This window comes from Aeromonas sp. QDB17, from assembly GCF_027705305.1.
GTDB lineage: Bacteria > Pseudomonadota > Gammaproteobacteria > Enterobacterales > Aeromonadaceae > Aeromonas > Aeromonas caviae.
In genome coordinates this window covers 1-55,672 of sequence record NZ_JAPDBP010000007.1, presented here as the reverse complement: position 1 = coordinate 55,672, position 55,672 = coordinate 1, and the positions used below count along the sequence as shown (strand labels likewise).

53 protein-coding genes and 2 pseudogenes (1 of these 55 cut by a window edge) are annotated in these 55,672 nt (G+C 63.8%); 29 read left to right on the top strand and 26 right to left on the bottom strand.

The genetic code is table 11. The features are described from left to right. The 5 genes from OKC41_RS07955 to OKC41_RS07935 form a co-directional block, all read left to right on the top strand. Positions 1-652: the end of a carbohydrate porin gene (locus OKC41_RS07955; RefSeq protein ID WP_080944225.1), read on the top strand. 839 nt of this gene lie to the left of the window's left edge; the window shows 652 of its 1,491 coding nt (coding positions 840-1,491); the start codon falls outside the window, past its left edge; its stop codon occupies positions 650-652. Positions 653-763: 111 nt separating this feature from the next. Beyond that, on the top strand, positions 764-1,723 hold the full coding sequence (locus OKC41_RS07950; RefSeq protein ID WP_167825940.1) for an aminoimidazole riboside kinase: 960 nt from the start codon (positions 764-766) through the stop codon (positions 1,721-1,723). Between the two features lie 81 nt (positions 1,724-1,804). Continuing rightward, positions 1,805-3,169: a sucrose-specific PTS transporter subunit IIBC gene (locus tag OKC41_RS07945; protein ID WP_270671863.1), complete on the top strand. Its 1,365-nt coding sequence runs from the start codon at positions 1,805-1,807 to the stop codon at positions 3,167-3,169. Further along, complete coding sequence (locus tag OKC41_RS07940) at positions 3,169-4,584, top strand: sucrose-6-phosphate hydrolase (protein WP_270671862.1); 1,416 nt, start codon at positions 3,169-3,171, stop codon at positions 4,582-4,584. Before OKC41_RS07945 ends, OKC41_RS07940 begins: the two co-directional genes overlap by 1 nt. A 27-nt stretch (positions 4,585-4,611) precedes the next feature. Beyond that, positions 4,612-5,622, top strand: a complete 1,011-nt coding sequence (locus OKC41_RS07935) for a substrate-binding domain-containing protein (RefSeq protein ID WP_104451701.1) — start codon at positions 4,612-4,614, stop codon at positions 5,620-5,622. 78 nt (positions 5,623-5,700) lie between these two features. Here the strand turns inward: OKC41_RS07935 and OKC41_RS07930 are convergent, their stop codons facing one another. From OKC41_RS07930 to OKC41_RS07915, 4 genes are all read right to left on the bottom strand, one after another. After that, positions 5,701-6,429 carry an MgtC/SapB family protein gene (locus OKC41_RS07930; protein ID WP_041213246.1) on the bottom strand — a complete coding sequence of 243 codons (729 nt, stop codon included), beginning with the start codon at positions 6,427-6,429 and terminating at the stop codon, positions 5,701-5,703. A 181-nt stretch (positions 6,430-6,610) separates the two neighbouring features. Next, a complete protein-coding gene (locus OKC41_RS07925; RefSeq protein WP_043154730.1) occupies positions 6,611-6,985 on the bottom strand; it encodes a hypothetical protein in 375 nt (124 codons plus the stop codon). Positions 6,986-7,356: 371 nt separating this feature from the next. Next, entirely contained in the window at positions 7,357-8,628 is a 1,272-nt protein-coding gene (locus OKC41_RS07920) for an NAD(P)/FAD-dependent oxidoreductase (protein ID WP_048208041.1), read from the bottom strand. Positions 8,629-8,680: 52 nt separating this feature from the next. Then, positions 8,681-8,866 (bottom strand): DUF2892 domain-containing protein, encoded by a 186-nt coding sequence (locus OKC41_RS07915; protein WP_041213243.1) that lies wholly within the window; start codon positions 8,864-8,866, stop codon positions 8,681-8,683. An 85-nt stretch (positions 8,867-8,951) separates the two neighbouring features. Between OKC41_RS07915 and OKC41_RS07910 the strand changes: the two genes are divergently transcribed. The 5 genes from OKC41_RS07910 to OKC41_RS07890 are packed head-to-tail and all read left to right on the top strand — an operon-like array spanning position 8,952 to position 14,370. Then, positions 8,952-9,266 (top strand): helix-turn-helix transcriptional regulator, encoded by a 315-nt coding sequence (locus OKC41_RS07910; protein WP_039039225.1) that lies wholly within the window; start codon positions 8,952-8,954, stop codon positions 9,264-9,266. After that, positions 9,263-9,676, top strand: coding sequence for a YeeE/YedE family protein (locus tag OKC41_RS07905; RefSeq protein ID WP_193758858.1), 414 nt, complete (start codon positions 9,263-9,265; stop codon positions 9,674-9,676). Before OKC41_RS07910 ends, OKC41_RS07905 begins: the two co-directional genes overlap by 4 nt. A gap of 13 nt (positions 9,677-9,689) precedes the next feature. Next, positions 9,690-10,136 (top strand): YeeE/YedE family protein, encoded by a 447-nt coding sequence (locus OKC41_RS07900; RefSeq protein ID WP_041214809.1) that lies wholly within the window; start codon positions 9,690-9,692, stop codon positions 10,134-10,136. A gap of 39 nt (positions 10,137-10,175) precedes the next feature. Continuing rightward, entirely contained in the window at positions 10,176-11,195 is a 1,020-nt protein-coding gene (locus OKC41_RS07895) for an efflux RND transporter periplasmic adaptor subunit (protein ID WP_270671892.1), read from the top strand. Then, the gene (locus OKC41_RS07890; RefSeq protein ID WP_270671861.1) at positions 11,188-14,370 is read left to right on the top strand and encodes an efflux RND transporter permease subunit; all 3,183 of its coding nucleotides are present in this window, start codon (positions 11,188-11,190) and stop codon (positions 14,368-14,370) included. The genes OKC41_RS07895 and OKC41_RS07890 overlap by 8 nt, the downstream gene beginning before the upstream one ends. Before the next feature lie 33 nt (positions 14,371-14,403). On the opposite strand, the gene OKC41_RS07885 is transcribed toward OKC41_RS07890, so the two are convergent. Continuing rightward, the gene (locus OKC41_RS07885) at positions 14,404-16,791 is read right to left on the bottom strand and encodes a diguanylate cyclase (protein ID WP_270671891.1); all 2,388 of its coding nucleotides are present in this window, start codon (positions 16,789-16,791) and stop codon (positions 14,404-14,406) included. 468 nt (positions 16,792-17,259) lie between these two features. Between OKC41_RS07885 and OKC41_RS07880 the strand changes: the two genes are divergently transcribed. Further along, on the top strand, positions 17,260-18,273 hold the full coding sequence (locus OKC41_RS07880; RefSeq protein WP_270671860.1) for a lipoate--protein ligase: 1,014 nt from the start codon (positions 17,260-17,262) through the stop codon (positions 18,271-18,273). A gap of 176 nt (positions 18,274-18,449) precedes the next feature. After that, positions 18,450-20,144, top strand: coding sequence for a pyridoxal-dependent decarboxylase (locus OKC41_RS07875; protein WP_270671859.1), 1,695 nt, complete (start codon positions 18,450-18,452; stop codon positions 20,142-20,144). A 73-nt stretch (positions 20,145-20,217) separates the two neighbouring features. Here OKC41_RS07875 and OKC41_RS07870 read toward each other — a convergent pair whose 3' ends face one another. The 7 genes from OKC41_RS07870 to OKC41_RS07840 all read right to left on the bottom strand — a co-directional run bounded on the left by OKC41_RS07870 (position 20,218) and on the right by OKC41_RS07840 (position 30,030). Continuing rightward, on the bottom strand, positions 20,218-20,595 hold the full coding sequence (locus OKC41_RS07870) for a copper-binding protein (protein ID WP_270671858.1): 378 nt from the start codon (positions 20,593-20,595) through the stop codon (positions 20,218-20,220). A 46-nt stretch (positions 20,596-20,641) separates the two neighbouring features. After that, entirely contained in the window at positions 20,642-23,764 is a 3,123-nt protein-coding gene (locus OKC41_RS07865; protein WP_270671857.1) for an efflux RND transporter permease subunit, read from the bottom strand. Between the two features lie 73 nt (positions 23,765-23,837). After that, positions 23,838-25,355: an efflux RND transporter periplasmic adaptor subunit gene (locus OKC41_RS07860; RefSeq protein ID WP_270671856.1), complete on the bottom strand. Its 1,518-nt coding sequence runs from the start codon at positions 25,353-25,355 to the stop codon at positions 23,838-23,840. A 296-nt stretch (positions 25,356-25,651) separates the two neighbouring features. After that, positions 25,652-26,128 (bottom strand): hypothetical protein, encoded by a 477-nt coding sequence (locus OKC41_RS07855; protein ID WP_270671855.1) that lies wholly within the window; start codon positions 26,126-26,128, stop codon positions 25,652-25,654. 183 nt (positions 26,129-26,311) lie between these two features. Further along, on the bottom strand, positions 26,312-27,118 hold the full coding sequence (gene xthA / locus OKC41_RS07850) for an exodeoxyribonuclease III (RefSeq protein WP_010673667.1): 807 nt from the start codon (positions 27,116-27,118) through the stop codon (positions 26,312-26,314). A 242-nt stretch (positions 27,119-27,360) separates the two neighbouring features. Then, on the bottom strand, positions 27,361-28,323 hold the full coding sequence (locus tag OKC41_RS07845) for an ion channel (RefSeq protein ID WP_270671854.1): 963 nt from the start codon (positions 28,321-28,323) through the stop codon (positions 27,361-27,363). 60 nt (positions 28,324-28,383) lie between these two features. Beyond that, complete coding sequence (locus OKC41_RS07840; protein ID WP_219595951.1) at positions 28,384-30,030, bottom strand: response regulator; 1,647 nt, start codon at positions 30,028-30,030, stop codon at positions 28,384-28,386. A 270-nt stretch (positions 30,031-30,300) separates the two neighbouring features. On the opposite strand from OKC41_RS07840, the gene OKC41_RS07835 reads away from it, so the two are divergent. Next, a complete protein-coding gene (locus OKC41_RS07835) occupies positions 30,301-30,726 on the top strand; it encodes an Hsp20/alpha crystallin family protein (protein WP_039039212.1) in 426 nt (141 codons plus the stop codon). Positions 30,727-30,767: 41 nt separating this feature from the next. On the opposite strand, the gene OKC41_RS07830 is transcribed toward OKC41_RS07835, so the two are convergent. Further along, positions 30,768-31,811 carry an FAD:protein FMN transferase gene (locus OKC41_RS07830; protein ID WP_219595950.1) on the bottom strand — a complete coding sequence of 348 codons (1,044 nt, stop codon included), beginning with the start codon at positions 31,809-31,811 and terminating at the stop codon, positions 30,768-30,770. Between the two features lie 299 nt (positions 31,812-32,110). Between OKC41_RS07830 and azu the strand changes: the two genes are divergently transcribed. After that, entirely contained in the window at positions 32,111-32,551 is a 441-nt protein-coding gene (azu, locus tag OKC41_RS07825) for an azurin (protein ID WP_041213229.1), read from the top strand. A gap of 67 nt (positions 32,552-32,618) precedes the next feature. On the opposite strand, the gene OKC41_RS07820 is transcribed toward azu, so the two are convergent. From OKC41_RS07820 to OKC41_RS07810, 3 genes are all read right to left on the bottom strand, one after another. Next, a complete protein-coding gene (locus OKC41_RS07820; RefSeq protein WP_052130404.1) occupies positions 32,619-33,074 on the bottom strand; it encodes a PD-(D/E)XK nuclease superfamily protein in 456 nt (151 codons plus the stop codon). 101 nt (positions 33,075-33,175) lie between these two features. Continuing rightward, positions 33,176-33,739 carry a HutD family protein gene (locus OKC41_RS07815; protein ID WP_041214820.1) on the bottom strand — a complete coding sequence of 188 codons (564 nt, stop codon included), beginning with the start codon at positions 33,737-33,739 and terminating at the stop codon, positions 33,176-33,178. Positions 33,740-33,868: 129 nt separating this feature from the next. Beyond that, positions 33,869-34,291, bottom strand: a complete 423-nt coding sequence (locus OKC41_RS07810; protein ID WP_219595948.1) for a MarR family winged helix-turn-helix transcriptional regulator — start codon at positions 34,289-34,291, stop codon at positions 33,869-33,871. Between the two features lie 81 nt (positions 34,292-34,372). Between OKC41_RS07810 and OKC41_RS07805 the strand changes: the two genes are divergently transcribed. The 3 genes from OKC41_RS07805 to OKC41_RS07795 all read left to right on the top strand — a co-directional run bounded on the left by OKC41_RS07805 (position 34,373) and on the right by OKC41_RS07795 (position 36,201). Continuing rightward, on the top strand, positions 34,373-34,669 hold the full coding sequence (locus tag OKC41_RS07805; RefSeq protein WP_219595947.1) for a DUF3861 domain-containing protein: 297 nt from the start codon (positions 34,373-34,375) through the stop codon (positions 34,667-34,669). Positions 34,670-34,804: 135 nt separating this feature from the next. Then, positions 34,805-35,776 carry a nucleoside hydrolase gene (locus OKC41_RS07800; protein ID WP_219595946.1) on the top strand — a complete coding sequence of 324 codons (972 nt, stop codon included), beginning with the start codon at positions 34,805-34,807 and terminating at the stop codon, positions 35,774-35,776. A 95-nt stretch (positions 35,777-35,871) separates the two neighbouring features. Then, positions 35,872-36,201 carry a DUF3634 family protein gene (locus OKC41_RS07795; protein WP_039039207.1) on the top strand — a complete coding sequence of 110 codons (330 nt, stop codon included), beginning with the start codon at positions 35,872-35,874 and terminating at the stop codon, positions 36,199-36,201. A 90-nt stretch (positions 36,202-36,291) separates the two neighbouring features. Here OKC41_RS07795 and OKC41_RS07790 read toward each other — a convergent pair whose 3' ends face one another. Continuing rightward, positions 36,292-37,200, bottom strand: a complete 909-nt coding sequence (locus OKC41_RS07790) for a LysR family transcriptional regulator (RefSeq protein ID WP_048208026.1) — start codon at positions 37,198-37,200, stop codon at positions 36,292-36,294. A gap of 119 nt (positions 37,201-37,319) precedes the next feature. Between OKC41_RS07790 and OKC41_RS07785 the strand changes: the two genes are divergently transcribed. From OKC41_RS07785 to OKC41_RS07750, 9 genes and pseudogenes are all read left to right on the top strand, one after another. Further along, entirely contained in the window at positions 37,320-37,763 is a 444-nt protein-coding gene (locus tag OKC41_RS07785) for a carboxymuconolactone decarboxylase family protein (protein WP_201893533.1), read from the top strand. 507 nt (positions 37,764-38,270) lie between these two features. Continuing rightward, positions 38,271-39,359 (top strand): cytochrome o ubiquinol oxidase subunit II, encoded by a 1,089-nt coding sequence (gene cyoA / locus OKC41_RS07780; protein ID WP_201893534.1) that lies wholly within the window; start codon positions 38,271-38,273, stop codon positions 39,357-39,359. Positions 39,360-39,362: 3 nt separating this feature from the next. After that, on the top strand, positions 39,363-41,339 hold the full coding sequence (gene cyoB / locus OKC41_RS07775; protein WP_041211612.1) for a cytochrome o ubiquinol oxidase subunit I: 1,977 nt from the start codon (positions 39,363-39,365) through the stop codon (positions 41,337-41,339). Next, positions 41,308-41,955: pseudogene (locus OKC41_RS07770) on the top strand (cytochrome o ubiquinol oxidase subunit III); the annotation flags it as partial. The gene cyoB and the pseudogene OKC41_RS07770, both read left to right, overlap by 32 nt. Beyond that, positions 41,956-42,285 carry a cytochrome o ubiquinol oxidase subunit IV gene (locus OKC41_RS07765; RefSeq protein WP_010673684.1) on the top strand — a complete coding sequence of 110 codons (330 nt, stop codon included), beginning with the start codon at positions 41,956-41,958 and terminating at the stop codon, positions 42,283-42,285. Between the two features lie 8 nt (positions 42,286-42,293). Then, positions 42,294-43,187: a heme o synthase gene (gene cyoE / locus OKC41_RS07760; RefSeq protein WP_270671853.1), complete on the top strand. Its 894-nt coding sequence runs from the start codon at positions 42,294-42,296 to the stop codon at positions 43,185-43,187. A gap of 13 nt (positions 43,188-43,200) precedes the next feature. Beyond that, positions 43,201-43,302, top strand: a pseudogene (locus OKC41_RS21080) (protoheme IX farnesyltransferase); the annotation flags it as partial. 165 nt (positions 43,303-43,467) lie between these two features. Then, on the top strand, positions 43,468-44,829 hold the full coding sequence (locus OKC41_RS07755) for an MFS transporter (protein ID WP_052815585.1): 1,362 nt from the start codon (positions 43,468-43,470) through the stop codon (positions 44,827-44,829). An 83-nt stretch (positions 44,830-44,912) separates the two neighbouring features. Next, a complete protein-coding gene (locus OKC41_RS07750; protein ID WP_010673687.1) occupies positions 44,913-45,281 on the top strand; it encodes a DUF1428 domain-containing protein in 369 nt (122 codons plus the stop codon). Positions 45,282-45,423: 142 nt separating this feature from the next. On the opposite strand, the gene tauD is transcribed toward OKC41_RS07750, so the two are convergent. The 6 genes from tauD to OKC41_RS07720 form a co-directional block, all read right to left on the bottom strand. Further along, entirely contained in the window at positions 45,424-46,275 is an 852-nt protein-coding gene (gene tauD / locus OKC41_RS07745) for a taurine dioxygenase (RefSeq protein WP_043155533.1), read from the bottom strand. A 79-nt stretch (positions 46,276-46,354) separates the two neighbouring features. After that, positions 46,355-47,185, bottom strand: coding sequence for a taurine ABC transporter permease TauC (gene tauC, locus OKC41_RS07740; RefSeq protein WP_270671852.1), 831 nt, complete (start codon positions 47,183-47,185; stop codon positions 46,355-46,357). Then, complete coding sequence (tauB, locus tag OKC41_RS07735) at positions 47,182-47,949, bottom strand: taurine ABC transporter ATP-binding subunit (RefSeq protein WP_042014207.1); 768 nt, start codon at positions 47,947-47,949, stop codon at positions 47,182-47,184. Before tauB ends, tauC begins: the two co-directional genes overlap by 4 nt. Before the next feature lie 16 nt (positions 47,950-47,965). Continuing rightward, positions 47,966-48,940 (bottom strand): taurine ABC transporter substrate-binding protein, encoded by a 975-nt coding sequence (gene tauA, locus OKC41_RS07730; protein WP_270671851.1) that lies wholly within the window; start codon positions 48,938-48,940, stop codon positions 47,966-47,968. 288 nt (positions 48,941-49,228) lie between these two features. Then, positions 49,229-50,332 carry a YdcF family protein gene (locus OKC41_RS07725; protein ID WP_270671890.1) on the bottom strand — a complete coding sequence of 368 codons (1,104 nt, stop codon included), beginning with the start codon at positions 50,330-50,332 and terminating at the stop codon, positions 49,229-49,231. A gap of 150 nt (positions 50,333-50,482) precedes the next feature. After that, positions 50,483-51,376, bottom strand: coding sequence for a LysR family transcriptional regulator (locus OKC41_RS07720; RefSeq protein WP_270671849.1), 894 nt, complete (start codon positions 51,374-51,376; stop codon positions 50,483-50,485). 100 nt (positions 51,377-51,476) lie between these two features. On the opposite strand from OKC41_RS07720, the gene OKC41_RS07715 reads away from it, so the two are divergent. Further along, a complete protein-coding gene (locus tag OKC41_RS07715) occupies positions 51,477-51,965 on the top strand; it encodes a DMT family transporter (protein WP_104454450.1) in 489 nt (162 codons plus the stop codon). A gap of 10 nt (positions 51,966-51,975) precedes the next feature. Continuing rightward, complete coding sequence (locus OKC41_RS07710) at positions 51,976-52,410, top strand: DMT family transporter (RefSeq protein ID WP_069785306.1); 435 nt, start codon at positions 51,976-51,978, stop codon at positions 52,408-52,410. Positions 52,411-52,682: 272 nt separating this feature from the next. Here the strand turns inward: OKC41_RS07710 and OKC41_RS07705 are convergent, their stop codons facing one another. From OKC41_RS07705 to OKC41_RS07695, 3 genes are all read right to left on the bottom strand, one after another. Next, positions 52,683-52,925 (bottom strand): DUF3297 family protein, encoded by a 243-nt coding sequence (locus OKC41_RS07705; protein ID WP_010673692.1) that lies wholly within the window; start codon positions 52,923-52,925, stop codon positions 52,683-52,685. Positions 52,926-53,023: 98 nt separating this feature from the next. Further along, positions 53,024-54,340 (bottom strand): HipA domain-containing protein, encoded by a 1,317-nt coding sequence (locus tag OKC41_RS07700; protein ID WP_270671846.1) that lies wholly within the window; start codon positions 54,338-54,340, stop codon positions 53,024-53,026. Beyond that, entirely contained in the window at positions 54,324-54,617 is a 294-nt protein-coding gene (locus OKC41_RS07695; protein WP_235671214.1) for a helix-turn-helix domain-containing protein, read from the bottom strand. Before OKC41_RS07695 ends, OKC41_RS07700 begins: the two co-directional genes overlap by 17 nt. A gap of 279 nt (positions 54,618-54,896) precedes the next feature. On the opposite strand from OKC41_RS07695, the gene OKC41_RS07690 reads away from it, so the two are divergent. Beyond that, the gene (locus OKC41_RS07690) at positions 54,897-55,430 is read left to right on the top strand and encodes a metal-dependent hydrolase (RefSeq protein ID WP_270671844.1); all 534 of its coding nucleotides are present in this window, start codon (positions 54,897-54,899) and stop codon (positions 55,428-55,430) included. Positions 55,431-55,672: the final 242 nt, after the last annotated feature.

Here is a 55,672-nt window from a genome sequence, read left to right as displayed (position 1 = left end):
CGCCAAGGACAACGAGGCGCGCATCAATGACGGCGGCGCGGGCAGCGAAGCGGCGAACAAGGGGGCCCACACCCTGGTGGCCTACCACGCCGACAGCTTCTTTGGCATCAACCCCGGTTTCTCCAAGGCGGCGGTGCTGTATGGCCACGGTCTGGGTGCCGAGCTCAAGGGGCTGGGCTCCGACAGCGAGCTGCTGCCGGATGCCGATGCGGTGCGGGTCGCCGTGTTTGGTGCCACCGATCTTGCGCCCCGCTGGCGTGTCGCCCCGGCCCTGCTGGCCGAGCACAGCCAGGATCGTTACGTGAAAGGGGACGAGTACCGCTGGGTGACCCTCAATGGCCGCCTGGCCCAGGTGCTGAGCCAGAACGTCGAGCTGGTCTACGAGGCGACCTGGCAGTACATGGACCTCGATCCCAAGGGCTACAAGGGTCGTCAGGCGGTGAGCGGCGATTTCACCAAGCTCACCTTCGCGCCGACCTTCAAGGCGCAGACCGCCGGCTTCTTCGAGCGGCCCGAGCTTCGGGTGTTCGCCACCTGGATGGACTGGTCCTCCGAGCTCGACAACTACGCCAGCTCCGATGCCATGGGCCAGAGCAACTTCACCGCCGGGGGCGAGTGGAACTTCGGCGTGCAGATGGAAACCTGGTTCTAGTTCGTTATCCCGATCACAAAAATGGCAGGCGGCCCCGGGATCTGTTGGTTAGCTAAAACGGTTTAGCTGATAATGCGGACCCAGAACCCGGGGCTGACCCCGGCAAATCCTGTGCAGCAGTGGAGTAGCAACAAGGTGACGAATCGTGTGTGGGTAATGGGGGATGCGGTAGTGGACTTGATCCCGGAAGGGGAGCAGCACTACCTCAAGTGTCCGGGTGGCGCACCGGCCAATGTGGCGGTGGGCGTTGCCCGGCTCGGCGGGGAGTCGGCCTTCATTGGCCGGGTCGGCGCGGATCCCTTCGGCCGCTTCATGGGGGAGACCCTGGCCAGGGAGGGGGTCGACATTCGCCACCTGATCCAGGATCCGGCCCATCGCACCAGCACGGTGCTGGTGGATCTCGATGAGGCGGGGGAGCGCAGCTTCACCTTCATGGTGCGCCCGAGCGCCGATCAGTTCCTGAGCCCCGCCGATCTGCCGGTCTTCCAGGCCGGGCAGTGGCTGCTGACCTGCTCCATTGCGCTCGCCAACGAGCCGGTGCGCAGCAGTTGTCTGCAAGCCATGGCGACCATCCGGGCCGTCGGGGGGCGGGTCTGCTTCGACCCCAACCTGAGGCCAGAGGTGTGGGGCAACCCTGCCGAGATGCTGCCCGTGGTGCGCGAGGCCATGGCCCTCGCAGACGTGGTCAAGCTCTCGGTGGAGGAGCTGCAACTGCTGAGCGGTCTGGACGATCTGGCGGCGGGGCTTGCCACTCTTTCAGGCCCGGCACTGGTGCTGGTGACCCGGGGGGCGGGGGGCGTGGTGGCCCGTCTGGGTGGCGAGTTGCTGGAGTGGGTGGGGCCCAAAGTGACGCCACTCGATACCACGGGGGCGGGGGACGCCTTCGTCGCCGGGCTGCTGGCGGCCTTGGCCGAACGGACCTCGCTGCCGACGCAGGCCGAGCTGCCCGCCATCCTGGCTCAGGCCCACGGCTGCGGGGCGCTCGCCACCACCGCCAAGGGGGCGATGACGGCACTGCCCACCCGCACCCGGCTGGATGAATTTTTGCGATCAGGCGCAGACGGCTGTTGATCTGCGGCTAGAACCGCGGGTCGACAGACCCTACTCTCATGTGACATGGGCCTGCCGACGGCGGGCCATAAGAGGAAGAATATGAATATCAGTGCGATAGCCCAGGATCTGGTGCCCCTGCTCGGGGGCAAGGAGAACATCGTCAGCGCCGCCCACTGCGCCACCCGGCTGCGGTTGGTGCTGGCGGACGACAGCAAGGTGAACAAGGCCGCCATCGACAAGCTGGAAGGGGTCAAGGGGTGCTTCAGCAACGCCGGCCAGATCCAGGTGATCTTCGGCACCGGCCTGGTCAACAAGGTCTATGCGGAGTTCGTCACCCTGACCGGGACCGGCACCGCCAGCAAGGCGGAGCTGACCGACATGGCGACGGCCAAGCTGAACGTGGCCCAGCGTCTGGCGCGGACCCTCTCCAACATCTTCGTACCCATCATTCCGGCCATCGTCGCCTCCGGCCTGCTGATGGGGCTGCTCGGCATGGTGCGCACCTACGGCTGGGTCAACGCCGACAGCGCCCTGTTCGTCATGCTCGACATGTTCAGCTCGGCAGCCTTCATCATCCTGCCGATCCTCATCGGTTTTACGGCGGCGCGCGAATTCGGCGGCAACCCCTATCTGGGGGCGACGCTGGGCGGCATTCTCACCCACCCGGCCCTGACCAACGCCTGGGGCGTGGCCGGGGGCTTCAAGACCATGGACTTTTTCGGCCTGGATGTCGCCATGATCGGCTACCAGGGCACCGTCTTCCCGGTGCTCTTGGCGGTCTGGTTCATGTCCCACCTGGAGAAGCAGCTGCGCAAGCGCATCCCTGACGCCCTGGATCTCATCCTCACCCCGTTTTTGACCGTCATCATCACCGGCTTCGTGGCGCTGCTCTTCATCGGCCCCGCCGGTCGGGTGCTGGGGGATGGCATCTCGTTCGGTCTGAGCGCCCTCTATGAGCAGGCGGGCTGGCTGGCGGGTCTGGTGTTTGGCGGCACCTATTCCCTTATCGTCATCACCGGCATCCACCACAGCTTCCACGCCATCGAGGCGGGCCTGCTGGCCAACCCTGTCATCGGCGTCAACTTCCTGCTGCCCATCTGGGCCATGGCCAACGTGGCCCAGGGCGGGGCTTGCCTCGCGGTCTACTTCAAGACCCGGGACGTGAAGATCAAGGCCATCACGGTGCCGGCGGCCATGTCCTGCCTGCTTGGCATCACCGAGGCGGCGATCTTCGGGGTCAACCTGCGCTACATCAAGCCCTTCCTGGCCGGTCTGTTCGGCGGGGCCTGCGGCGGCGCCTACGTGGTGGCGGCCAAGGTCGGCATGACGGCGGTGGGCCTGACCGGCATCCCGGGCATGGCCATCGTCCAGCCCATGAGTCTCATCCACTACGTCATCGGTCTGGTGATCGCCTTTGGCGCCGCTTTCGTCGCCTCCTACCTGCTCAAGTACAAGGTGGAGTGATGAAGGAAAGCCAATTCCTCAACCAGATTGTCCGGTCCCTGCTGGCCGGACAGCTCAAGGCGGCGGCCGATCCCCATCGGCCCCGCTGGCATCTGGCAGCCCCGGTGGGGCTGCTCAACGATCCCAACGGCTTCATCGAGCACGACGGGCGCTACCATCTTTTCTACCAGTGGAACCCGCTCGGTTGCGAGCACCGCAACAAGGGCTGGGGGCATGTCACCTCCACCGATCTGCTGCACTGGCAGCACGAGCCGGTGGCGCTGCTGCCCACCGAGGCCTATGAGAGCCACGGCTGCTATTCGGGCTCGGCGGTGAGCGATGAACAGGGGAGTCTGACCCTCGTCTACACCGGCAACGTCAAATACCCCGACGGCAGCCGCACCGCCTACCAGTGTCTGGCCCGCGCCGACGGTGCGGGGGGCTTTGCCAAGCTGGGACCCGTGCTGGACCTGCCCGCAGGCTACAGCGGCCATGTGCGCGACCCCAAGGTGTGGCACGACGGTCGGCAGTGGCTGATGGTGCTGGGGGCCCGCACCCTGGACGATCGGGGTGAGGTGCTGCTCTATCGCGGTGACACCCTGGATGCCTGGACGCTGGTGGGCCCCATCGCCGGCAGCGGGCGCGGCGGTCTCGGGGAGTTTGGCTACATGTGGGAGTGTCCGGACCTGTTCCCCCTGGGAGATCGCCATGTGCTGATCAGCTGCCCGCAGGGGATTGCCCCGCAGGGAGAGGATTATCGCAACCTCTACCAGTGCGGCTGGCTGGCGGGTGATTTCGACGGCGAGCATTTCGCCCACGGGGCCTTCCATGAGCTGGACCGGGGCTTCGAGTTCTATGCGCCGCAGACCACTCAGGACAGCCAGGGGCGGCGCCTGCTGTTCGGCTGGCTGGGCTTGCCGGAGGAGAACGAGATGAGCCAGCCCACTCTCGAGCACGGCTGGATCCACCAGATGAGCTGCCCGCGGGAGCTGTTCTGGCAGGATGAGTGGCTCTGCCAGCGGCCGGTGGCAGAGCTGGGCGCCCTGAAAGGGGAGCAGACCCGCTTCGAGGGGGCGCCGGGCGAGCTGCCGCGCCTGGCCATCGACTCGGCCTGGCTGGATCTGGCCCTGACCGGCGAGGGGAGCCTTTGGTTTGGCGCCGTGGTCGAGCTGGTGTGGCAACCTGGGCGTCTTGTCCTGCGTCGCCAGAACTGGCAGAGCGGGGAGTGGGAGGAGCGAAGCGCCCCCTGGCTTGGGGGCAAGATCACCGTCTTGTGTGACCGCTCCAGCCTGGAGTGCTTCGTCGATGGCGGTCGCCAGAGCTTGTCGACCCGTTACTTCCCCGGCGAAAACCCAGTACTTTCCGCACGTTGTGGTGGTGATGGCAGCAAAATTTGTCTCGATCACTGGCCGCTGGCGACCTGCCTAGTACAATAGCCCGGTCTCAGTGTGCCGGGAGGTCAGGTGGAGAAGAAGAAACGGATCACGATTGCCCAGATAGCCACGCTTGCGGGGGTCTCCAAGGCCACCGCCAGCCTGGTGCTCAACGGCAAGAGTGCGGAATACCGCATCGCCGACGATACCCGCAAGCGGATCCAGGCGGTGGCGGACGAGTGCCACTATCAGCCGAGCATCCATGCCCGCTCCCTGCGGGAGGTGCGCAGCTACACCTGGGGGCTGGTGATCCCCGACCTCACCAACTTCGGCTTCGCCAGCATCGCCCGTGCCCTGGAGGCCCGCTGTCGGGAGGCGGGGATCCAGCTGCTCATCGCCTGCTCCGAGGATGACCCCACCCTGGAGCAGCGGGTGGTGGACAACCTCATCAGCCGTCAGGTGGATGGCCTCATCGTCGCCTCCAGCGGCCACAGTGACGACATCTATGCCCGCATCCACGACCGCTTGCCGGTGGTGCAGCTCGACCGCCACATCGGTGAGTCGCGCCTGCCCATGGTGATCTCGGACGCCTGCAAGGCTACCGCCGAGCTGGTGCAGGATATGGCCGAGGATTGCGGGGAGGAGATCTACTACTTCGGCGGTCTGCTGGATCTCTCCCCCAGCCGCCACCGGCTGGCGGGTTACGAGCTCGGGTTGCACCGGGCCGGGCTGGAGGCCACTTCAGACCGGGTCCGCCACCGTGACTACCAGCCGAGCTCGGGTTATCAGCTGATGTCTGAGCTGGTGGACGAACTCGGAGCACCGCCGAAGGGGCTTTTTACCGCCTCTTTCACCCTGCTGGAGGGGGTGCTGCGCTACCTCAACGAGGCGGGACTGATGGAGACCGGCATGCGCCTGTGTACCTTCGACGATCACGATCTGCTCGACTGCATCCCCATGCGCATCGATTCCGTGGCCCAGGATTGCCCGGCCCTGGCCCGGGCCGCCTTCGAGATGATGCAGCAACTCATCGCGGGCAATCCCCCAGCCCAGACCGCCCAGGTCATCAACCCCAGGGTGCGCTGGCGCAGCCGCCGCTAGGCACACGGCTTCCCTTTCCTGTGAAAAAGCCCCGCCGGATCCGGCGGGGCTTTTTCTGCTGCATCTGGTATGAGGGCGTCAATCGGTGATGCTGGCCCGCCAGAAGATCTGCTTGATGTGAGGGTGCTCCCCGAGCGTGTTCATCAGGGCATCGAGCTTGGTGCCATCGATGGCGGTGGCGAGCAGCGCCGCCGAGATCTCGAGATCCTGATCGCCGAAGGGGGTGATGTCGAGCTCGCTCAGGGGGTAGTGGGCCTGCTCCAGCATCTGCTCGAGCCAGGGCAGTACCTCCTTCTGGTGAGCGCGGCCGATGAGAGCGGTCACGTGATAGGTCACTTCGGTGTCCATGTTGTCCACCGGGTCACGGTTTATCTGGTTGACCAGGGGGCGCAGCAGGGTGTTGGCGGCCAGCACGAAGAGGGCGCCGAGGATGGCCTCCAGGGCGAACCCGGCGCCGCAGGCGGCCCCGACCGCGGCCACGCCCCACAGGGTGGCTGCTGTGTTGATGCCCCGGATGTTGCCGGATTCCCGCATGATGACGCCAGCGCCGAGAAAACCGATGCCGGAGACGATGTAGGCCACCACGTGGACGACCCCGTAACTGCCACCATGCAGGTCATAGATGCGCTGGGCCAGGTTGACGAACAGGGCCGCCCCCACGGCAACCAGCACGTTGGTGCGAAGGCCGGCGGTGCGCTGGCGGTACTGGCGCTCCAGGCCGACCAGGCTGCCCAGCACGAAGGCGAGCAGCAGGCTGGCCAGGGTGTCGAGCAGGGCGAGAAAATCGAGTTGTTGCCACATTCTCATGAAGGGTCTCCTTCTGGGGATGTCGACCAACCTGCTCCCCCGGGTTGCGTGAGAGACGGGGGGCAAGGTCGACATCGTGGTGAATGCAAGGGCGCGACCCGCCTCCTGACGGGGCGGGATGGCGCAGAGCAGGGAAGAGGCCCTTCACGGTTGCCCGGGAAGGACCCGCCTCATTCGAGGGTCAATGCCTGGTGGCGTCGTCCCCGGCGCGGGGGCGCAGTTCCCAGCGTACCGGGTGAACAGCCCCGACCTGGTGGATGAACTGCACCAGATAGCGGCGCTGGGGCGGCGTGCAGTAGAGGCTCAGCACCAGCACGCGGCCTTCACCGCGCCCGGGCTTCATGGACTGCAGGGGACTGAGTCCGGCCGGTTGCAGGGTGTGGCTCACCGCCGCCAGCACCTGCTCCATGTCGGCTCTGTCTTCGCAGCGGATGTGCAGCCGATAGAGGTGCTGACGCCGTCTGCCACGTTGCCAGAGTGGTCGCAGGCCCCGTCCCAGTCTGCTCAGCAGGGAAGGGGATTTGTCAGCGACAGGGTTGTTTGAAATCAAGCGCATAGCAGCCTCCTTTTGGGAAGCAGAAACTATGCAGGCAAGGTGTCGGGGGATGAGTCCGTGTCACCTGACGTCAAGTGTGAAAAGCGGGGAAAAGAGGGATCCACTTCTCGCAGGGTGGCGAGTCGCGGCAGAGAAAAACCTGCGGCTAGCTCGCGACCAGGGTGCCGACGACGAGGGTCGGCGTGCGTCTGTCACTTGATGAGTTGCCCACCGATGGTCTCCGCTAGTGATAAAGAGGCGACATGGTAGCCGATACGGCGGCCTGGGTAAACCCCGAGCCCTTGATAGCAACATATTGAAACATAATAAAAAAGAGATGAAAGCGCCGGTGAAGGGAGCCCTCTTCCCTTCACCGGCGGGCCCTTGGGGGGTTACCGGGTCTTGTCGATGCCCAGGTATTTGAGCATCAGTTTTTCATAGACGGGTTCGGTGTCGCCCACCTGCATCTTGTGCAGGAAATACTTCTCGAACGCTATCTTGGCCAGGTGGACCCACTTCCCTTTCTTGAACCAGGCGACGTTGCGCGGCGGGATCTGCGGCATGGCCACGAAGGCGGCCCCTGTATCCCCCATGTCCGCCAGACAGATGGCATTCCACACCGCCCGGGTGACCGGGGGCTGGCCGTCCAGCTCCGCCTTGATGTTGTGGCTTAAGGTGCGCACCATGGCCTCGATCATGTAGCCGGTCTTGGGCACCCCGGTCGGGACCGGCGTCTTGTGCTGGGGCGGGATGGCGATGCAGACCCCGGCGGCGTAAATCTGCGGGAAGACAGGGTTGCGCTGGTGTTCGTCGACGATGACGAACCCGCGGGGATTGACCAGCCCCTCGAGGCCTCGCAGGGGGCTGATGCCGGCGAAGGCGGGCAGCATCATGGCATGCTTGTAGGGGAGGCTGTGGGTGCGCTTGACGTTGCCATCTTCATCCAGCTCCTCCACCGTCATCACCCCATCCCTGGCCGCCACGGTGCGGGCATTGCAGATCCATTGCATGTCGCGCATGCGCAGCTCGCTCTCCAGCATGCCCTTGGAATCCCCCACGCCGTTGAGGCCGAGGTGACCGATGTAGGGTTCGCTGGTGACGAAGGTCATGGGCACGTCCTTTCTCACCTTCTTGTCGCGCAGGTGGCGATCGAGGATGAAGGCGTATTCGTAGGCCGGGCCGAAGCAGGAGGCGCCGGGCATGGCACCGACGATCACCGGACCCGGTTCGTCGAGCAGCCCGTTGACACTGTGCAGGCACTCCTCTGCGTGGGAGAGGGTGCAGACGCTGGCGGTGCCGCCCGCCGTCGGGCCTGCTCCCTGCACCTCTTCAAAGGCGAGTGCGGGGCCGGTGCAGAGCACCAGAAAGTCGTAGTGCAGGTGCTGGCCATCGGAGAGGCGGATCTGCTGTTCGAGGGGTTGCAACCCGGTCAGGGCGGCGTGGATGAAGCGGATCCCCTTCTTCTTCACATGAGGCTCTATGGGGAGGGAGATATCCTTGCGCTCTCGCCACCGGACCGCAATCCACGGGTTCGAAGGGTTGAATTCAAAGTCGGGTTTGTCGTTCACCAGGATGACGTCGTGCTGCTTGCCGAGTTCGGCCTTAAGCTCGTAGGCGGCCGACATGCCCCCCAACCCTGCCCCGATGATGATGATGGTTGCCATAATGAGCCTCCGCTCTATTACACGGCTCCTGTGAGCCAATATGTCCGCCTGCCTATTTGAGCCCCATTCGCCTGAGCACGGCGGCGGCGGGACAGACCCCGGTGAACGCGCTCTGGATCAGGTTGACCCCGACAAAGACGCTCAACCAGACAAAACCCGGGTGGACCCAGGCCGTGAGCAGCAGCGACAGCAGCAACATGCCACCCGCGACCACTCTGACTCCGTTATCGACGGTCATTTCTCGTCTCCTTTTGTTTAGTGATTGCTAATTTAGAGTTGTTTTATACAATAGGACAAATATCAGCAATTGCTAATTTAATCTTATGAGCCACTTCGACGAGATGAACCGACATGCGACAGCCGCCGCCGGCCTGCTCAAGGCGCTGGCTCATCCCGAACGCCTGATGGTGCTCTGCCAGCTGGTGGAAGGGGAGAAGGGGGTCGGGGAGCTGCTGGCCCACAGCCAGCTCGGGCAGTCGGCCTTCTCCCAGCAACTGTCGGTATTGAAGCGCCAGGGCCTTATCCGCTCGCGCAAAGTCTCCCAGCAGATCTACTACTCCCTGGTGAGCGAGGCGGCGGCCGATGTGCTGGCGGCGCTGCAAACCCATTTTTGTCACTCAGATGAGGAAATTCGATGATGGAAAGCCAATGGCTGCTCTCGTTGGGGGGCGGCATGCTGGCGGGGCTCTCGGCCCTGATCCTGATGTTGTTCAACGGCCGGGTGGCCGGGATCAGCGGCATTCTGGCCGGTGCAATGCAGTACAAAACCCCCTGGCGGGTGCTGTTTCTGCTGGGATTGGGACTGGGGGCCTGGCTGGCGCTGACCCTGGGTTGGGCCACCATACCCGCCTTTGATGCCTTGCCCGGCTGGCCCGTGGTGCTGCTGGCCGGCCTGCTGGTGGGCATCGGCACCCGTCTTGGCAATGGCTGCACCAGCGGTCACGGCATCTGCGGCATGGGGCGGCTGTCGACGCGCTCCGTGGTGGCGACGCTCACCTTTATGGGGATGGGCGTGGCGACCGTGTTCTTTACTCACCACATGTTTTGACGGGTTGATTGCCATGAAATTGCTGACAAGTCTGTTTGCGGGTCTGTTGTTCGGGCTGGGAATGGCCCTCTCCGGGATGATGGATCCGGCGCGGGTCACCGGGTTTCTCGATCTGGCCGGTGCCTGGGATCCCAGCCTGGCCTTCGTGATGGGGGGCGCCCTGGCTGTCTTCATGCCGGGCTACTTCCTGCTGGTGAAGCCCCGTCGTCTGAGCCTGCTGGGGGAACCCATGGCCCGGGTTCCCGCTCCCGTGCTGGATCGCCGCCTGATTGGCGGGGCCGCACTGTTCGGGATCGGTTGGGGCCTGGTCGGCATCTGTCCAGGGCCTGCCTTGAGTCTCATTTCCAGCGGACAGCCCATGATATTGTTGTTCATCGGGGCCATGGCGGCCGGGATCCTGCTGGTGGACAAGGTCTGGAACAGGGTGCTGGAGAAGGCTCGCCAGCACCGTATTGCCTGAGTTTTCAAGGTGCCAATGAGCCAGGGAAGGAGAATCATGATGAACACAATCCGGTTGCTGGTGACCACCCTGCTGGTCATGACATCCACCCTGGTGGTGGCCGAGGAGGCCAAGGGGGCGCTGACGCTGACCCCGCAGCGCGTCACCGACTGGCTCACCCTGAGCGGTACCGTGAGCGCCATTCATCAGGGGACTGTCGCGGCCCAGACCAGTGGCCGCGTCTCCCGCATGCTGGTGGATGTGAACGACGAGGTACAGGCCGGGCAGCCCCTGCTCGAGATAAGCGGCAAGGAGCAGTCTGCCGCCGTGGCCGGCGCCGAGGCGCGGGTGGCCAGGGCCCAGGCCCAGCAGGTGGAGGCCGAGCGCCAGCTCACCCGTTATCAGGCCCTCATCGCCAAAGGGGTGATCACCCGGGCCCAGCTCGACAACGCCCAGGCAACGGATCGGGCCGCCCGCGCCGAGGTCAATGCCGCCGAGGCCGCCCTCATCCAGGCCCGGGAAGCCTACGGCTATACCCGTATCCTCGCCCCCTACGCCGGGGTGGTGACCAGGCGGCTGGTGGAGCTGGGGGAGACGGTGGCCCCCGGTACGCCGCTGCTCTCCGGTTTCTCCCTGGGCGAGCTGAGGGTGGAGCTGGAGCTGCCCCAGTCCGCGCTGGCTCTCGCCGGCCAGCCGTCGGATGTGCAGGTGCTGCTGCCCGGTGGCAAGGCCGTGACTCCCGTCAAGCTGACCCGCTTCAACTACGCCGACAGCCAGAGCCACAGTTTCCGGCTGCGTCTCGATCTGCCGCCGAACACGGCAGGGGTACTGCCCGGCATGTGGCTCAAGGTGCAGCTCAAACAGGGTGAGCGTCAGGTGTTGCAAGTGCTGGAGCCCGCCCTGCTGCGGCAGGGGGAGTTCAACGGCGTCTACCTCAAAGAAGGGGAGGGCTGGGCCCTGACCCCGGTGCGGGTCGGCCACTGCGAGGCTGGGCTGTGCGAGGTCCTGGCGGGTCTCAAGGGCGGTGACACCCTGGCCCCCGATGCCTGGAGCCGTCAACAGGAGGTGTCCCATGAGTAGCGAGCTGAACGGCAACCATGGCCACCTAGGGCCGGCGGGTCGGCTGGCGGCCCTGTTTCAGGGCTCGGCCATCACCCCGCTGCTGGCGCTGGTGGGGCTCTTGCTCGGCTTTTTTGCCGTGCTGGTGACCCCCAAGGAGGAGGAGCCCCAGATCGATGTCACCTTCGCCGACGTCTACATTCCCTTCCCGGGAGCCAGCCCGGCAGAGGTGGAGTCCCTCGTCACCACCCCTGCCGAGCAGGTGGTCTCCCAGATAAAGGGGATAGATACCCTCTACTCCTTCTCCCAACCCGATGGTGCCCTGCTGGTGGTGGTGTTCAAGGTGGGGGTGAGCCGGGAGCAGGCCATCGTGGATCTCAACAACCAGCTCGACTCCAACCGCGACTGGTTGCCACAGGGGATCGGAGTCGGTCAGCCGCTGGTAAAACCCCGGGGGATCGATGATGTTCCCATCGTCAGTCTGACCTTATGGAGCAAAGATTGGAGCAAAGAGGGGAGCAAGCAGCTGGGGGCCCCCGATCTGACCCGGGTCGCCCATGAGCTGGAGACCGAACTCAAGCGCATTCCCGGTACCCGCGATATCTACACGCTGGGCAGCCAGAGCGCCGTGCTGCGGGTGATGCCGGACCCGGCGGCCCTCAGCGCCCATGGCATCAGCTGGGGCGAACTGAGCCAGCGTCTCTCTGCCGCCAACCGGGTGGGCAGCGAGCAGGCCGTGGTGCAGGATAACCGGGAAATCAAGGTGCAGGTGGGGCAGTTCCTGCAAAGCGAGCAGGAGGCTAGAGAGCTGGTGGTGGGGTTGCACGACGGCAAGCCGGTCTATCTGGGGGATGTGGCCCGGGTGGCGCTTGGGGAAGAGACCCCGGTCCAGCGCAGCTGGATGGGGCAGGGGGATCGCAGTTATCCGGCGGTGACCCTGGCCATCGGCAAGCAGCCGGGGCAGAACGCGGTGGAGGTGGCCAAGCGGGTGGAGGCACGGGTCGAGAGCCTCAGGAATCGGCTCATCCCGGCTGGCGTCGAGGTGACGGTGACCCGTGACTACGGCGTCACCGCCGAGACTAAATCCAACACCCTCATCGGCAAGCTCATCTTTGCCACCACGGCGGTGGTATTGCTGGTGCTGGTGAGCATGGGGTGGCGCGAGGCGCTGGTGGTGGGGGTCGCCATCGTCATCACCCTGGCACTGACCCTGTTTGCCAGCTGGGCGTGGGGCTTTACCCTCAACCGGGTGTCCCTCTTTGCCCTTATCTTCTCCATCGGCATCCTGGTGGATGACGCCATCGTCGTGGTGGAGAACATCCACCGCCATCGCGGCCTGGGCAAGGGGTCGCTCAAGGATCTCATTCCGGGCGCGGTGGACGAGGTGGGGGGGCCGACCATACTGGCGACCCTGACCGTCATCGCGGCCCTGCTGCCCATGGCCTTCGTCAGCGGCCTGATGGGCCCCTACATGAGCCCCATCCCCATCAATGCCAGTATGGGGATGCTCATCTCCCTGCTGGTGGCCTTTATCTTCTCCCCTTGGCTGGCGAGCCATTTGCTCAAGGGGGAGGCGCACGGTGCCCACGGCGAGGCCAAGGCTGGTCTCTTTCACCGGCTGATGACTCCTTTCCTGATCGGTGATGGCGCCAAGCGCGCCAGACGCAAGCTCTGGCTGGTGGTGTTGCTGCTGGTCGGGGCTGCCGCCGCCATGCCCATGGTGCAGTGGGTAGTGCTCAAGATGCTCCCCTTCGACAACAAGTCGGAATTCCAGCTGGTGCTCGACATGCCGGAGGGGGCGACCCTGGAGCAGACCGAGCGCACCCTGCTGGCGGTGGGTCGGGAGCTTGCCAGGGTGCCCGAGGTGAAGGATTACCAGATCTACGCCGGCACCGCCGCCCCCATCAACTTCAACGGGCTGGTGCGCCACTACTTCATCCGCAGCGGCGCCAACGTGGGTGATATTCAGGTCAATCTGGTGGACAAGCATGAACGGGATCGCAGCAGTCACGAGATTGCCCGGTCGGTGCGTGCGCCCTTGCAGGCCATCGCCAGTGCGGCAGGGGGCAACCTCAAGGTGGTGGAGGTGCCCCCGGGACCGCCTGTCTGGTCGCCCATTGTCGCGGAAGTGTATGGCCCGACGCAGGCCGCCCGTGAAGCCGCTGCCCGCGCCGTACAGGCCCGCTTTGTGGCCACGGCGGATCTGGTGGACGTGGATATCTATCTGACCGACCCCCAGCCCAAGTGGCGGCTGGTGGTGGATCGCGCCCAGGCGGCCCTGCTCGGGGTCGATCTCGGGGATCTGGTGGCGACCCTCAACGGGGGCGTGGGTTATCAGGATGCCAGCTGGCTGCAGGGGCAAGGCGCCAAGTATCCGGTGCCGATCCGCATCGAGCTCGCCCCCGGTGACAAGCGGGATCTGACCGGCATTCTGGCTCTCAAGGTGCGCAGCCAGAGCGGCCAGCTGGTGCGGGTCTCCGAGCTGGTGAGCCGTCGTGACGAGGTCGCCCCCAGTTACCTCATGCACAAGAACATGCAGCCCATGGTGATGGTGGTGGCTGACATGGGCGGCCATGCCGACAGCCCGCTCTACGGCATGTTTGCCGCCGGTGCCGACATCTCGCTGCCACAGTATTACGTGCATCAGCCCGACAAGCTGGGGGAGGTGGCGCTCTTGTGGGACGGGGAGTGGAAGATAACCTACGAGACCTTCCGCGACATGGGGCTGGCCTACGGGGTGGGGATGATCCTCATCTACCTGCTGGTGGTGGCCCAGTTCCGCTCCTATCTGGTGCCGCTCATCATCATGGCCCCCATTCCGCTCACCCTCATCGGGGTGATGCCGGGTCACGCCCTGCTGGGGGCCCAGTTCACCGCCACCTCGATGATCGGGATGATTGCGCTGGCCGGGATCATCGTGCGCAACAGCATCCTGCTGGTGGATTTCATCGAGCAGCAGCGGGCGAGTGGCATGGCGTTCGAGCAGGCGGTGATCGAGGCGGCGCAGGTGCGAGCCAAACCCATCATGCTGACGGCGCTGGCGGCCATGATAGGGGCGCTTTTCATCCTGGATGACCCCATCTTCAATGGCCTCGCCATCAGCCTTATCTTCGGGATCCTGGTTTCCACCCTGCTCACCCTGGTGGTGATCCCGCTGCTCTACTACAGCCTGCTCGTTCGCCGAAGTCAGAGGTAAACACAGGGGGCACGTGCCCCCTGTTTTCGGGTATCACACCGCCTCGCGGGCATCGCAGGTTTTCATCAGGGGGAAATAACGGCGATCCGCCTGGCTCATGTGACCCACGACCAGCTCCTGGATGATGAAGTTGAGCAGGGCGTCGTTGCCAAGGGTGCCCGCCTGTGCGGCCGCCATCAGCTGACCGGCTTTTTTCAGCAGATGCTGGTGCTCCTGGCGATGGGCCGCCAGCTCCTCATAGCCATATTGCGCGAGGACCTGCTCTTCGAGGAGGAAGTGCTGGCGCGCCATCTCGAATATCTGCGCCATGTCTGCCAGCAAGGCATCCGGATGGATGCCGGGATCCTGCATGTGCTCGAGCAAGCGGTTGGCCAGCAGGTAGAGCTGGCGGTGGTCCGCATCGATGCGGGGGTGGCCGCATGCGTGGGCGGGCTGCCATTGCAGGGTGCCGGGGAGAGGATCCTGCCCGGTGGAAAACAGGCAGACCCTGCCCCGGCCATGGTGCTTGGCTTGATACATGGCCTGATCGGCGTGGTGCATCAGGGTCTTGGGGTCGGTGCCGTGATCCGGATAGAGGGCGACCCCTATGCTGCCGGAGATGCGCAGCGCCTGCTGCTCAAGCTGGAAGGGGTGATGCAGGCAGTGGTGCAGCTTGTCGGCGACCGCGAGGGCCGAGGCATCCGTATCGGGCAGCATGATGACGAATTCGTCCCCCCCAAGGCGTGCCACCAGATCTTCTTCCCTGACGCACTCCCCCATGCGCTCGGCCACCAACTTGAGCAGCAGGTCGCCGGTTTCGTGGCCGAAGGTGTCATTGATGGGCTTGAAGTGGTCGAGATCGATGAAGACCAGGGCCAGGGGCTGCTGGGGAGCCTGCTCCAGGGTCTCCTTTAGCCGCTGTTGCAGCAGGCGGCGGTTGGCCAGGCCGGTGAGGGGGTCATAGAAGGCGAGGCGGCGCATCATCTCCTCCCGGGCCGAACGTTCGGTGACATCCCGGGTCACCCCCAAAATGGCGTCCGGTCTTGTGCTGGCGCTGCCATGCAAGGTAGTGACCGTCTCGATGGCCACCAGATGACCCTGCTTGTGGCGCAGCTGGGAGTGGATGACGCACCGGGTCTGCCCATGATCCCCCCGTTGCCAGGCCTCGAGGGAGGCGGTGATGCCGTCGCGAAGCTGTTTCCAGGACTCATCGGGGAGCAGCTGGCGCAGGGAGAGGGCAAAGAGTTCGGCGGGCTCATAGCCGCTCAGGGACGCGATGGCGGGGCTGATGTAACGAAAACGCAGGCTGTCGGTGTCCATGGTCCAGATCACGTCGCCGCTGTTCTCCGCCACGAAACGGTAGTGCTGCTCGCGCTGGGCCAGTTCCCGGGTGAGCCGCTGTCGGTCACTGGCCTCTTCCCGCAGACGCAGATAGAGGTGCAGGAAGACGCCGAGCAGGGCCAGCAGGGAGAAGGAGATCAGCATGGCGATGGCCACGCTCCTGTCGAGCAGTTGGCGCTGCTGGCGAAGGCTCGCCTGGGTACTGTTGTAGAGGAAGGGGGTGAGGTTGGGCACCGCCTTGATCATCCCGGCCTCCTGGTAGGTGCGGGCGATCTGCTGCCAGCGATCCTGCTGCATGTAACCGGGCTCGATGATGTCGGGCTGCATCAGGGCCCGGGTTTCACGGGCCTCGAAGGCGAGCGCCTCGCGCCCGGCCCCGCTGGGGTAGTGCTCCAGGATCAGGTTGATCATCTCCTCGGGATGATCCATGGCATAGCGCCACCCCTTGAGGTTGGCCTGCAAGAAGCGCTGGACCCGTTCCTGCTGGTTGATGACCTCACTCTCCGAGGTGAAGAGGTTGTCTCCGTAGAAGTCGTACCCGATGTCGCGGGGACTGAACACCCGGTAGGGAATGCCCTGTTGCTGCAGGGTGAAGGGCTCGGTTGTGCTGTAGGCGCTGATGGCGTCCGCCTGGCCCCTCAGCAGTGCCTGTACCCCCCGCTCGTAGGGCAGGGTCTCCCACTGCCTGCTGCGAGTGTAGCGATGCAGGTAGGTGAGCAGCTCGTTGGAGCCGGGTTCGAGCATCAGCCGCTTGTTGGCCAGATCGCCCGGGGTCTGGATATCCGGCCGCTCCAGGGTGATGAGCATCAGGGGGGAGTGCTGCAACATGGCGGCGAGCACCACCACTGGGCGACCAGCTGCCCGGGCCAGCAGCAGATCGCTGCCGCGGATGCCGAACTGGGCGCGACCCGTGGTGACTTCATTGATGACGTCGGTGCCCGGCCCCGCCTCCCGCAGGGTGACCTGCAGACCGGCCTCCTGGTAGAACCCCTTGGCGATGGCGGCGTAGTAACCGGCAAACTGGAACTGGTGCTGCCAGGAAAGTTGCAGGATGACGCGCTCATCCGCCCTGAGGGGAGCCGTGGTCAGGGTGGCAATCATCACCCAGAAGGGCAGAAGCCAGCGTACAGGCTGGCGAGATGCATCGGACTCCGTCATACCGCTGTTCTCTCGGGAGGTGCTCTTCTGGCTAGAGTCAAACAATTTCCTGCCATTCGCAAGGGGAGCAGGCCCCAATAAGATGGGGCGCGGGAGGTATTAAAAGTCATTTTTGTGTCATTCATCACGTCAACGGGCATCACGGCTCGTTTTGAAACCTTGTCAACCCGTCACCGGCCCGTTGAAAAGGGCATTAGGTGTCATTCCAGGAGGGATGGCAGCCGCCTCTCTTCTCGCCTGTTAATGATAAACTGCGTGTTTTCGGCGACTCCCTCTTGTCTTCTCCTGTCGTATCAGAAGTTGATGCTTTTGCCCCGATCGGGTGTCGACCTGTGGCGGTCGGGGGACGCCTTCCTCCGTTCAGGGTGGTATGGTAGTCATCCGTTTCCTGTTTTCCGAGAAGGTCCTGTCATGTCTTCCTTGCGCCTGCTGCTCTCCGACTCCCACGATCCTTTGTTCAACCTCGCGGTGGAGGAGTGCATCTTTCGCCAGATGGACCCGGCCCAGCGGGTGCTGTTCCTGTGGCGCAACGACAATACGGTGGTAATAGGCCGGGCCCAGAACCCCTGGAAGGAGTGCAACACCCGCCGCATGGAAGAGGACGGGGTGACCCTGGCCCGGCGCAGCAGCGGGGGCGGCGCCGTGTTCCACGACCTTGGCAACAGCTGCTTCACCTTCATGGCGGGCAAGCCCGGCTATGACAAGAGCGTCTCCACCACCATCGTCATCGATGCCCTCGCCAGACTCGGCGTGAGCGCTTTTGCCTCCGGGCGCAACGACCTGCTGGTGGCGACCCCGGACGGGGATCGCAAGGTGTCGGGTTCGGCCTACCGGGAGACCCATGATCGCGGCTTTCACCACGGTACCCTGCTGCTGGATGCCGATCTCGGCCGCCTCGCCCACTACCTCAATCCCGACCCCAAGAAGCTGGCGGCCAAGGGCATCAGCTCGGTGAGAAGCCGGGTGGCGAACCTTGGCGAGCTGCTGCCTGGTCTGGATCATGAGCAGGTGGTGCAGGCCCTGTGCGACGCCTTCTTTGCCCATCACGGTGAGGTGGTGCAGCCCGAGCATATCTCCCCCGAGCGGATGCCCGACCTGCCCGGCTTTGCCGAGACTTTTGCCCGCCAACGCAGCTGGGAGTGGAACTTCGGCCATGCTCCCGCCTTCAGCCACCTGCTGGAGGAGCGCTTCCCCTGGGGCGGGGTCGAGCTTCATTTCGACGTGGAGAAGGGGGTGATAGGAAGGGCACAGATCTTCAGTGACACCCTGGACCCTGCGCCCCTGGATGACCTGGCCGCACGCCTGCCCGGGGTGGCCTATCGTCCCGACGCCATCGACGAGTTGCTGCGTCAGTGGCGGGCGGCGTTTTCGGCCAACTCCGAGCTGGAAGGATTCTCGGCATGGCTGCTGACCGCCCTGCGCTGACCTTGCCCATGACCAGGATCACAAGATGAACAGGGGAAAAGAGGGGAGAGGGGGCGCGGCGCCCGTCAGGGCGCCAACATGACAAAAAGTAGGGCAGACCATTAGTTATTGTCTCTGTTGATAGAGGTGTCACTGGAGTATAAAAACCGCACCTCAGCAGTATCAATGGTATAAAAATGAATCACTTGGTCTATCTGAAAGATGAGGGCGTCAACGCCGTCTCCCCCGAATTCGCCCGCCGTTTTGCCACCGTCAAAGCCCACTTCTTCTCACGCAATCCCGATCTCTGGCCGGTCTTTCGCGAGCCCGGCTTTGCCACCCTCAACGAGTTTCGCGCCCGTGGACTGGCGCCGGATGCGCGGCTCAATGCCTGGCCCGATGGTCGCGCCCGTCTGGCGGATCTCTGCGAAACCATGCCGGTGCCAGCCACCATGCGCACGCCGGGGGAGCCCATGGCGGAGCTGCTGTTTGCCGGCGCCTTGTCAAAGGATTGGGAGAACCCCTCCAGCGTCGAGAACGTCATCACCATGTCGGCGGATCCCGCCATCTATGGCGCCCAGATGGGCATATTGGCCAATCCCAACCTGGTCTACTCCGAATACGCCGGGGTTGCCGAGGAGCTGGAAAAGAAAGTGGTGCGCCAGATAGCGCTGCTGGCGGGTTACGACCCGGCCCGCGCCACCGGCATCTTCACCCAGGGGGGGACGTTTTGTAACCTCTACGGCTACCTGCTCGGCATCCGCAAGAGCCTGCCACAGGCCAAGCACAAGGGGCTCGGTCATTATCAGGACTACCGCATCATCAACTCCCAGGGCGGTCACTACTCCAATATCACCAACCTCTCCCTGCTCGGGGTGGACATCGAGAACAAGACCATCCGCATCCAGGTCGGCGAGAACAACGACATCGATCTCGACCACCTCGAACGTACCCTGACCGCCTGCTTCTCCCTTCACCACGTGGTGCCCACCATCATGCTCACCATGGGCACCACCGACACCTTCGGGGTGGATAGGGTCAAACCCGTGGTCGAGCTGCGGGATCGCCTCTGCGAGCGGTTCGAGGTGGCGGTCAGGCCCCACATCCACGTCGACGCCGCCATCGGCTGGTCGATGATCTTCTTCCTGGATTACGACTTTGCCGCCAACCCGCTCGCCATCAACGCCGCCACCCTGGCGGGGATCGAGCGCAACGTGAGCCGCTTCGCCGAGCTCAGATACGCCGACTCCTTCACCGTGGACTTCCAGAAGTGGGGCTATGTGCCCTACACCTCCAGCCTGGTGATGATAAAAGAGCAGAGCGATCTCAAGGCGATGGAGAACGATCCGGAGAACTTCTCCTACTTTGAGCGGGACATCCAGGGTCAGACCCACCTGCAATCCACCATCGAGTGCTCCCGTGGGGCGAGCGGCCTGTTCGGTGCCTATGCGGCCCTCAACTACCTGGGGGTGGAGGGGTATCGCACCGTGCTGGCCCACTGCCTGCAAAACGCCAACTACTTCCGCTTCCGGTTAAGCCAGCTCGGCAACGTCAAGCTGGTGGCCCAGGAGAATCAGGGGCCCAGTGTCGGCTTCAAGCTCTACAACCCCGAGTGGGTGCAGGACCCGGAAGCCGAATTCGCCTTCGAGCTGGCCCGCAGCCCGGATGCGGCCTACAAGGCGCGGCTGGCACGCAACACCGACTACCACCGCAGCCTGTTCAAGGGACGCGGCAAGGTGGGGCTCTACACCAACTGGGTGGAGGCGGTGGCGCACTCGGAATACGACGAGCGTGGCAAGTACTCCTATATCGCCGGGGAGAAGGCGGTCTTCATGAACCCCGCCTGCGGCCGTGAGCAGATCGACGCCTTTATCGCGCATATTCGTGGCTGAAGAGCCGCATCTTGTGATGTCATAAATAAAAACGGCGGGATAATCCCGCCGTTTTTATGGCTCAAGGCAGTGGTTACCGTTTCTGGATAGCGGTCACGGTGAGCTTGCCGGCCGGGTTTTCGGCGTGAAAGCGCACCGCATCCCCCACCTTCAGATCCTTGAGCAGGTCCGTATCGGCCACCCGAAAGACCATGGTCATGGGGGGCATCTTGAGGTTGGTGATCGCCTCGTGCCTGATCCCGACCTTGCCGCTCGCGGCATCGAGGCGGGTGATGGTCCCCTTGGTCAGGGTCTGCTCGGTTTGCATGGCGGCCATGTCGTGGCCCTCATGGTTCATCCCCTCCATTTGCGCCATGTCGTGGCCCTGATGGTTCATCATCTCGGCAGCCTGCAGGCCGGTGTGGGTGGCAAGGCCCAGCAGCAATGTCAGGGTCAGCGTCTTGTAGTTCATGGTGTTTTCCTTCAATCGTTCAGTCGAAAAGGGTTGGGAAATCGGGTCATTCGGATTGTTGATAAGCAGGCAGGCTGCGGCTGCGCCAGAGGTAGTAGGCGGCGGGCAGCACCAAGAGGGTCAGCACCAGCGCGCTCACCATGCCGCCGATCATGGGGGCGGCGATGCGCTGCATCACCTCGGAGCCGGTGCCGTGGCTCCACATGATGGGCAGCAGGCCGGCGATGATGGTCACCACCGTCATCATCTTGGGGCGCAGGCGCAGGGCGGCGCCGTGGATCACCGCACGATGCAGCCCCGCCTGGTCCGGCTTGCCGCTGGCCACGAGCTCATCCCAGGCGTGGTTGAGGTAGACCAGCATCAGGACGCCAGTCTCCACCGCCACCCCCGCCAGGGCGATAAAGCCCACCCCGACTGCCACCGAGAGGTTGAAATCGAGCAGCCAGAGGGTCCAGATCCCGCCCACCACCGCCAGCGGCAAGGTGGTGAGAATGAGCAGCACCTCCTGGAAGCGGCGAAACGCCAGATAGAGCAGCAGCACGATAATGGCGACGGTCAATGGCACCACGTAGGCGAGGCGTGCCTTGGCCCGCTCCATGTACTCGTATTGGCCGGACCAGGTGAGGGCGTAGCCCGCCGGCAGCACCAGCTGCTTGCCCACCTCGGCCTTGGCTTCATCGACGAAGGAGCCGATATCGCGGCCGCGAATATCGACGAAGACCCAGCCGTTGAGGCGCGCGTTTTCACTGCGCAGCATGGGCGCCTCGTCGCTGATGTAGACCCGCGCCACGTCCGCCAGCGCGATGCGGGCACCGCTCGGGGTCACCAGCGGCAGCAGCTCGAGGCTCGCCACCGAATCGCGATAGCTCTGGGGATAGCGCAGGTTGATGGGGTAACGCTCGCGCCCCTCGATGGTCTGGCCCACCTCCATGCCGCCCACCGCGGTGGCGAGCACCGCCTGCACGTCGGCGATATTGAGGCCGTAACGGGCCGCTTTCAGCCGGTCGATGTCCACCTTCACATAGCGGCCGCCCGCTACCCGCTCGGCGTAGACCGATGAGGCGCCCTCCACCTTGCCGACGATCTGTTCCAGCTGCTGGCCGAGCTGCTGGATCACCTTGAGATCGGGCCCCGCAATCTTGATGCCCACCGGGGTCTTGATGCCGGTGGCCAGCATGTCGATGCGGGTCTTGATGGGGGGCACCCAGGCGTTGGTGAGGCCGGGGAAGTGGATGAGGGAGTCGAGCTCTTCTTTCAGCTTCTCCGGGGTCATGCCGGGGCGCCACTGATCGCGGGGCTTGAGCTGGATGCTGGTCTCCATCATCACCAGATCGGCTGGGTCGGTGGCCGATTCGGCGCGGCCTGCCTTGCCGAACACGTTCTGCACCTCGGGCACGGTGCGGATCAGCTTGTCGGTCTGCTGCAAAATCTCCCGCGCCTTGCCCACCGAGATATTGGCTGCTGTGGTGGGCATGTACATGATGTCCCCCTCGTCCAGCGGCGGTATGAACTCGGAGCCCAGGTACTTGAGAGGCCAGAAGCCCGCCACCGTCACCACGGCGGCGATGGCCAGAGTGGTTTTCGGACGGGCCAAGACGGCTTTCAGCAGCGGCACATAGCCCTGGCTCAGCCAGCGGTTGAGCGGGTTGGCCTGCTCCGCCATCACCTTGCCACGGATGAAGTAGCCCATGATCACCGGCACCAGCGTGATGGCGAGCGCCGCAGCGGCAGCCATGGCATAGGTCTTGGTGTAGGCGAGGGGGTGGAACATCCGCCCCTCCTGCGCCTCCAGCGCGAACACCGGCAGGAAGCTGATGGTGATGATCAGCAGGGAGAAGAAGATGGCGGGGCCCACCTCGATGCTCGCCTCGGTGATGATGCGCCAGCGGTTCTTGTCGGTGAGCGCCTCCCGCTCCATGTGTTTGTGGACGTTCTCGATCATCACGATGGCGCCATCCACCATGGCGCCGATGGCGATGGCGATGCCGCCGAGCGACATGATGTTGGCGTTGATCCCCTGCAGGTGCATGACGATAAAGGCGGTCAGGATGGCGATGGGCAAGGAGATGATCACCACCAGGGACGAGCGCAGGTGGAACAGGAAGGCGAGGCAGACCAGCACCACCACCGCGAACTCCTCCACCAGCTTGCCGGAGAGGTTGTCGATGGCGCGCTGGATAAGGTCGGAGCGATCGTAGACGGTGACCACCTCCACCCCCTCTGGCAGGCTGCTCTTCAGCTGGGCGAGCCGCGCCTTGACCCCGTCTATGGTGTGCTGGGCATTCTCGCCATAGCGCATGACGATGATGCCGCCCACCACCTCCCCTTCACCGTTGAGCTCGGCCAGGCCGCGCCGGCTCTGGGGGCCGGTGACCACATCCGCCACGTCGCCCAGCAGCAGTGGGGCGCCGCGTACATTGGTACCGAGCGGGATCTGCTTCAGATCCTCGACGCTCTTGAGGTAGCCATTGGAGCGCACCATGTACTCCGCTTCCGCCATCTCGATGACGGAGGCACCGGTCTCCTGATTGCCCTGCTTGATGGCGGTCTCGATTAGGGAGAGCGGAATGCCGTAGGCGCGCAGCTTGTCCGGGTCGACCCGCACCTGATACTGGCGCACCATGCCGCCCACGGTGGCGACCTCGGAGACCCCGTCCACCGTCTGCAGCTCGTACTTGAGGAACCAGTTCTGCAGGGAGGTGAGCTCGCTCAGGTCATGCTTGCCGGTTCTGTCCACCAGCGCGTACTGATAGACCCAGCCCACCCCGGTTGCATCGGGGCCGAGCTGGGGACGGGCAGAGGCAGGCAGGTTGGGGGCAACCTGGCTCAAATACTCCAGCACCCGGGCACGGGCCCAGTAGAGGTCGGTGCTGTCGTCAAACAGCACATAGACGAAGGAGTCGCCGAAGAAGGAGTAGCCGCGCACCGTGGTCGCCCCCGGTACCGCCAGCATGGCGGTGGTGAGCGGGTAGGTGACCTGATCCTCCACCACCTGAGGTGCCTGGCCCGGATAGGCCGTCTTGATGATCACCTGCACATCGGAGAGATCCGGCAGGGCGTCTACCGGGGTCTGCTTGACCGACCAGAGCCCCCAGGCGGTGAGCATGAGGGTCAATAGCAGTACCAGGAAGCGGTTGCCGATGGACCAGCGAATAATCGACGGGATCATGATTGGGCTCCTTGCTCATTGGGTGCAGAGAGCTGAGCCTGTTTGTCGACAAGGTAGCAAATGATGGAAGGGATCATGGCTTGGCTCCCATATTGTGCTGGCTATGGTCCATGCCTTCCATCTTGCCCATCTCATCCGTTGCTGGCTTGGCGTCGTCGTCAGTAGCGGGTGCCTTCTCCTGATGGATGGTGGTGATGCGGTACTCATCCCCCTCCTGCATCACTTGCAGGTGCAGGGTCTGCCCCTCGGCCAGCTGGCTGATGTCGACCCCCTCGGCAACGCTGAACTCCATCTCCATAGCGGGCCACTGCCACTCGGGGATGGGCTGGTGGGAGACCATCAGGGTACGGTTGGCCAGATCGATGCTTTCAACCTCGCCCTGGGTCCACACCTGGGCGGGGCGCACCGCCGTCATGCGCTGGAAGTCAGAATCGATGGCCGATTCGGAGTCGAGCAGGAACTGGGCCGAGCTGACGATGCTGTCCCCAGCCTCTACCCCTGCCTTGATGGCGACCTTGTCGCCAAACTGGGGGCCCAGAGTGACGGCCACCGACTTGAAGCTGCCATCCCCCAGCGCCAGCACCAGCCTGTCCTGGCTGCCGGTGCGGATCACCGCTTCGCTCGGCACCACCAATTGCGGCTCACCCTTGCCCGCCTGAATGCTCACCTTGGCGAACATATTGGGTTTCAGAAACTCGTCCGGGTTGGCGAAGCGCAGCCGCACCTTGAGGGTGCGGGTGGTGGCATCCAGGGTCGGGTAGAGGTAATCGACCCGGCCCTGCCAGTGGCGGCCGGGGGCATAGTCGAGGGTCATGGTGACCGGATCGCCCACCTTCAGCTGGGCCGCCTGGCGTTCGAACACCTCGGCACTGACCCACACCTGCTTGAGGGGGCTGATGTTAAAGAGCGCTGCGGCGGGCTCCACATACTGGCCTTCGCGCACCTTCAGCTCGGAGACATAGCCGCTGCTGGGGGCATAGATGCGCACCGTCTCCTGCACCTGGCGGGTGCGCTTGAGAGCAGCTATCTGATCCGCCGGCACCTGCAGGGATTTAAGCTTGCCCTCGGCGGCGCGCAGCAGCAGGGGGTTGGCTGTGTTGAGGGCGAGCAGATACTCGTGTTGGGCGTTGACCAGATCCGGGGCGTAGAGCTCGTAAATCAGACTCCCCTTGCTCACCTGCTGCCCCTCGCTCTTGATGGCGAGGGTGCGGATCCAGCCTGCCATGCGGGCGTTGACCGCCTCCAACCTGTCCTCGTCGTAACCGACATAGCCCACCGTTTCGATCTGCTGGTGGATGGGCAGCTTCTCCACCTTGGCGAGCCGCACCCCCAGGTTCTGCTGGATCTCGGGGCTGATGGTGACAGTGCCCGGTGAGCCGCCCTGTTTTTCCTCATAGACGGGGATGAAGTCCATCCCCATGTTGTCCTTGGCGGGGGCATCGCGCTTGTCGCGGGGATCCATGGGGTTGACCCAGTAGAGCGGCGTCTTCTCCTTGGCAGCGGAGCCAGCAGTGGTCTGTTTGGCGGCCCAGTAGCCGCCACCGGCGCCGAGGGCCAGCAGCAGGGCGGACATCAACAGTGTCTTGTTCATGACAAGCCTCCGGCGCGAGTCTGCATGCAGAAAGTGCAGGAGGATAAGGTGCCCGCGAAGGCAGCAACCTTGGACGGTGAAAAGTAGGCTGGTGACATAATACGTCTTCTCTTGTGCAGGCCGCCGGTCGGGTGAGGTGCAAGGCATCACCCAAGGGATTGGCGGCAAACGGGGCGCAGCTGTGTCAGCGCGCACGGCTCCCTGTGAGCGGGCCGGTTTGGCCGGGGCACAGGGTCAGGCAAGGCGGCAGAAAACGGGCAAGCCGAGGCTTGTTGCTGCCGCGAGAGAAGCGCTTTCTAGTGGCGCAGCACCGACAACATCAGGTGTCGGCGTGGCCAGGAGGGGGGATGGGTGCCGCGGGATCGCAGGAAGGGATCCCGCAACCAGTTGTCCAGCAGGGGGGCGAGGCGCCACGAAGGGAGCAACAGCAGGGGAAGCAGCAGTGACAGCAGCAGGCCGAGCAGGGGCGGCGCACTGGTGGCGCCGAAGAGGCCGCTCTGCATCTGGCACTCCTCCCCGGGCGGGGCCGCCTCACTCTGGGGGCCGCCGTGGCAGGAGAGGGAAGCTGTGTCGGCCTGGTGCATGGCGGTGTGCTGCACCGGCTCGCTCTGGTGCAGTCCATGATGCGCCGGAGCCAGGATGGATGCGGATGCGTCACTTGGCAGGGCGGTGGCCGCCCCATGCCAGCCGATGCACAGGGTGAGATTGCAGACGAGCATCAGCCCCAGCAACAGCCGGGCGATGAACGTGGTGGGCAATCTCGATGAGAGCATGGGTGGTTTCCCTGTGACGGATGGGCCGAATCTAAACCTTGCCGAAAGGAGAAGGTCAAGGCCTGGCAAGCACCGTCTGCCTGGGAATTGACATGGATTAAGAAAGGGCGGGGCAGTGAACAGAAAAAGCCCCCGCATGGGCGGGGGCAGGTTCTTTTGGCGAGGGCTAGCCTGGCGTGGGGATCAGGCGAAGCAGGTCCAGATGGGGGCGTGATCCGAGGGTTTGTCGATGCCGCGCAGCTCGTAGTCGATGCCGGTCTCGGTCACTTTGTCCTTGAGGGCGTCGGAGGCCATGATGAGGTCGATGCGCAGGCCCCGGTTCTCGTCAAAGCCCCTGGAGCGGTAGTCGAACCAGGAGAAGCGCTCGCACTCGGTGGGGTTGGCGGCGCGGAAGGTGTCGGTGAGGCCGAACCCCTTGAGCCGCTCCATCCATTCCCGCTCGATGGGCAGGAAGGAGCACTTGCCATCCCGCAGCCAGCGCTTGCGGTTCGCCTCGCCGATGCCGATGTCGAGATCCGTGGGGGAGATGTTCATATCCCCGATCAGCGCTATCTGGTCGTCCGGGGTGTGGTGGGTCTCGAGGTAGTGCTGCAGGTCTTCATAGAACTTCTGCTTGGCCGGGAACTTGGTCTCGTGATCCTGGCTCTCCCCCTGGGGGAAGTAGCCGTTCATCACCTTGATGACGGAGCCGTCTTCCCGCTTGAAGCTGGCCATGATCATGCGGCGCTGGGCATCTTCCGGATCGGTGGGGAAGCCCTTTTGCACCTCGATGGGAGCCTGCTTGCTCATGATGGCGACCCCGTAGTGCCCCTTCTGGCCGTGGAAGACCACGTGGTAGCCCATGGCCTCCACGTCCGCGACCGGGAAGGCTTCGTCGTGCACCTTGATCTCCTGCAGGCCGATCACGTCCGGCTGGTGCTTGTCGATAAGGGCTTGCAACTGATGAAGACGGGCACGCAGGCCATTGATATTGAAAGAGATGATCTTCATGTTCGGGGTGCTCATGTCGTTTTTGTTCGTCGCTTATTGGACTAGGAATCCGCGATGGATGCAAGTTCGGGGGCTGTGACTGGCGCAGCGGCTCGGGAATCTGTTCACGATCTGTCGCGAGAGTCTGTCAGCAAGGTGACGCGCAGCAGAGGAACCTGAGTGCATGGGAGCGCCTGGCGACACACAAGCGAGCAGCACATGAGCCTTGGAAGCAGCCTCCCAGCAAGATCGTGGACTGGTTTCTAGCGGGTCATCTTCTTGACAAACACCACCACGAACAGTGCCAGCGTGAAGCTGCCGGTAAAGGCTTCGAAGGCGGCGAAGATCCGCGACAACCCCACCGGGGTGAAGTCCCCATACCCCAGCGTGGTGAAGGTCACCACGCTGTAGTAGAGGCACTCCATCAGGAAGATGGCGTTCTGCTCCAGGGGGGCGTCCGGGCGATAGATGAGGTGGGTGCCCGCGAAGTTGAGGCCGCAGAAGAAGTAAAAAATGCTGCAGATGACGATGAGCAGCAGGGAGAAGAGCACCACCCGCATCGGGGCCTCGCCGTAGCCGCAGAAGAGATCCACTATCCAGGAGGCGAAGCGGCGGTAGGACCAGAACGGCATCTGCAGGCGGCGCATGGTGAGCTCATGCCGGATGTAGCGACCGGACATGGTGAAGATGCCCTGGGCCTCCGAGGCCTTGCGCAGATCCCGGTAGGTTTCCTCCGCCTCCTTGAACCAGACGCGGGCCTGCGCCGGGTCCCGCTCGCGGCGCCCCTTTCTGTCCTGCATCAGCCGCTTGCCCGTCTCCAGGTTGTCGAGGCGGGTGTTCTTCCAGCGGATGCCGAGCAGGTTGACGTCGTCGAGGGTGGCGCAGTGGAGGTTCGCTTCGCTCAGATCGGCCTTCATCAGGCTGCCGCCCTTGATGCGAATGCCGTAGAGATGGGCACCTCGCAGGTTGGCGCGATAGAGGTTGCACTGCTCCAGCAAGAATCCCTCCGGACCCTGCCTGTTCACCAGGTTGAGATCCGCCAGCTCGGCGCGGGCCAGTTGCAGGCCGTGGCACAGGCCTCCCTGGCGCACATAGCGCTCCAGCGCCTGGGCGGTATCAGGGGTGTTGTGGGCCGCAGCGGGGTCGTGCCAGCGGCAGAGATCATGATCCCCTGCCTCTTCGGTGCAGTGGCGGCCATCGGCCACCAGGTATCGGCACATTGCCATGGTGTTGCCCCTCCCTTCCCTGAGTCAGTATCAGCATAGGTGAGGGGAGGAGGGGGGATATCAGCTGTGCTGATGATATTCCTGGCGCAGCTTGCGAAAACGTTCCTGCTGGGCGGGGTTGAGGGGGATGCCCTCCAGCACCTCCAGGGTCTCCTTGCACTCGGCGCCAAACTCCGGGCTCTTGCGGTTCTTCTGCATGAGTTGCAGCAGCACCTGGATCTTGTTGAGGGCGGCGCCGGTATTGGCGGGCGCCCGGCGCAGGGCCTCGCGAAAGTGGCCGAGGGCCTGCTCCAGCTCCCCGGCCTGATAGGCCTTGATGCCCAGATCGTTGAGCTGCTGATAGCGCTGGCGCCGCTCCTGCACCGTCTTGTCATCCCGGGTCACCTGGATGCAGGTGGTGAGCAGCCGATCCTCATCCTCCGCCAGCAGGGATTGCAGGCTCTCGGCGTACTCGAACTCCCCGAGCTGATAGAGGGCGAGTATGGTCTCGCCAAGGAGGGCCGGAGGCATGGTGGCGGGCTCGTCCAGCCAGTTCTGGTTGGCGCGATAGAGCATCTTCTTGCCCTTTAGCAGCTCCCCCAGGGCGATGCGCACCCGGGCCTGGCAGATCTGCTCGAACACCGGGTAGTTGAACTCCGACATCATCAGGGAGTCGCGGATGCGCGACAGGGCGGAGTTCACCTGCTTTTGCAGGTTGGCGATGTGGTAGCCGTCGTTGCTGTTGAGGGCGTAGAGAGTGAGGGTCTGGATATAGGCCCCGAGATAATGGGGCGTGCGGTGGATCGAGTTGCGCGACAAGTCGATGAGGGCGAGCAGCACGTCCTTGGCCTGGGTGTAGTCGTGCCGTTGCAGGCACACCTCCGCCAGACGGCGGGAGAGCTGCACCGACTGGGGAGAGATGTCCACCGCCCGGCGCAGCTCCTGCTGGGCTTGCTCGTCATTGCCCAGCGCCAGCAGGGATTCCGCGAGCCAGAGGTAAGCCTCCACCATCAGGGGGGTGTGTTTCAGGGTGGCTTGCAGGTGACTTACCGCCTCCTCGTGCAGACCCAGGGTATGGCACGCCTTGCCCAGGGTGAGGCGAGCCCAGCTGTTCTCCTGCCCCGCCAGCAGCTGGCGCATCAGGCTGCGGGCCTCCTTGGCCTGGCCCAGCTTGAGCTGGGTATCGGCCTGCAGGCAGCGGCAGAAGTTGGCAAAGCGGGGCACCGCGTCCGCCTGTTTGGCACAGGCCTCCACCAGGGCGGGCAGATCGTCCCGGGTGAGGGCGCTGAAGACGCTCTCCAGCGCCTGGCGCCGGGCGAGGGCGCGTTTGAGGCGAAACGAGAACTGCTCCTGGGAGAAGGGCTTCATCAGGTATTCGTCGGGCTCGGCTTCCAGCGCGCTCAGCACCATGGCGCGGGAGCCGTCGCTGCTGACCATGATCACCACGCTCTGGGGCGGAATGAGTTGCTGATCCCGCAGGCTCTCCAGCAACTGGCGGCCGTTCTCGCCCGCCCCCAGCTCATAGTCGAGCAGATAGATGTCGAAGCTCTCTTTCTGGCAGCGGCGGCGCGCCTCGTCGGCGGAGTTGGTGTAGGTGATGCGGTTGATGCCGATGTTGATCAGCATCGCCTTCATCATCATCTGGAAGGAACGCTGTTCGTTGACCAGCAGGATGCGCTTGGGCTTGGGCTGGGGTTTCTTCTCGGGTACGGAGTCCGGTGTCTGCATCTGTCTGGCATCAAGGCGCTACGGGCTGGTGGGAGAAGTGTGCCACCAAAGTCCGCAGGCAGGCAATTGCACATGGGGAGGCCCCCCGGTTTTTCCCGCAGACCTTGGGTGAAAAAAAGGGTGTCTTGCCTTTGATCCCGGTCAAGGGAAGGCGAGTTGGCACTGGCAGGCGACGTCCCGGTTTTTAGACTTGAAGAGCGTCAGCATGCGGGAGGCGGCAGAGGGCAGGGTGCCCGTCTGCTCCCTTGCCCGCTCACAAGGAGGGATCAGATGAGTTTGCTACCAAGTCGCACCAGCCTGTTTGATGATCTGTTCCACGACATGGCCTCCGGCTTCTACATCCGCCCCCTGCACGGGGACCCGTTGCCCAGCCAGATCAAGCTGGATCTGCGGGAGAGCGGGGATGACTACCTGCTGCAGGCGGAATTGCCCGGAGTGGCGAAGGAGGACATCCACGTGGACGTGCACGGCAAGCTGGTGACCCTGAAGGCGGAGATCCGCCAGTTTGACAGCCAGAACAAGGATGAACGGGCCCTGCGCAGCGAGCGCTACTATGGCAGCGTGTCGCGCAGCGTCGAGCTGCCGGTGGAGGTGTCGCCAGAGCAGGTGAGCGCCCGCTTTGACAACGGCATCCTCACCCTGCGCCTGCCCAAGCAGGCGGCCAGCCCCGCGCCCCACCGCATCCCCATCGAATAGGCGGTCAGTGAACGAGGCCCCGCACTGCGGGGCCTCGTCATTCAGGGCTGCTTGCGCACCAGATAGGGAGCAAACTCGGGGGTGTGGCTGGCGGCAAAGCCCGTGGCGGTCTTCTCGATGAGATAGACCGCCAGCTTGTGCTCCCTGGCAAAGGCCATCGCCCGCTCGGGGCCCATCACCATGAGGGCGGTGTCGAGGGCATCGGCCTCCAGGGCCGTGGGGGTGATGACGGTGGCGGAGACCAGCTTGTGGGTCACGGGCTCGCCGGTGGCAGGATCGATGATGTGGGAGTAGCGCTTGCCGTCGAGCTCGTAATAGTTGCGATAGCTGCCGGCGGTGCTCACCGCCATGCCGTTCGGGGTCACCACGTCTTCGATGGCGCCCGGTCTGTCCGAGGGCTCGACGATGGCCACCCGCCAGGGATTGCCCTTGTCGTTGTGCCCCTTGCTGCGCACCGCCCCCGCCACCTCGATGAGGTAGTTGTGGACCCCTTTTTGTTCCAGCAGCCCGGCTATCTCGTCGGAGGCCGCCCCCTCGCCCAGGGTGGAGAGATCCAGATAGAGGTCTGGGATGGCCTTGCCGAGCAGGAAGTGATCCCCCTCGGGGGTCAGGGTGAGCTTGTCGATGCCGACCCGCTCCCGCGCCTTGGCGATCTGCTCTGCGCTGGGTCGCCTGACCGGGCGCTTGTCCGGCCCGAACCCCCACAGATTGACCAGGGGCCCCACGGTGACATCGAGAACCCCCCGGGTGAGGTGCCCGGCGTCAATGCCCTGTTGCACAATCTTCGCCATGGTGGCCGGGATGACCTGGGGGGGCTGCCCCGTTCCCTGATTGAAGCGGGAGATGAGGGAGCCCGGATCATAGGTGGAGATCTCCTTGTTCAGGCGTGCCAGCAGTGCCTCCACCTCCTGATGCAGTGCCCCCTGTCCGCCGGGGAAGGGGTCGCTCAGGGTCACCGCATAATAGGTGCCCATGGTATTGCCCTGGATGCGGGTCTGGGTCGGGGCCGGCTGGCAGGCGCCAAGCAGCAGGATCAGGGAGAGCAGCAGGGTGCGCGCCAGCGCAGACGCAAAGGGGAACTTCATCTCTCATTCTCGCGGGAGTCATCGACGGGGGAGCAGCTTAGCCAACGGCTGCGGTGTTGGCGAGTGGCCGTGGGCGGGAAGGCCGCAAATAATTAAGCCGGAGGGGAATTTGATCAACCCGCTTTGGGCCCGGGGTCGGGAGAAAAGAAGTGACCGGGCCCTCAGGCTGGCCCAAAAGCCATCGTCCTTCGGCGACATTTGAATACAATGAAGATCGATCCTGACAGCATCTTTGCGGGTCGCGCCCACGGGGGCGAGATGCCTGTGCTGTCATCCTTCGTCAATCAAAGGAGAAAATGATGAAAAAGGTGTTAACCCTGCTGCTTCTTGGCTCCCTCGCCACCCCGGTCCTGGCCGACGAGTGCGCACTGGTGATCGAAGGCAATGACGCCATGCAGTACAACCAGACCGCGATGAGCGTGCCGGCCACCTGCAAGGAGGTGACGGTGACCCTCAATCACACGGGCAAGCTGCCGGTGGCCAACATGGGCCACAACTGGGTGCTGGCCAACACCGCCGACTATCAGGCCATCGCCACCGCCGGCATGAGCGCCGGGGTCGATCACGACTACCTGCCCAAGGATGACCCCAGGATCCTGGCCCACACCAAGTTGGTGGGGGGCGGCGAGAGCACCAGCGTCACCTTCAAGACCGACGGCCTGGCGGGCAAGGATCTCACCTTCTTCTGCTCCTTCCCGGGCCACTTCGCCCTGATGAAGGGCAGCTTCAAGGTGGGGTAGTGCCAAGGGTCGTGTCGCCGCCAGCACAAGCAAAAGCCGGGAGGGTCCCGGCTTTTTGTTTTGACCCTTATAGCCAGAGGGTAAACTCCGCCAGGTCATAGCATTTGATATTCTTTTCTGCGCACTTCGTTGCTTCAGACTTCAACCATTCGAATGCTGCTTTTTTGTGCCCTTGGCCTTCAATCAAGATAATGACATTAGGTTCTGGTGCTTTATGGGCACTTTGTAAAAAGAAAGGAAACTTACGGTCAACTGAGCCTGAAACCTGTTGTTGGTGAGGTTCCACTCTAGTCAAGCCATCGAGTGGATGGTTAATGACAAAAGCACTAAAGGCTTTCAATCCATACAGATCTTCGTAGGGGACTCTAGTCTTGAACGTCTTGGGAATAGCAAGGTTATTTCCTTCTGCATATTTAAATTCCTCTAAGATGCCCCTTATTTTTGTCTGCAACTGTTGATTACTTTTTTCTTCTTCAGTACTGAGCTCAGGTGGTGCTTCAAATCCGTCCAATGTGTATTGCATAGGATCTCTCATCACATAAACCAGAGAGACCCATGCTACTCCCATGAGGCCAAATATCAATCTTCAGATGATTTTTTGGCCTAGTCATAAATGGGCTGCGGTTATTGTACGTTTGCTTGCAGGGTAAAGAAGGCGAGGGTGGTCTTCTTCCCGCACTCGAAGCGGATGCTCTCCTCCCCCTGCACCACCAGGGTCTCGCCCGGTGCGACCTGTTGCCCCTGCACGGTGAGCTGGCCCTCCAGCAGGTGGCAGAGGTAGCACTTGTCCGCCTCCAGGGTGAGGCTGAGGGGGAAGGGCAGGTTCAGCACCCGCACGTTGGCGCTGATGCGCGCCGGGTGGTAGATGAGCCCGAGATCCGTCACCTCTTTTTTCAGCAGCTCGCAGCGGGTCTCGTCATCCCCGCTGAAGTGGGCCGCCTCGAAAGTGGCGTAGGGGTGGCCGTTGAGCACGAAACCGGCACCGCTGACGGGCAGCAGGATGCGCTGGTAGCCGGGAAAGCGGGAGAAACTCCCTGCTTCCTTGATGGGGGCCGAGCTCAGCCGGTAGTCAAAGTCGAGCTTGTCCAGGGTCGAACCAGGGGGGGAGATCAGGATCTGGGCCGTGGTGCCCTGCCTGTTCTTCCAGGGCATTTTCAACTGGTCGGACTCTTTAATCAGGGTGATCACGATGGCGCCTCGGCGGGAAGGGGAGAGTGGGGCCAGTGATACCATCTCCGGGAGTGGCTCACAAGGCGCCGCCAGCGCAGGCCGCGCTGGTTGGCCACAAATCAGGCAGCGGCCCCCCTGACGCTGACCCTAATCGGTCGACTCAAGCCCTTTTTCTATCTTGTCCAGCAGTTGCTGCAACTGCGCTATCTCCGCCGGCGTCAGCAGGGAACACAGCCGTTCGTCGAGCCGTGCGGCCTCCTGCTCCCCCTGGTTGACCCGCTCGCAGGCCAGCGGGGTCAAGGCCAGACAGATGCTGCGTCTGTCAGTGGGATGGGGCCGCTTCTCGATGAGCCCCTGTTTCTCCATCTCCTGCAGCAGGCGCGTCACCTGCGCCTTGTCGCGGCCCGACCGCTGCGCGATGAGCTGCGGCGTGGCGGGATCCAGCGCATGGATCAGTTGCAGCACCTTGTAATGGAGGGGGCTAAGGGCGATCTGCTGTGCCCGGAAATGCTGGGTCATGGCGATTTTGTACTGATCGAGGATCCGGAAGAGGCGATTTGATAACATCATGGTTGATAAAGTCAACTTAAAAGAGTTTAATTGATTTTATCAACCATGTGAGCAAAAGCCCAGCCCGAGAGGAGATGAAAGATGCCACACACCTATCGTGTACAGGTCCAGTCGCTGGACCGCGAGGTGCCCCCGTTGCAGTTCGACTGCCAGAATCACGACGACATCTTTGCCATCCTGGCGCTCAGCAAGGGGAAGCTGGCCATGTCGGAGCAGGAACATCAGGCGTTTATCGTCGGGTTGAAGCTGTTTGGCGAAGTCATGATGCAGCATCGCAAAGAGGAGCTGTTCAAGGGGTTGCTCCCCCATTTCAAGCAATTCATGGGGCAACTGAAACGCACCGCCAGGGGAGAGGAGGCGGTGGTCGCCCCTTCCTAGTGACCCCTGTCCTGACCCCAGGGGCGAGTGGTCCCGCCAGCATGCCTGATGCAAAGGAAGCCCCGAGGTTGTGATCCCGGTACTGTCAAAGCGGCGACGGCCCGCTACACTGGCAGCTCGTTTCACGGAGGACCCATGACCCACAAGATCATTCTGGATACCGATCCCGGCATCGACGATGCCATGGCCATTCTGTTTGCCGAGGCGCACCCCGCCATTGACCTGCTCGCCATCACCACTGTGTTTGGCAATGCCACCATCGAAAACGGCACCCGCAACGCCCTCTGGCTCAAACAAAAATATGGCATGAAGGCGGACGTGGCCCGGGGCGCCGCCGCGCCGTTGCTGCGCGAGCCCGTGGGGCCGACGACGGTGGTGCACGGCCCGAGCGGCTTTGGCGACGTCCAGGCGGGGGAGGTGACCCTCATCCCGGATCCCCGCCCGGCCTGGCAATACATCGTCGAGACGGTGAAGGCCCATCCCGGCGAGATCACGCTAGTGACCATCGGGCCCCTCACCAACCTGGCGCTGGCGCTCGAGGCGGCCCCCGAGGTAGCCGCCCTGGTGAAAGAAGTGGTCGTGATGGGCGGCGCCTTTGGCGTCAACGGCCATCGCGGCAACGTGACCCCCTATGCCGAGGCCAATATTCACGACGATCCCGATGCGGCGGACCGGGTCTTCACCGCCCCCTGGCCCCTGGTGATCATCGGGCTCGACGTCACCCAGCAGAGCATCTTCACCGCCGACTATCTGGATGCCCTGCGGGACGATGTGGGGGAGCCGGGCCGCTTCCTGTGGGATGTCAGCCGCTTCTACCTGCGCTTCTATTCCGAGCGCATCGGCATGGCGGGGTGCCATGTGCACGATCCCTCCGCCATCGCCTATGTGATCGATCCTGCGCTGTTCACCCTGCGCAAGGGGCCGGTGCGAGTCATCACCGAGGGGCCCGCCATCGGCCATACCCTGCAGAAGTTTGACGACACCCGCCATCCCCATGACGAGTGGGCCCACTGCCCGGCCCAGCAGGTCGGGGTCGCGGTGCGGGATCAGGCCCTGCTCGCCCTCTATCGGGATACCCTGGTGGCCTGGGGCAAGGGGCGCCGATAAGGCCCGGCAGTGAGTGAAAGCGTGATGGCGGCCGGGTCATGGTGAGGCGCCCCCGGTTATACTGGCGAACATCGGGTTGACGGGAGGAAGACGCAATGGCCTGGTTGTCTCTGTTGGTGGCGATAGCCCTGATCGGGTGGTTGATGACGCTGGGGCGCGGCGCCCTGTTCGAGGTCCGGCTCGCGCCGGGCAAGGTGGTGGTGAAGCGTGGCTCGGTGCCGCCGCGCTTTGTGACCCAGGCGACCCAGATCCTGCACCATGAGCCGGTGCGCGGGCGCATCCTGGGTCTGCGGGACGGCAACGGGGTGAGGCTGGTCTTCTCCCGCTCCATCCCCGAGCCCGTGGCCCAGCGCCTGCGCAACATCTTCCCCTACGGGGATTACCGGGGGCTCTCCCCGAGCCCTGACGGGCGAAAATCACGCTGAGCGGTCGCCGTGGCGACCCTCATTTCCAGACGCCGGGCCCTGTGCCCGGCGTCTGCGTTTTCAGCGTTTCGCCAGGAGGCCCTGTTGCGGTCAGCGCGGCCCTTGCAAGGGCCTGATCGCCTCGACCAGAAAGTCGATGAAGGCGCGGGTCTGGGGTTTGAGGAAGCGGCCGCCACGAAACACCGCGTGGATCTCGTCCTGGCGATCCTCGTAGGGGGAGGCGAGCCACTCTGGCAGCAGCGGCAGCAGGGTGCCCTCATCGATGCTTTGCTGCACCATCCAGCTCGACAGCAGCAGCACGCCGCACCCCGCGAGGGCGGCGCAGAGCAGGGGCGTGCCCCCGACCGAGGCAAGGTTGCCCTGCACCGCCACCTTCTCGCGCTCCGTGCCCTGCTGGAAGTACCAGTGCTGGCGTTGGCGCCCATGGCCGCGAATGAGGCAGTTGTGGTGGGCCAGCTCGGCGGGATGGGCGGGTTCGCCATGGCGGGCCAGATAGGCGGGGGAGGCGACCAGCAGCGAGCGGTTGGTGAGCAGATGACGAGTGTGCAGGCTGCTGTCGGCGGGCTTGCCGATGCGCACCGCCACGTCCACGTTCTCGGCATCGAGATCCACCATGCGGTTGTCCAGCGCAACCTCCAGGCGCACCCCGGGGTAGCGGGCGAGGAAGTCGGGCAGGCGGGGAGAGAGCCAGGACGCGCCGAAGCTCTCGAACACCGAGACCCGCAGCGGCCCCTCTGGCGCCACCGAGAGGGGTTGCAGGGATTGCACCAGCTGATCCGCCTCCTCCAGCAGGGGCAGGGAGCGGGTGAGAAAATAGGCGCCCTGCTCGGTCAGCACCAGTTGGCGGGTGCTGCGCTTGAAGAGCGGGATCCCGAGCTGCTGCTCCAGGGCGTCGATGGCACGGGTCACGGAGGAGGGGGCCTGGTTGAGGGCGCGGGCGGCACGGGAGAAACTGCCCGATTCCACCACCTGGGCCAGGATGCGGATGCGATCCAGCATGGATTCACCTTTGCGATAAACGCAAAACTGTTGCAGGTTATGACGATATTCTAATCAACAATGAAAAAGTGAACAATCAGCTCACCGCCCCATCCGGGGTCCATCACAGGAGTCTTGCCATGTCACACCGTATCCAGCTCGCCAACCAGGTGCCCGCCGCCGTCTCGGCCATGATGGGCCTTGAGTCCTACCTCGGGGGCACCGACATTCCCCTGTCGCTCAAGGAGCTCATCAAGTTGCGCGCCTCCATGATCAACGGTTGCGCCTACTGCATCGAGATGCACGCCGACGTGGCGATGAAGCACGGGGAGAGCGCCCAGCGTCTGCTGGCGCTGGCCGCCTGGCAGGAGTCGCCGCTGTTCGACGCCCGGGAGCGGGCGGTGCTGGCCCTGACCGACGAGGTGACCCTGATCGCCGACAAGGGGCTCACGGCGCAGACCTATGAGGCGGCGCTGGCCCAACTGGGGGAAACCCTGCTGGCCCAGTGCCTGATGCAGGTGGTCACCATCAACGCCTGGAACCGGATCGCCGTGGCGACCCAGATGGAACACGATCACTCCTGACACCGGACCTCGAGGGAGGGAGAGAAAACGATTGTCAACGGGCCCGCACAAGGGCCCGTTTTGTTACGAAGTGTGCCTTCTGGCGCCAGGGGTTGCGACCGTTGTCGGGGGGCGGGAAGTTAATCATACATTTGTTTGATTAATTATTTTTTTAATCTTCCCCGAAAAATACCCATCCAGATCAAGGTGTGGAAAAATGACCTGTGAGTCGAAAAGGGGCTGTATGGCTCTTTTTTGATCGCAATGGTGGGTTAAAAACAGACCAGATGGATCTTTTTGGTTAATTGGTGGTCACTTTTGGTGGCGCGAGAGATTAACGGAAGATGAATTGCCGCGGTGTAACTTGAATAAATTGGTCATTGTCAAGGGATTAACATCTGATACCGCTTTCCATCACCTTTTGAACATTTTTGGGATTAATTTTTCATGTTGTTCACATGCCGGTCTGATGCAATAAAATGCTGCATTTTTTTATACCAATAAGCCTTCAAAAGATGAGGACATTGCATGAGACTCTTTGATGTGAAGAGGGGCTTGGGCGCTTTGCTGCTGCTCGCGACCGCCAGCTTGCTGAGTGGCTGCGACATGGCACTGATGAGCCCCAAGGGGCAGGTCGGTATGGAGCAGAAGTCACTGATACTCACCGCACTCGGTTTGATGCTGATTGTGGTGGTGCCCGTGATTGTCATGGCGGTGGCGTTCGCCTACAAATACCGGGCGTCCAACACCAGTGCCACCTATGCGCCGGACTGGGCCCACTCCAACAAGATTGAGGCAGTCGTCTGGACTGTACCCGTCATCATCATCGTCATCCTGGCGGTGATCACCTGGAAAACTTCCCACTCCCTCGACCCCTACAAGCCGCTGGAATCGGACGTCAAACCGGTTCAGGTGGATGTCATTTCCCTGGACTGGAAGTGGTTGTTCGTCTATCCAGAGCTGGGCATTGCATCGGTCAACGAACTGGCCTTCCCGGTCAACACCCCGGTCAACTTCCGGGTGACCTCCGACACCGTGATGAACTCCTTCTTCATCCCGCAACTGGGCGGCCAGATCTACGCCATGGCCGGCATGCAGACCAAGCTGCACCTGATTGCCAACGAGGCGGGCGAGTACAAGGGCATCTCCGGCGGTTACAGCGGTGCCGGTTTCTCCGGCATGAAGTTCAAGGCCATCGCGACCCAGGACCAAGCCGGTTTCGACGCCTGGGTAGCCAAGGTGAAGGCCTCTTCCAAGGCCCTGAGCACCATGGATGAGTTCAATGCCCTGGCCAAGAAGAGCGAAAACCACCCGGTGGAGTACTTCGCCAGCGCCGATCCCAAGCTGTTCGTCAACATCATCAACAAGTTCATGGGCGGCATGTCCCATGGTGGTCACGCCACCCCGGCTGCGGGCTCCGCGGATCACGAGGGCATGAACCACGAGGCCATGAACCATGACGCCGCCCCGAAAGCGGGTGCCATGGACCACGAAGGGATGAACCATGAGGCCTTGCAAGAGGACGCCATGGAGAACCAGGCCATGAACCATGACGCCCATGCCGGACACATGGCCATGTCGGCCGACAAGAGTGTGAAAGCAGGATCCGAGGAATAATCGATGTTTGGAAAATTGACACTCGAGGCTATTCCGTACCATGAACCCATCATCATGGTCACGATAGCCGGTATCATTCTGGGGGGCCTGGCCATCGCCGGTCTCATCACTTACTACGGCAAGTGGCAATATCTGTGGAAAGAGTGGCTGACCTCGGTCGACCACAAACGCCTCGGTATCATGTATCTCATTCTGGGCATGGTCATGCTGCTGCGTGGCTTTGCCGACGCCGTGCTGATGCGTGGCCAGCAGGTCATCGCCTCCGGGGGTGGCGAAGGCTACCTGAATGCCCATCACTACGACCAGATTTTCACCGCCCACGGCGTCATCATGATCTTCTTCGTGGCCATGCCGCTGGTGATCGGTCTGATGAACATCGTGGTGCCGCTGCAAATCGGTGCCCGTGACGTGGCCTTCCCCTTCCTGAACAACCTGAGCTTCTGGTTCACCGCCGCGGCCGTGGTGCTGATCAACGTCTCCCTCGGGGTCGGTGAATTCGCCCAGACCGGCTGGCTGGCCTATCCGCCCTTGTCGGGGCTGGAGTTCAGTCCCGGGGTCGGGGTCGATTACTGGATATGGAGTCTGCAGATTTCGGGTCTGGGGACCCTGCTGACCGGCGTGAACTTCTTCGCCACCATCATCCGCATGCGTGCCCCTGGCATGACCATGATGCGCCTGCCGGTCTTCACCTGGACCGCCCTGTGTGCCAACATCCTGATCATCGCCTCCTTCCCGATCCTGACCGTCACCATCGCCCTGCTCACCGCAGACCGCTACCTGGGTACCCATTTCTTTACCAATGACATGGGTGGCAACATGATGATGTACATCAACCTGATCTGGGCCTGGGGTCACCCCGAGGTGTACATCCTGGTGCTGCCGGTGTTCGGGATCTTCTCCGAAGTGGTGGCGACCTTCTGCAAGAAGAAGCTGTTTGGTTACACCTCCCTGGTGTGGGCAACCGTGGCGATCACCGTGCTGTCGTTCATCGTCTGGCTGCACCACTTCTTCACCATGGGGTCCGGCGCCAACGTGAATGCCTTCTTCGGCATCACCACCATGATCATCTCCATCCCGACCGGGGTGAAGATCTTCAACTGGCTGTTCACCATGTACCGCGGTCGCATCGAGTTCACCTCGCCCATGCTGTGGACCGTCGGTTTCATCATCACCTTCACCGTGGGTGGCATGACCGGGGTACTGCTCTCCGTGCCGGCCGCCAACTTCGTGCTGCACAACAGCCTGTTCCTCATCGCCCACTTCCACAACGTCATCATCGGCGGCGTGGTGTTCGGCTGCTTCGCCGGTATCACCTACTGGTTCCCGAAAGCGTTCGGCTTCAAGCTGGATGACGTCTGGGGCAAGCGTGCCTTCTGGTGCTGGATCACCGGCTTCTTCGTGGCCTTCATGCCGCTCTACGTGCTGGGCTTCATGGGCATGACCCGTCGTGTCAGCCAGAACATCGATCCCGAGTTCCACGGCTGGCTGGTGGTCGCCGCCTGCGGCGCCGGTCTGATTGCCCTGGGCGTGCTGTGCCAGGTCATCCAGATCGTGGTCAGCATCCGCGACCGCGAGAAGAACCGCGACCTGACCGGCGATCCCTGGGGTGGCCGTACCCTGGAGTGGGCGACGTCCTCTCCGCCGCCGTTCTACAACTTCGCCATCGAGCCGAAGGTCACCGGTCTGGACGCCTTCTGGGAAGCCAAGGCTGACGGCAGCGCTTACAAGAAGCCTGCCCAGTATGCCCCCATCCACATGCCGAAGAACTCCGGTGCCGGTGTCATCATCGCCGCCTTCAGCGTGGTGTTCGGCTTTGCCATGATCTGGCACATCTGGTGGATGGCCATCGCCGGCTTCATCGGCATGATCGCCACCTGGATCATCCACAGCTTCAACGACGATGTGGACTACTACGTACAGGTTGACGAGATCGAGCGCATCGAAGGTCAGCATTTCGACAACATCAACAAGGTGGCTTAATTCCATGGCGACTGACGTACTACATCACTCTCACGGTGCCCATGAGGATGGGCACCACGATGCCGGTGCCACCAAGGTATTCGGTTTCTGGATCTACCTGATGAGTGACTGCATCCTGTTCGCGACCCTGTTCGCGACCTATGCGGTCCTGGTCAACGGCACTGCCGGTGGCCCCACCGGCAAGGACATCTTCGAACTGCCGTTCGTGTTCGCCGAAACCATGCTGCTGCTGCTGAGCTCCATCACCTTCGGGTTCGGCATGCTGGCCATGAACAAGAACAAGGTCGCGGCGGTCAACACCTGGCTGTTCGTCACCTTCCTGCTGGGTGCCGGCTTCATCGCGATGGAAATCTACGAGTTCCATCACCTGATCGTGCACGAGGCGGGCCCGGATCGCAGCGGCTTCCTCTCTGCCTTCTTCACCCTGGTGGGGACCCACGGTATCCACGTGACCAGCGGCCTGGTCTGGATCATCGTGATGATGGTGTCGATCACCAAGAAGGGGCTGACCGAGCGCAACCGCACTCGCCTGATGTGCCTGAGCCTGTTCTGGCACTTCCTCGACGTGGTATGGATCTGCGTCTTCACCGTGGTCTATCTGATGGGGGTCATGTAAATGAGTCATTCCGTTGACAATCACGGCGCCAGCCACGGCAGCGTCAAGTCCTACATGATCGGTTTCGTGCTGTCACTCATCCTGACCGCCGTGCCGTTCTGGATGGTGATGGACGGCTCCGCCTCCCACGCCGTGGTGCTCGGCACCGTGGTGGCCATGGCGGTGGTGCAGATCTTCGTACACCTGGTCTACTTCCTGCACATGAACACCTCCTCCGAGGAGCGCTGGAACCTGGTGGCACTGGTCTTTACCGTGCTCATCATCGCCATCGTGGTCGTGGGTTCCCTGTGGATCATGTACAACCTCAACATCAACATGATGGTTCACTGAGCGGGTTGATGATGATGAAGCAATACCTGCAAGTGACCAAGCCGGGCATCATCTTCGGCAACCTCATCTCGGTTATCGGGGGATTCCTGCTGGCCTCGAAGGGGAGCCTGGATGTGCCCCTGTTCATCCTGACCATGGTGGGGGTGTCACTGGTGGTGGCCTCCGGTTGCGTGTTCAACAACTACATCGACCGGGACATCGACTGCATCATGGAGCGCACCAAGAACCGCGCCCTGGTGCGGGGGCTCATCGCCCCCGGTGTCTCCCTCTGGTATGCGACGGCGCTGGGCGTTGCGGGCATTGCACTGCTCTACTTTGCGGCCAATCCGTTGGCCGCCTTGCTGGCGGTGCTGGGCTTCCTGGTTTATGTGGGGGTCTACAGCCTCTACATGAAGCGCCACTCGGTCTATGGCACCCTGGTCGGCAGCCTCTCCGGCGCCGCGCCGCCGGTCATCGGCTACTGCGCGGTGAGCGGGCAGTTCGACTCGGGGGCCCTGATCCTGCTGGCGATCTTCAGCCTGTGGCAGATGCCGCACTCCTATGCTATCGCCATCTTCCGCTTCAAGGACTACCAGGCCGCCAACATCCCGGTGCTGCCGGTGGTGAAGGGGATCCCGGTGGCCAAGCTCCACATCACCCTCTACATCCTGGCGTTCATGGTGCCGACCCTGATGCTGTTCCTCGGCGGCTACGCCGGGTACAGGTATCTGGTGGTGGCCACCGCGGTGAGCGTCTGGTGGCTGGGGATGGCGCTGTCGGGCTACAAGGCGGCGGTGGACGACTCCCTCTGGGCGCGCAAGCTGTTCATGTTCTCCATCGTCACCATTACTTGCCTGAGCGTAATGATGTCGGTGGACTTCCAGCCGGACGCAGCGCCTGTATTGGTGAGCATGCTGCCCTGACGCTGGAGCTGACATGTTCTCCATCGTCGTCATCATCTTCACCTGCCTGAGCGTGATGATGTCGGTGGGCTTCCAGCCGGACGCAGCGCCGATGCTGGTGAGCATGCTGCCCTGATAGTGTGAACTGCACCCCTGAAATGCATGAAATCCAGAGCCGGGAATCTTCCCGGCTCTGCTATTATGGGCGCCGCCCTGCGAGGGGCATCGCCGATTTTTCGGGGGCGGCCGGGCGCCTGTCACCCCTTTCTTTCTCTCTTCTTTTTGACTCATCGAGGCCCTCATGAATGATTTCACCATGACGAGGGGCGAGCGACGCGCGACCTGGGCGCTCGGCTCCGTCTTCTCGCTGCGCATGCTCGGCATGTTTATGGTGCTGCCGGTGCTGACCACCTACGGCATGTCCCTGGCGGGCGCCTCCGAGGCGCTCATCGGGCTTGCCATCGGCATCTACGGCATGACCCAGGCCCTGTTCCAGATCCCCTTCGGCCTGCTCTCCGACAAGGTGGGGCGCAAGCCCCTCATCGTCGGCGGCTTGCTGATGTTTGCCCTTGGCAGCGTCATCGCCGCCCTGAGCGACGCCATCTGGGGGGTCATCGTCGGGCGCGCCCTGCAAGGGAGCGGCGCCATCTCCGCCGCCGTCATGGCGCTCCTGTCGGATCTCACCCGGGAGCAGAATCGCACCAAGGCCATGGCCTTCATCGGGGTGAGCTTTGGCATCACCTTCGCCATCGCCATGGTGACCGGCCCCCTCATCACCCATGCCCTGGGCTTGTCCGGCCTCTTCTGGCTCATCGCCCTGCTGGCCCTGGCCGCCATCGCCATGGTGCTCTGGGTGGTGCCGACCCCGGCGGCCCACCTGCAAAATCGCGAGTCCGCCATGGTGCGAGGCAGCTTTCGTACCGTGCTCACCAACCCTCGCCTGCTCAAGCTCAACCTCGGCATCCTCTGCGTCCACACCCTGCTGATGTCGAGCTTCGTGGCCCTGCCGCCCCTGCTGGAGCGTGCCGGGCTGCCCCGTGACAGCCAGTGGCAGGCCTATCTGGTCACCATGCTGATCGCCTTCGTGAGCGTGGTGCCCTTCATCATCTATGCCGAGAAGCACCGCCAGATGAAGCGGGTTTTCATCGGGTGCGTGGTGGTGATGCTGGCCGCCGAGCTGGTGTTCTGGCAGAGCGGCCAGCAGCTGTGGGGTCTGCTCGCCGGGTTGCAGCTCTTCTTCATCGGCTTCAACGTGATGGAGGCGCTGCTGCCGTCCCTCATCAGCAAGGAGTCCCCGCCGGGCTACAAGGGCACCGCCATGGGGGTCTACTCCACCAGTCAGTTCCTCGGGGTTGCCATCGGCGGCAGTCTCGGCGGCCTGCTCTACAGCCTGGGGGGCGGCCCCCTGGTGTTTGGCGGTTGTGCCGCCCTGGCCCTTGCCTGGCTCGGGGTGAGCCTCACCATGGCCGAGCCCCCCTATGTGAGCAGCCTGCGCATCGTGCTGCCGGAAGGGGTCGAGGCCACCCCGGCCCTGGAGCAGCGGATCCGCGCCTGCGAGGGGGTAAGCGACGTGCTGCTGGTGCGCGAGGAACACTCCCTCTACGTGAAGGTGGACAGCAAGCGCCTGACCCGCAGCGATCTGGAGCGGCTGGTCTCTTTGTGATGGCTGGCTGCGCGGGGCGGTGCAGAGCGCGGGCTGATGGGCGGCTGCTATGCTGAGATCCTCACTCACAGGAGGAACCTCTGATGTCATACGTGGACGGATTCGTGCTCGCCGTGCCGACGGCCAACAAGCAGGCCCTGATCGATCATGCGGGGCAGTTTGACCCCATCTTCCTCGAATACGGCGCCACCCGGGTGCTGGAGTGCTGGGGGGACGACGTGCCCCACGGCAAGCAGACCGACTTTTACCGGGCGGTGGCGGCCAGGGAGGATGAAACCGTGGTCTTCTCCTGGGTGGAGTGGCCGAGCAAGGCGGTGCGGGACGACGCCATGGGCAAGATGATGCAGGACCCCAGGATGGACCCCGCCAATCCCCTGCACCAGACCATGCCGTTTGACGGCGCCCGCATGATCTTCGGAGGCTTCACCACCGTGCTGGAGCTCAAGGGCTGAGACCGGCCATCGGGGCTTCACCCTGGTGGCCGGAGCGCAAGGGTCGATAGGGACACCCAGGCCCGTCAGATGATGAAAAAGCCCGCCAGCCGGCGGGCTTTTTGCTGGGCGTTATCTCATGGTCGCTCTCCATGGGGGACGTTCAGCCCGGGCGCCAGAAGGGCTTGTCCCCGAGAATGGTGGCCCTGTGCATCACCCGGCGGGCCGGCAGGTAGTCGGCATTGGCATAGTGCTGGGTCACCCTGTTGTCCCAGATGGCGATGTCGTTCTCCTGCCAGCGCCAGCGCACCTGGAACTCAGGGCGGGTGATGTGCTCGAACAGAAAGCCGAGCAGGGCCTCGCTCTCTTTGGGGGGCAGCCCGGGCAGCCGGGTGGTGAACCCCTCGTTGACGAACAGGGCCTGACGGCCGCTCACCGGGTGGGTGCGGATCACCGGGTGGCGCAGGGGCGGGTGACGGGCCACGGCCGCCTGCCAGCGCTGGCGCGCCTCCTCGCTGTCATCATGGCGATGGGCGGGGAAGGACTTGGTGAAGTCATGCTCGGCTTCCAGCCCTGCCAGCAGGGTTTGCAGGGGCGGGGAGAGGGCCGCCAGCGCCGCGATGCCGCTGGCCCAGAGGGTGTCCCCCCCGGTGGGGGGCAACTGCTTGGCGGCCAGAATGGCCAGTGCCGGGGGCGTCTCGATAAAGGTCACGTCGGTGTGCCAGTTGTCGTTGTCCGGCGGATTGTCGTCGTGGGTATCGAGCACGATGATCTCCTCGGCCTCCTCCGTGTGGGGGTAGACGGGGTGGATGTGCAGATCCCCGAAGCGGTTCGCCAGCGCCCGCTGGGCTCGCGGGGTGATGGGCTGGTTGCGAAAGAACAGCACCTGGTATTTGAGCAGGGCGCGATGGAGCTGCTCGAACTGCCCCTGGCTCAGGGGCTCGGCCAGATTGACGCCGGCGATGACGGCGCCGATGTGGGGGCCGAGGGGGGTAATGGTCAACTTGTCGGTCATGGTCTTGCTCCATGTCTGGGGGCGTGAAGGCCCGATACCAATAGGAAAGGGGGGCGAAGGAAAGCGGTCAGCCTGTGGCTCATTGTCCTTCTCCATGCCAGGGGGTGAGCCTGCGCTGCAGGGCGCGCAGGCCCAGTTCCAGTACGAAGGCGATCAGGGCGATCACCAGGATGTCCGCCAGCACCACGTCGGTGGCGAGAAACTCGCCGGCGGATTGCACCATGAAGCCCACCCCCCGGGTGGCGGCGATAAGCTCGGCCGCCACCAGGGTGGACCAGCCCACCCCGAGCCCGATGCGCAGTCCGGTCAGGATGTCCGGCAGGGCGCCGGGCAGGATCACGTGCCAGAGCACCTGGGACCGGGATGCGCCCAGCGCCTGGGCCGCCCGCACTCGCACCGCGTTGGCGCTCTTCACCCCCGCCAGGGTCGCCAGGGCCACGGGCGCGAAGATGGCCAGATAGATGAGCAGCACCTTCGATGTTTCACCGATGCCAAACCAGATCACCATGAGTGGCAGGTAGGCGAGCGGCGGCACCGGGCGGTAGAGCTCGATGAGGGGATCCAGCACGCCGCGCACCGTGGGGGAGAGCCCCATGGCGATGCCCACCGTGATGCCAAAGAACGCCGCGGCAGCGAGCGCCACCAGGATGCGCCCCAGGCTGGCCCCCAGGTGTTGCCACAGGGTGGCATCCATAAAGCCCGTTGGGCCTGCGATGGTGATGAGCTGTGCCAGCACCCGCTGTGGGGGCGGCAGGAACAGGGGGTCGACCCAGCCGAAGTGGGCCACCAGCCACCACAGGGCCAGCAGCACGATCAGGGTGGCGAGGCTCAGGGTCAGACGGCGGGGCAGGGGCCAGCCCGCTGCCCGTGTGTGGGTGAGATCCCGTTGCCGGGCGAGGGCGAGAGTCATGCAAAGGCCTCCCGCTCTGCGAACACCCGTTCCAGCACGTATTCACGGCGCTCGATGAAGGCCGGATCGGACTTGATGCTGCGGCAGGGCTCCCCGGCGGCGAAGCGGCGACCGAAATCCAGGGTCAGCCGCTCCGTCACCCGCCCGGGGGAGGGGGAGAGCAGCACCAGATCGGTGGCCATGAAGATGGCCTCCTCGATGTCGTGGGTGATGAGCAGCACCTGACGCCGGTGCTCGTGCCACAGGCGCAGCAGCAGAGTCTGCATCTGCTCCCGGGTGAAGGCGTCCAGGGCGCCGAAGGGCTCGTCCAGCAGGAGCAGGCGGGGCTGGGTGGCCAGGGCCCGGGCGATGCCGACCCGCTGGCGCTGGCCGCCGGAGAGCTGCCAGATGGCGCGATCGCCGGCCCCCTCCAGCCCCACCTGACGCAGCAGTGCCTGGGCCTGTTCGGTGCGTTCGGCACTGGGCACACCCGCCAGCTGCAGGCCGAGTGCCACGTTGTCTCGCACGTTGCGCCAGGGCAGCAGCCCCTCGCTCTGGAACACCACGCCGCGCTCGGCGCCGGGGCCGGTGACCGGCTTGCCCTCAAGGCTTATCTGGCCGTGGTGGCAAGGCTCGAAGCCCGCCACCAGGTTGAGGAGGGTCGTCTTGCCGGAGCCCGAGGGCCCCAGCACCACCATCAGCTCCCCCTCGGACAGGGAGAGGTTGATGTTGTCGAGCACCCGCCTGCCGGCGTACTCGGCGGACACATGAGAGAGCTGCAGCATGGTCGTCTCCTTGGATTTACTGGGCCACGGCTTTCACGAAGCGATCGGTCACGAACTGGCGGTAGTCCGAGGCGGCGTTCGCGACCTTGCCCTGGCTCTCGAGGAAGCGGGCGGTGTCGATGATGGTCTGGTTGACCAGGCGCCCGAGCTCGGCGCTCTGGGCCTTCGCATCGAGGTAGGTGTTGCCCTTCACCAGCGCGGGAACGTCCGCCTCGGGAACGCCGCTCAGCTTGGCCAGCTTGGCGAGATTGTCCGGCTTGGTGAGCCAGCCGTCGGGGTTGGCCAGGTAGTCACGCTGGGCGGCCAGGGTGCTGTTCACGAAGGCCTGCACCACTTCGGGGTGGGCCTTGGCAAAGTCCTTGCGCACCACCCAGACGTCCAGGGTCGGCGCCCCCCAGTCACCCACCTGGGCGGAGTCGGTCAGCACCTTGCCCTCCTTGGTGAGCTGGTTGAGGGCGGGGGCCCAGACATAGGCGCCGTCGATGTCGCCCCGCTGCCAGGCGGCGATGATGGCCGGTGGTTGCAGGTTGACGATCTGCAGCGTCGCGGGGTCGACGTTCCAGTGCTTGAGGGCCGCCAGCAGGCTGTAGTGAGTGGTGGAGGTATAGGGCACGGCGATGCGCTTGCCCACGAGATCCTCGGGTTTTGCGAGCCCCTGCTTCACCACCAGGGCCTCGGACTCCCCGAGCTTGGAGGCGAGCAGGAACACCTCGATGGGCAGGTTCTGGCTTGCCGCCACTGCCAGGGGGCTGGAGCCGATGTTGCCTATCTGCACGTCGCCGGAGGCGAGCGCCCGTACCACGCTGGCGCCGCTGTCAAACTTGCGCCAATCCACGGTGGCGCCGCTCTCCCTGGCGAAGCTGTTGTCGGCCTGGGCCACCTTGGCGGGTTCGGCGGAGGTCTGGTAGGCCACGGTGACGTCGAGGGCCTGGGCGGACTGGCCGAGCAGCATGGAGGCTGCGAGCCACAGAGAGATGCCTTTTGCTGTCATAATGCACTTCCTTGTTGGGGGTGTTGGAAGCCACATCTTTATCTGAACATCCCCGGGGGCGAAGGAACGAGAAGGGTGCTCTCATGCCGTTTGGTTCTTAGAAAAAGAACGGTAAATCAATGATCTGATTGAGATATGCCAGAAAGTGGATAGCTTGCTCACCCGCCATCTATCGGGTGGCTGGCGCAAGGGGCCTGCAGGTGCGTGCAGGGGCCAGCCACCAGGGGGCGCAGTGACTGGCAGGGGGAAGAGAGGAAAAGGCCCCGCCAGGGTGGCGGGGCCGGGGGATCAGCGCTCCACCAGCGGGGCCGAGCGGTAGCTCCACAGGCCATAGGTGCGCAGGGCGTCCCGGTAGATGCCAAGCAGCTCCTCCGGGCTTGCCTTGGCCAGGGCCGAGAGGGGCTTGTCCGGGTAGGCGACGCTGTCGATGCGGATGTTCGCCGGGCCGCTCTGCCAACAGGCTATTTCCAGCAGGGTCTGGCCCCGGCGCACATGGCTCGCCGAGCTCACCAGGGTGGCGAACTCAATCTCGTGGCGGGCGAGGGCATAGCCGCTGTAGAGGGCGTTCTCCACCGTGCTGGTGGCGTAGTTCTCCTCGATGATACGGGAGCGGTCGATGCCCTTTTTCGCCAGCCAGTCCGCCATCAGCTTGCCCTCGGTCTGGCGGTTCTGGGGCACGCCGCCGGTGAGGATGACGAGGGCCGCCGGATCGGCCTGGGCCAGGGCGCGGGTGGTCTCGAGGCGTCCCAGCAGGATGTCGTGCATGGAGCCATCGGGATTGAGGGCATAGCCCAGGGTGACGATGGCGCGGCGCCCCTTCTTCTCGCCCCGTCCCTGACGCTCCTTGAGGGGGGTGGCGACCACCCTGTCCACGGTGGCGAACAGTCGCTGCAAGTCGGCGGCGCGACCGGCATTGAGCTCGTCGACCCGCTTGAGGTAGCCATCGGATTTGGCCTGGTTGCCCTTGAAGCGCTGCCAGGTGGCCAGATAGGTGTTGATGTCCAGATCGTCCGGGGCGGCGGTGAGGGCCTGCTCGAACAGGGCGATGGCTCTGTCCACGTTGCCGTTGTAGATCTGGGCGTTGGCCGCCGAGATGAGCAGATCGGTGCGATAGGGCTCGAGCTGGTGGGCCTCCAGCAGCAGGGTGGTCACCTGCTCCATGTTGCTCGGCATCTTGGCGGTGAAGCCCGCATCGGAGACCCGGGCGGGGGAGTGGAAGATGCGGGCGGCGTCTGCCAGCAGCTGATCCACCACCTGGCGCTTGCTGATGAACTGCTCGTAATTCTGCTCCTTTTGCAGGGAGCGCACCGGGGCGGCCCAGGCATCGGATGAGACAACGAGCGGCAGCGTCAGCAGGCTGGTGAGGGTCAGGGCAATCGCGGTTTTCTTCATCATGGGGCTCCCTCTGGGGTGCGGGGCGCGATGCCTTGGCTCGTCCCCTGAATGCTTTTCCAATAAAAACAGATGCTTGGTTTGCTGCTTACTCTACTCCCTTCCCGATGAAAAAAACGTGAACCGTTCCGGTTATCCCGATGACCCCCCTCAGCGCAGCCCCAGGCGCTCCTGCAGGAAGGCCAGCCAGGCCGCCACCTTGGCGGGCAGGTGGCGGCGCTTGGGATAGACGCACCAGATGCCGTGCTCGGGCAGGGCATGGTCTGGCAGGACGGGCACCAGCCGCCCGATGGCGAGATCCCGCGCCACGATGAAGTCCGGCATGTTGCCGATGCCAAGCCCCGCCAGCAGCGCGGTGTGGATGGCATCGCTGTTGTTGACCTCGAAATTGCCCCTGGGGGTGATGGCCACCTCTCCTTCGGGCCCGTGCAGCCGCCACTGGGTGCCGCCGCGAAACAGGGAGTAGAAGAGGCAGTTGTGGCGCTCGAGATCCGCCGGGGTGCGTGGCGTGCCGGCCTGCGCCAGGTAGGCGGGGGCGGCGCACAGGGTGCTGAGACAGGGGGAAAGGCGGCGGGCGACCAGGCTCGAATCCTCCAGCTCGCCGATGCGCACCGCCACGTCGAACCCCTCGGCCACCAGATCCTGCCGGGCGTCGCTCATCTCCAGCTGCAACTGCACCTCGGGGTGGAGGGCGAGAAACTCGGGGACAAGGGGGGCGATGTGGCGCCGGCCATAGACCATGGGCACCGTCACCCGCAGCAGGCCGCGGGGGGCCGATTGCAGGGCGCCGATGGCATCTTCCCCGTCGCTGGCCAGGCGCACTGCATGGCGCACCGTCTCGAAGTAGCGCTCCCCCGCCTCGGTGAGGGTGAGGGAGCGGGTGGTGCGATAGAGGAGCTGGCAGCCGAGGGCCTGCTCGAGCTGGCTCACCTTCTTGCTCAGCACCGACTTGCTGAGGCCGAGCTGACGGGCTGCGCCGGAGAAGGTGCCCGACTCCACCACGGCGACGAAGGCGGGGAGCAGGGCGAAGGCTTCCTGGTTCATGTTGTTCTCGTTATGGACACAATGTTGTTCCAGGAGGGTAGATTATCCCCAAATCAAAAACAATTTACCCTGCTCGTCAGTTCAACCAAGGAGCAACCCCATGATCCCCCCGCTTGTTGACCGCGGCCCCGGCCGCCCCGCCCTCGGCCAGACACTCGGCCAGACTCTGGGTGCCCTGGCCGCCTTCGCCGCCGGCCTGCTGCTGGCGCTGATGATCGCCCAGAACGGCGCCCTGTCCCGCGCCACCGACCCCTGGCTCGCGAGCTGGCTGGCCCACGGGGTCGGCAGCCTGGTGGCCGGGCTCCTGTGGTGGCTCTCCCCAAGGCCCCCGACGCCGGAGGCGGCCCCGCCCTGGGCCTGGCTCGGCGGTCTGCCGGGGGCGCTCACCGTGGTGCTGGCGGCCCTGTGCCTCAACTCGCCCCTCGGCATGGCGGGCACCCTGGCCCTGCTGCTGCTCGGCCAGCTGCTGTTTGGGGCCCTGTGCGATGGCCTCGGCTGGCTCGGACTGGCTCGCCGCCGCCCCTCGGGAAAGGACGCGCTCGCCGCCCTGCTGGTGCTGGCCGGCGCCCTGCTTATCGTGCTGCATTAGGAGAGACACCATGACCTTATTGATCCTGCTGGGACTACTGAACGGCGTGGCGGTGAGCCTGTCGCGCACCCTCAATGGCCGCCTCGCCAGCGCCCGGGGCGCCATGACGGCGTCGCTGGCCAACCACCTGCTCGGCTTCGGGCTGCTCGGCGCCCTGCTCATCCTCAAAGGGGCACCCTGGGAGCGGCTCGCCGGGCTCGATCCCTGGCTGCTGCTCGGCGGGGTGCTGGGGGCGCTGTTCGTCGCCATCAGCAGTTGGGCCATCGGCCGGATCGGCGCCCTGGCCTGCGCCCTGCTCATCGTCACGGGCCAGCTGGCGGGGGGCGCCCTGCTCGATGCCCTGGCCGGACGGCTGGCCGCGAGCGATCTGCTCGGCATCCTGCTGGTGCTGGCGGGGGCTGCGCTGCAACGCTGGCAGGGCGGCAAGTCGCACTCCCGAGGGTGAGTGGGGCGGTGATGGCCTGGGTAAGCCTGCAGGGATGGCAAGAGCGTCGCCCTGCCTGGATGCCAAAGGTGGCTCGCCAGCCGGATCAGGGCCCAGATGAAAAGGAAAAGGCGAAAGACAGGGAGGGAAAGGAAGAAACAGGAAGGCAACAGAGAGCAAAGAAAGAGAGGCGCCTGTCACCCTGGGCCGCCCTCAACAGCAGAACACCGGCGCAAGGCCGGTGTTCTGAACAGCATGGCGGCGGGCCCGGCGGGGCGCGCGGTCAGGGCCGCTTAGGCGTAGAAAGCCTCGACGGTGCCCTTGACGGTGATCAGCATGGGGTTGCCGTAGCGATCCTTGGCCTTGGGGGAGGGGATCTTCACCCAACCTTCGCTGATGCAGTACTCCTCGACATTGGTGCGCTCCTTGCCGTTCACGCGAATGCCGATCTCGTGCTCGAAGCACTCTGCCACATGGTGCGGGCTGCGCGGGTTGGCCGCCAGACGGTCGGGCAGTGCAGGTTTGTTGTCGCTCATTTTATAGACCTGAGTGTGATAAAAAGTGGGTCATTGTAGGCAATGCCCGTCATGGGCTCAAGGCCGGGCTGCGTCCCATGGAGGTGGACAAGGTCCGGCTACAGTTGCAGCTCGGGCAACAGCGTCGCCTGCGCCTGAAAATGGTGGCAACGGTGCTCAACGTCGTCTCTGTAACGTGCCAGATAAGCCAGCTCGGCGGGATTGTCTGTCTCAACCAGGGCGATGGCGGCATCAAGCTGATGCAGTATGTCGCTGGCCATCTTGTGCAAGGTCTGCTGCAACAGGCGTTTGGGCAGCTCGCATGCCTCGGCCATCTCCAGCAACTGCCATGCGTTGACCGCCTCGGGAGCAAACTCGTCGCCTATGGCCATGGCCAGATACTGGTTGAACTCGGGGTAAAGCCCCACATTGACCAGATCGTACCAGGGGGTGGGCATCAGCCCTGCTTTTGATACGAAGAAGCTGTAGTTCTTGCCGTGGGCATCGTGATTGTTGACGCAGAGGTTGAAGAGCAGCCATTGCAGCATGTCCAGTCTGGCCTGCGCCGGATTGACGCAAAGTGCGCTGAGACTGAACAGCCGTGGCAGGCTCACCCCTTCCCGAATATGGGCCACGTCTCGCCCGTCACCGAAGTTGCGTTCATATTTTCGGGCGACGGGAAACCCCAGCCCCTGACAGGCATCGATCATGTGACGACGGCGCACCCTCAAGCCATCCTCGTCAAGGCGCCGATCGAACCGTTCCACCAGCAAGCTTCGGTGGGACTTATCGCCTTGGCCGACCCTGTGCAGTTCGACCCGCGCCACCGGCATGCCCAGCAGTGCGGCCAGTCGCATGGTCACGAACTCATTGATCACCAGATGAGGGTGATGCTCGAACTTGAGGAGGTGGGTGGAACAGAGCTCGCCCTCGCCAAATCCCAGCGTCCCCTCGAGTCGCAGCAGGTTGAGCTTGGCCTGCACGCCCGCAACCGAGAGGCGGGGGCGACCATCCCAGACTTCCAGCGGCCAGATCTCGGGCTGATCGAGGCGCAGCAACAGCTCTTCCGGGGTGATGGGGCGAAAATGGGTGGGGACGTCGGGCTCTGCGGGCAGGGTAAAGGTGACCGCCCCGGAGACATCGCGACCGATGCCGTGGATCAGGGCAAAGAGATTGCTGCGCGAAACGGAGAGCGCCTCAATCAGCTGCTCCAGCCCGCGATTTTCAGGCAGCAAGTTGCCGAGATACGCCCGGATCTGGGCACTGCTGGCCGAGCCATCCAGCGTCAGTGGGGGTGAGAGCGGGAATCCGCGCGCTTGCCACTCAGGTGTATAGCCGAGCTGAAACGCATCCTGGCTGGAGTCATACTCGAGATGGCCGATCAGCTGGTTACCCAGCCGAAGTTCAAGCCGATGGCGCTCAGAACCACTCATCATCACCGACCTCGGGTTGGCTGTTGCCGCTCGTTACCTGTGAGCCCACTTCCTGCACCAGTTGCAAGCGCAGCCCCAGCGCCTTCATCACCTGCAACAGGGTCGAGAGGTAGACATCTCCCCCCTTCTCGATCTTGATCAGGGTCTTCTTGGAGATGCCGCACAGTGAGGCCGTCACCTCCTGGGTCATCCTGGCGGCCTTGCGTCTCTCGCGGATCGCCAGCCCCAGGGAGGCGGGATCCAGTTCTTTCGGGCCGGTTTGCAACGATGCGTCTGCCATCATGATCATGAAAAAAGTGTAGGTTGTTACACCTTAATCCATGGTAAGGGCAAACAGCAATAAAAAGTGTACGATGGTGCACTTTTGATAGTCTCAGTGCTGGTTGTGAGATAAGAGTGTAGAGAGGTTCACTTTTTAGAGAGAAAAAGTTGGTGAGGGATGGTCTGGGGGATGACCGAGGGGCCGTGAGGGGCTCGTTTGCAGAGTCGCAGTGCACTCACGTTCACTTCACCGAGCGGGGGTAGGGTAGGTTCACGTTTTCAGTTGTAGCTTTATCCTATGCCCACCATCGTCACTCACACCGCCGTCCCTCTCTGCCTTGGGCTCGGGCTTGGCAGCCGGATCATCCCGCCCCGCCTGCTGTTGGCGGGGGTGGCCATCGCCATGCTGCCCGATGCCGACGTGCTCGCCTTCAAACTGGGGGTCGCCTACGGCCATGTCTTTGGCCACCGCGGCTTTACCCACTCACTGCTGTTCGCCTTTGCCCTGCCCACGCAGGCCATGCTATTTCACCGTCAGCTTAAGGCCAGAGCCGCCACCGTCTGGGCGTTTCTGCTGGTCTCGCTGCTCTCCCACAGTCTGCTCGATTCGCTCACCACCGGCGGCAAGGGGGTTGGCTGGCTCTGGCCGTGGCGTGACGAGCGCTTCTTCGCCCCCTGGCAGGTGATCCGGGTCGCCCCCTTCAAGCTGGAGGCCTACCTCACCGCTCTAGGGGAAGCGGTGATCCTCTCCGAGCTCTACTGGGTCTGGCTGCCGGGGGTTGTATTGATGCTGGTGTTGATGGGATGGCGGGTGTGGAGGGGTTCTCAGTAGAGGTTGAGACTGGCGGCCAGGTGATGAAGATAGTCATAGCTGTGCCACTGGACGGCACAGAGGGCGAGCAGGGCTGAGGCCCCCAAGGCACCTTGATCCCAGTGCCGTAGCAATACCCGCAACACATGCACTATGCAAAGACCCAAGCTCGTCTGTATGGAGATTGTATTCACCTGACAGTTGCCCACAAAAGGGAGTGGTCATACGGCTTCAAACCGGATAACAAAACGGTACCCCTACCG

Coding starts and splice junctions, on each gene's coding strand:
- OKC41_RS07945 (WP_270671863.1), top strand. CDS start 1,805: ATGAATATCAGTGCGATAGCCCAGGATCTGGTGCCCCTGCTCGGGGGC.
- OKC41_RS07940 (WP_270671862.1), top strand. CDS start 3,169: ATGAAGGAAAGCCAATTCCTCAACCAGATTGTCCGGTCCCTGCTGGCC.
- OKC41_RS07930 (WP_041213246.1), bottom strand. CDS start 6,429: ATGAGAATGTGGCAACAACTCGATTTTCTCGCCCTGCTCGACACCCTG.
- OKC41_RS07925 (WP_043154730.1), bottom strand. CDS start 6,985: ATGCGCTTGATTTCAAACAACCCTGTCGCTGACAAATCCCCTTCCCTG.
- OKC41_RS07920 (WP_048208041.1), bottom strand. CDS start 8,628: ATGGCAACCATCATCATCATCGGGGCAGGGTTGGGGGGCATGTCGGCC.
- OKC41_RS07915 (WP_041213243.1), bottom strand. CDS start 8,866: ATGACCGTCGATAACGGAGTCAGAGTGGTCGCGGGTGGCATGTTGCTG.
- OKC41_RS07910 (WP_039039225.1), top strand. CDS start 8,952: ATGAGCCACTTCGACGAGATGAACCGACATGCGACAGCCGCCGCCGGC.
- OKC41_RS07905 (WP_193758858.1), top strand. CDS start 9,263: ATGATGGAAAGCCAATGGCTGCTCTCGTTGGGGGGCGGCATGCTGGCG.
- OKC41_RS07900 (WP_041214809.1), top strand. CDS start 9,690: ATGAAATTGCTGACAAGTCTGTTTGCGGGTCTGTTGTTCGGGCTGGGA.
- OKC41_RS07895 (WP_270671892.1), top strand. CDS start 10,176: ATGAACACAATCCGGTTGCTGGTGACCACCCTGCTGGTCATGACATCC.
- OKC41_RS07890 (WP_270671861.1), top strand. CDS start 11,188: ATGAGTAGCGAGCTGAACGGCAACCATGGCCACCTAGGGCCGGCGGGT.
- OKC41_RS07885 (WP_270671891.1), bottom strand. CDS start 16,791: ATGATTGCCACCCTGACCACGGCTCCCCTCAGGGCGGATGAGCGCGTC.
- OKC41_RS07880 (WP_270671860.1), top strand. CDS start 17,260: ATGTCTTCCTTGCGCCTGCTGCTCTCCGACTCCCACGATCCTTTGTTC.
- OKC41_RS07875 (WP_270671859.1), top strand. CDS start 18,450: ATGAATCACTTGGTCTATCTGAAAGATGAGGGCGTCAACGCCGTCTCC.
- OKC41_RS07870 (WP_270671858.1), bottom strand. CDS start 20,595: ATGAACTACAAGACGCTGACCCTGACATTGCTGCTGGGCCTTGCCACC.
- OKC41_RS07865 (WP_270671857.1), bottom strand. CDS start 23,764: ATGATCCCGTCGATTATTCGCTGGTCCATCGGCAACCGCTTCCTGGTA.
- OKC41_RS07860 (WP_270671856.1), bottom strand. CDS start 25,355: ATGAACAAGACACTGTTGATGTCCGCCCTGCTGCTGGCCCTCGGCGCC.
- OKC41_RS07855 (WP_270671855.1), bottom strand. CDS start 26,128: ATGCTCTCATCGAGATTGCCCACCACGTTCATCGCCCGGCTGTTGCTG.
- xthA (WP_010673667.1), bottom strand. CDS start 27,118: ATGAAGATCATCTCTTTCAATATCAATGGCCTGCGTGCCCGTCTTCAT.
- OKC41_RS07845 (WP_270671854.1), bottom strand. CDS start 28,323: ATGGCAATGTGCCGATACCTGGTGGCCGATGGCCGCCACTGCACCGAA.
- OKC41_RS07840 (WP_219595951.1), bottom strand. CDS start 30,030: ATGCAGACACCGGACTCCGTACCCGAGAAGAAACCCCAGCCCAAGCCC.
- OKC41_RS07835 (WP_039039212.1), top strand. CDS start 30,301: ATGAGTTTGCTACCAAGTCGCACCAGCCTGTTTGATGATCTGTTCCAC.
- OKC41_RS07830 (WP_219595950.1), bottom strand. CDS start 31,811: ATGAAGTTCCCCTTTGCGTCTGCGCTGGCGCGCACCCTGCTGCTCTCC.
- azu (WP_041213229.1), top strand. CDS start 32,111: ATGAAAAAGGTGTTAACCCTGCTGCTTCTTGGCTCCCTCGCCACCCCG.
- OKC41_RS07820 (WP_052130404.1), bottom strand. CDS start 33,074: ATGCAATACACATTGGACGGATTTGAAGCACCACCTGAGCTCAGTACT.
- OKC41_RS07810 (WP_219595948.1), bottom strand. CDS start 34,291: ATGATGTTATCAAATCGCCTCTTCCGGATCCTCGATCAGTACAAAATC.
- OKC41_RS07805 (WP_219595947.1), top strand. CDS start 34,373: ATGCCACACACCTATCGTGTACAGGTCCAGTCGCTGGACCGCGAGGTG.
- OKC41_RS07800 (WP_219595946.1), top strand. CDS start 34,805: ATGACCCACAAGATCATTCTGGATACCGATCCCGGCATCGACGATGCC.
- OKC41_RS07795 (WP_039039207.1), top strand. CDS start 35,872: ATGGCCTGGTTGTCTCTGTTGGTGGCGATAGCCCTGATCGGGTGGTTG.
- OKC41_RS07790 (WP_048208026.1), bottom strand. CDS start 37,200: ATGCTGGATCGCATCCGCATCCTGGCCCAGGTGGTGGAATCGGGCAGT.
- OKC41_RS07785 (WP_201893533.1), top strand. CDS start 37,320: ATGTCACACCGTATCCAGCTCGCCAACCAGGTGCCCGCCGCCGTCTCG.
- cyoA (WP_201893534.1), top strand. CDS start 38,271: ATGAGACTCTTTGATGTGAAGAGGGGCTTGGGCGCTTTGCTGCTGCTC.
- cyoB (WP_041211612.1), top strand. CDS start 39,363: ATGTTTGGAAAATTGACACTCGAGGCTATTCCGTACCATGAACCCATC.
- OKC41_RS07765 (WP_010673684.1), top strand. CDS start 41,956: ATGAGTCATTCCGTTGACAATCACGGCGCCAGCCACGGCAGCGTCAAG.
- cyoE (WP_270671853.1), top strand. CDS start 42,294: ATGATGATGAAGCAATACCTGCAAGTGACCAAGCCGGGCATCATCTTC.
- OKC41_RS07755 (WP_052815585.1), top strand. CDS start 43,468: ATGAATGATTTCACCATGACGAGGGGCGAGCGACGCGCGACCTGGGCG.
- OKC41_RS07750 (WP_010673687.1), top strand. CDS start 44,913: ATGTCATACGTGGACGGATTCGTGCTCGCCGTGCCGACGGCCAACAAG.
- tauD (WP_043155533.1), bottom strand. CDS start 46,275: ATGACCGACAAGTTGACCATTACCCCCCTCGGCCCCCACATCGGCGCC.
- tauC (WP_270671852.1), bottom strand. CDS start 47,185: ATGACTCTCGCCCTCGCCCGGCAACGGGATCTCACCCACACACGGGCA.
- tauB (WP_042014207.1), bottom strand. CDS start 47,949: ATGCTGCAGCTCTCTCATGTGTCCGCCGAGTACGCCGGCAGGCGGGTG.
- tauA (WP_270671851.1), bottom strand. CDS start 48,940: ATGACAGCAAAAGGCATCTCTCTGTGGCTCGCAGCCTCCATGCTGCTC.
- OKC41_RS07725 (WP_270671890.1), bottom strand. CDS start 50,332: ATGAAGAAAACCGCGATTGCCCTGACCCTCACCAGCCTGCTGACGCTG.
- OKC41_RS07720 (WP_270671849.1), bottom strand. CDS start 51,376: ATGAACCAGGAAGCCTTCGCCCTGCTCCCCGCCTTCGTCGCCGTGGTG.
- OKC41_RS07715 (WP_104454450.1), top strand. CDS start 51,477: ATGATCCCCCCGCTTGTTGACCGCGGCCCCGGCCGCCCCGCCCTCGGC.
- OKC41_RS07710 (WP_069785306.1), top strand. CDS start 51,976: ATGACCTTATTGATCCTGCTGGGACTACTGAACGGCGTGGCGGTGAGC.
- OKC41_RS07705 (WP_010673692.1), bottom strand. CDS start 52,925: ATGAGCGACAACAAACCTGCACTGCCCGACCGTCTGGCGGCCAACCCG.
- OKC41_RS07700 (WP_270671846.1), bottom strand. CDS start 54,340: ATGATGAGTGGTTCTGAGCGCCATCGGCTTGAACTTCGGCTGGGTAAC.
- OKC41_RS07695 (WP_235671214.1), bottom strand. CDS start 54,617: ATGGCAGACGCATCGTTGCAAACCGGCCCGAAAGAACTGGATCCCGCC.
- OKC41_RS07690 (WP_270671844.1), top strand. CDS start 54,897: ATGCCCACCATCGTCACTCACACCGCCGTCCCTCTCTGCCTTGGGCTC.